Source organism: Amycolatopsis sp. NPDC051128 (assembly GCF_040682715.1).
Lineage (GTDB): Bacteria > Actinomycetota > Actinomycetes > Mycobacteriales > Pseudonocardiaceae > Amycolatopsis.
In genome coordinates, this window is sequence record NZ_JBFBBN010000033.1 from 57,144 (window position 1) to 107,266 (window position 50,123).

Below are 50,123 nucleotides of genomic sequence, written 5' to 3' on the forward strand. Positions count from 1 at the left end.
GTGCCTGGACACGAGGTCGGTGGCCGAGATCGCCGCCCACCTGCGGCTGCCGCTGGGCGTCGTGAAGGTGCTGGTGGGGGACATGGCCGACATCGGGCTGGTGTTGATCCACCAGACCGAGCTGATCCTCGGGGACCGGTCGTCCCGCGACTTCATGGAACGGGTGCTGGCCGGTCTGCGGGCGCTGTAGCCAAAGTCCGTGAATGTCGCATTGAGAGACTCTAAGTCCCTCAATGCGACATTCACGGTCAGGCTGCCGTCAGGTCGAGCGCCAGGGTGTTGCCCGGGCCCGGCACCGCCGCGTTGACCAGCGCCGTCGCCGAGCCGCAGTTCGCGAAGGCGCCGATCGTGTAGGTCGAGTTCAGCCGGCCGCCCTTGCCGGTGACGAAGCCGGCCGGCACCAGTTCGGTCGTCACCGGCTCGGCCGTGCCGCACGCCGCGCCGACGTCGTACGGTGCCCCGTCGACCCGGACGTCCGACACCTTGACCGGCCAGGTCGCGGACCCGGAGAAGCCGCCGAACACCGAGCCGTCGGCCTGCCCGGGGCCGAGCGTGATCGTCCCGCTGACCGTGCCGACGCCCGGCACCGAGCGGGTGACCTTCACCGGCGGCAGCGTGATCGTCCCGTAGAACGTGTACGGCCCGATGAGCGTGTACATGTCGAACTGTCCCGGCCCGAGCTTGAGATCGGCGTTCGGCTTCGCGATGTGCGTGCCGCCGGTGACGGTGTACCTCGAGTAGACCGGCGGCCCGGCCGCGTCCGCCACCCCGGCGAACCCGGCCCCTCCCAGCACCGTCGCCGCCGTCAGCGCGATCGCGCGCGTTCCCCACTTCACGATGGTTTCCCTCCCTGGTCGCCGAATCCGGCGAACCAGGCTTACCACGGACCCGGGTGGTCCGGCGGTCGTTCACCGAACCCGGCGGTCAGTCTTCGACCAGGGCCGCCGAGGTGATGCGGTGGAGGGAGTACTGCTCGTTGTTCTCCCCTTCGAGCACCCCGCCGCCGACGCGCACCGGCCGCACCACGCGCTGGCTCGCCGTCCCGCGCGAGTCCACGAAGCCGATCCACACCTCACGGCGCTCCAGCGTCGCCCGTGACAGCAGCTCCAACGTCGCCGACGTGTCCGCGCCGCCACCCACCGGCGCCCGGACCGCCGAACCGCGGCGCCGGGCCGAGGCCGCGTCGCCCGCTCGCAGGTTGGAGACGATCCGCGCCGCCTGGTCCTCGGTCAGCACCGCCTGCTCACCGGGGCCGCGGCGGGCCGCGCGCGCTTTCGCCGGCAGCCGCCTGCCGTCCTGGCGGATGTCGACCACCCGGCCGTCGGGGCCCTCCGCCGCCGGGGCGAACCCGGCCCCGCGCAGCCCCATCAGCACATCGTGCAGCGGGTCCGGGCTGATCACGACGGTCGGCGCGATCCGCCGCAGGTCGTGCTCCGCCGCCACCGGGTGGGCCAGCAGCTCGGCCAGCAACGCCTCGTCGTCACACCGCAGGAACGACGCCGCGACGCCGCCGCGCAGCCGCCCGTGCCGCCGCGCCACGTCGTCGATCAGGTAGCTGAGCCCCTGCGGCACCGGTGTCGCCGACTTTGTCTTGAACAGCGCGTGCAGCTCGCCGGCGGTGCGGCCGGTGTCCAGCGCGCGCCGCACCGAGCCCTCGGTGATCCGGTAGACCGTCGCGTGCCCGGACGACTCGACGTCGGCGACCGCGCCCATCTCCGCCGCCAGCTCCGGCTCCAGCGGACCCGGCGCGACGACCGTCAGATCGGCCTGCAGCAGCACGTGGTCCACCGGCGCGGGCAGCGCGTCGAGGATCGCCTCGACCGCGGCCGGCCGGTCGTCGGCGAGCAGGGCGCGCGTCGCCGTCGTGACGCCGCCGAGAGCGACGAGGCCCAGCGCCGAAGCCTCGGCCATCGTCCACCGGACCGTCTCGTCCCGCAGCCGCCCACCACGGCGAGGGGCCCGCCAGGCCAGCACCGCGACGAGCTCGTCGACGCTCTTCGCCCCGGCGCCTTCGGGCAGGTCGGCCAGCGCGGCCAGCACCCGGCGCCGCGCGACCGGCGCCAGCGGACGGCGCAGCTCCTCCGACAGCGGCGCGATCGGCTTGTCCTTGGCGTCGCGCCCGCCGGCCAGTCCCGGCAGCCGCGGCAGCTCCAGCCACGCCTGCGCGAGCGTCATCCACCGCTGCGCGGTCGGCGACGCGAGCCACGAGTCGGTCAGCGTCGTCGGCACCCATTCGGGCGCGGTCGTCTCGCTGTCGGCGACGAGCCCGGCGCCGACGGCCAGCTCGGCCAGCAGGATGGCCTGGGCCTCGTCGATCTCCAGGTCCTTGGCGAGCTTCCGCAGCTCGCGCACGCCGAGGCCGCCCGACTTGAGCACCGGCGGCGGGGTCGCCGACCACGCGCGCAGCAGGGATTCGGTGTGGCGCAGGAACTCCATCGCCTCACCGGCCGCCGCCTTGTCCAAAGTGGACGTCTGGTGCGGGTGGACCGGCAGCTCGGGCTCGCGCAGCGTGCCCGGCCCGAACACCCCGCCGCGCACCGCGACGCCGAGTTCGCGCGGCAGCTCGACGGTCTGGTCGTCGCGCCGCAGCAGCAGCCCGCGCGCGAGCAGCTTCTGCACCGGCGTCTCGGCCTTCTCGAGCGTGAGGTCCAGGCCGGCGTCGCGGGTGCGGCCGATCGGCGGGCCGGCGGCGAGGGCGTTCAGGACGCCGCGTTCGTCGTCGGACAGCTCCGCCAGGCGCGCGGTCAGGTCCTCGCCGTCGAGCGACGGCGACGACGCGCCCAGCCCGGCCGGGAACGGCCCGAGCGCCTCTCGGACCGCGGGCGGCACGCGCAGCGCGTCGTCCGGGCCCCAGGCGAGCACACGGGTCCGCAGCCGGGTGAGCGGCGCGGTGACATCGGTGCCGACCAGCTTCGCGACGTCTTCGACCGGCACGGGATCGCGATCGGCGCCGGCCAGCAGGCACGCTTCGAGCACGGCCAGGGTGAAGGTGTCGAGGTCCTCGCAGGCACGCGCGACCGAGCCCGGCGTGCCGGCCCGGGTGGCCAGCACGGTGCTGTCGGACGGCGGGGGCGTGGACAGGTCGCGCCGCGTGCGGAGCAGTTCCGCGAGTGCGCCGTCGGACTCCGTGCGCAGCCAGTCCGCCAAAGAGGTCGCGGGCATAGAAGGCCAGGGTACCCGGGCGGTTGCCCGGGCCTCGCCAGCCTCAGGCAGACTGTCTCCGAGAACTGAGCACCGCAGTGGAGGACGTTGTGGCCAAGGGTGAGAAGAAGCACAAGGGGATCGACCCGACCTGGCCGGGCGAGGACGGCGAGCACCCCGTGACCGAGCTCGCGGCCGACCGCCAGGGCGCGCTGTCGCCGTTCGGGGAGATCACGTTCCCGCTGGACTCGGTGCCCTACGTGCACCCCGAGACCGAGATCAATCGCTGACGCTGTTGTTACTGGTCAGTACCGGTATCGGGGCCTCGTGAGGGCGGTCACGGGAGTAGGTTTCCACCCGTCCCAGCCCACCTTTCCCATGCGGGGGTAGTGCCATGCCGGTTCCCGGTCCCGGATATTCGATCACCGTCCGGGTCGAGGCCCCGGCCTCGTCCAGCGCGGCCGGTGACCTGACCACCGCCGTCGGGCGCGTCGGCGGCGTGCTGACCGCGTTCGACGTCGTCGAGTCCCACCCGGACTCGATCGTGGTCGACATCAGCGCCAACGCGCTGTCGGAGAACCACGCGAACGACATCACGCAGACGCTCGACTCGCTGCCCGGCGTCAAGGTCCGCAAGGTCTCCGACCGGACGTTCCTGATCCACCTCGGCGGCAAGATCGAGGTCACGCCCAAGGTCGCGCTCCGCAACCGTGACGACCTCTCCCGCGCCTACACCCCGGGTGTCGCGCGCGTCTGCCAGGCGATCGCCGCGAACCCCGAGGACGCGCGCCGCCTGACCATCAAGCGCAACACCGTCGCCGTCGTCACCGACGGTTCCGCGGTGCTCGGCCTCGGCAACATCGGCCCGGCCGCCGCGCTGCCGGTGATGGAGGGCAAGGCGGCGCTGTTCAAGAAGTTCGCCGACGTCGACGCCTGGCCGGTCTGCCTGGACACCCAGGACACCGAGGAGATCATCAAGATCGTCAAGGCGATCGCGCCGGTGTACGCCGGCATCAACCTCGAGGACATCGCCGCGCCGCGCTGCTTCGAGATCGAGAAGCGGCTGCGCGACCTGCTGGACATCCCGGTGTTCCACGACGACCAGCACGGCACCGCGATCGTGGTCGTGGCCGCGCTGCGCAACGCCCTGCGCGTGGTCGGGAAGAACATCGAGGACTGCAAGATCGTGGTCAGCGGTGTCGGCGCGGCCGGCTCGGCGATCATCCGGCTGCTGCTGCGGAAGAACCCGGGCGACATCGTCGCCGCGGACATCGACGGCGTCGTCCACTCCGCGCGCGGCAACCTCGACGACAACCTGGCCTGGATCGCCTCGCACACGAACAAGAACCAGGTCAGCGGCACCCTGCACGAAGCGCTGAACGGCGCCGACGTGTTCATCGGGGTCTCCGCGCCCAACCTGTTCGGCGCCGAGCAGGTCGCGACCATGAACTCCGATGCCGTCGTCTTCGCGCTGGCGAACCCGGACCCGGAGATCGACCCGCTGGAGGCGCAGCGGCACGCCGCCGTCGTCGCGACCGGCCGCAGCGACTTTCCGAACCAGATCAACAACGTCCTGGCGTTCCCGGGTGTGTTCCGCGGCCTCCTCGACGCGCACGCGCACAACATCGACGACGAAATGCTGCTCGCGGCCGCCGACGCGATCGCCGACGTCGTCGACAACGGCAAGCTCAACGCGTCGTTCATCGTGCCGAGCGTGTTCGACAGCGCCGTGGCGCCCGCGGTCGCGGAGGCCGTCCGGAAGGCCGTGCGCGCCGAGCGGGCGTGACGGTGGCGGTGGCGGCACTTCCGTCCCGGCGCCGCGGAAGTAGCCTCGCGGTGTGAGTGAACTCAGCCACGTCGACGAGACCGGCGCCGCCCGGATGGTCGATGTCTCCGGCAAGACCGCCACCGCGCGGACCGCGCTCGCCGCCGGGACCGTGCGGACCACCGCCGAGGTGGTCCGGCTCCTGGCCACCGACGGTCTTCCCAAGGGCGACGCGCTGGCCACCGCGCGGATCGCCGGGATCATGGGCGCGAAGCGGGTGCCCGAGCTGATCCCGCTGTGCCACCAGATCGCGCTCTCCGGAGTCAAGGTGGAGTTCGAGCTGGGCGACGCCGAGGTCCGGATCCGCGCGACCGCGAAGACCACCGACGTCACCGGTGTCGAGATGGAGGCGCTGACCGCCGTGGCGGTCGCCGGGCTGACCGTGCACGACATGATCAAGGCCGTCGACCCGGCGGCGACGCTGGACGAGGTCCGCCTGCTCCGCAAGGACGGCGGCAAGACCGGAACCTGGGAGCGGCCGTGAAGCGCACCGCGCGCGTGATCGTGGCGTCCAACCGCGCCGCGAAGGGCGTCTACGAGGACAAGACCGGCCCGGTCATCGTCGCCTGGCTGGCCGGCCGCGGCTACGACGTGCCGGCGCCGGTCGTCGTCGAGGACGGCGACCCGGTGGGCGTCGCGCTGCGGGCCGCGCTGGCCGACGGTGTCGCCGTGGTGCTCACCACGGGCGGCACCGGCATCTCGCCGACCGACCGCACCCCCGACGTCACCCGCGCGGTGCTGGACCACGAACTGCCGGGCGTCGCGGACGCGATACGGGCGGCCGGGCTGCCCAAGGTGCCCACGGCGGTGCTCTCGCGCGGTGTCGCGGGCGTGGCGGGCCGGACCCTGGTCGTGAACCTCCCGGGCTCCAGCGGCGGCGTGAAGGACGGCCTGGGCGTCCTCGACGGCATCCTGGACCACGCGGTCGACCAGCTGGCCGGTGGCGACCACCCGCGTTCCGCCGCTTCGGGCCCGGCGGTCCGCGTGGCGCGGGCGCTGGTGACCGAGGAGGTGCTCTCCGTCGAGGAGCACGCGCGCCTGGTGGAGGACGACGCGGCGGGCGCGGTGGTGACGTTTGCCGGGGTGGTCCGCGACCACGACGGCGGCAAGGGCGTGCGCGACCTGACGTACGAAGGCCACCCGAGCGCGGGCCAGGTGATCGCGGACGTGGTCGCGGACCTGTCGGCGCGCTGGACCGGCGTCCGCGCGGTGGCGGTGAGCCACCGCCTGGGGCCACTGACGATCGGCGACGTCGCCCTCGCGTGCGCCGTGGCGGCGGAACACCGCGGTCAGGCCTTCACGGCCTGCTCGGAGCTCGTGGACGAGGTCAAGGCGCGGTTGCCGGTCTGGAAGCACCAGCACTTCACCGACGGCACGGACGAGTGGGTCAACTCGCCCTGATCCGGAACACCGCGACCCGGCCGGCGGCCCGTCTCGGCAGACGGCCGGATTGGTGACTTCCTCGAGCGTCACAGCTTGCCTGCGGCGCCCGTGGACGAGCTCGCCCCGGCCGGTGGCGCGGACGTCGCGCGCCCAGTCGCCGTCCGGCAGGCCGGCGATGACGTAGCGGCGGCCGTCGACGGTCAGTGGCGAGACCGGTGTGGGGCGCGGAGCGCCCGAGTGACGGCCGGACACGGTCAGGACGATGCCACAGTGCCCAGACGCGGCCCTAGGCGCGTCAGCAGGCGGACGAGCCGGTTGGCGGACGGGAGCCGGCGAGGCAGGGCGGGTCACCGAGGCGACCCATGAGTGACATGAACCCTCCACCGCCCGGGGGATTGGCGGTGGAGGGTTCGTGGGTGTCACGGCTCGAGGCCGGACTTACGCATCACTGCGCGATCGTCACTTGGTGGCGATCTTCTGGCCGACGAGGATCAGGTCCGCGTTCGGGATGTACTTCTGGTTCAGGTCCTGCAGCTTCTTGTAGCCGCCCTCGACCTTGAACTGGCTGGCGATCTTGGACAGGGTGTCGCCCGCCACGACGGTGTAGTCACCGGCCGGGTTGGAGCTGCTCACGCCGGTCGCCACCGCCGGGGCCGCCGCCTGCTTCGGGGCGGTCGTGCTCTTCTTCGGGGTCACCTTCTTGGTGGTGTTGGCCTTGCCGGTGGCCTTGGCCTTGGGGGCAGCCGAACCGCTGCCACCCTTCTTGCCACAGACCGGCCACGCACCGATGCCCTGACCCTGCAGGACGCGCTCGGCCACGGCGATCTGCTGCTCACGCGAAGCGCCCTGCGCGCTGCCGGTGCCGCCGTAGGCCTTCCAGGTGCTCTGCGTGAACTGCAGGCCGCCGTAGTAGCCGTTGCCGGTGTTGATGCTCCAGTTGCCGCCGCTCTCGCACTGCGCGATGGCGTCCCAGTTGGTCGCTGCCGACGCGGGGGTGGCGGCGATCGCGAGGGGGGCGCCGACCGCGATGCCCGCGATGGCGACGCGAGCGACGGTGCGGGTAGCAGCGGACATCTTGCGGTGCTTGCCTCGGTAAGACATCTGAATGCTTCTCGGTTTCCCTGCGCCTACGAGCCTGTGCTGAGGGTCAGGATCGGGGTCCTGGCGCCGGCCGTCTCAGACCGGCAGACGAGTCCGACGCACGGCGCGTCTTCGTCGTCCCCTCGTCCCTGTCCGGAAATGCTTTCGCTCGGGGTATGGGTCCGGGTATCCGTCGGACAGGGCTAGGCGCTACGGATTCCCGGTCTTGCTGGCTGGTCGGGGCCAACCGAATAGCGACGGTACGTAACGACGGCCGTGATCGGAAATTATTCGGGGCGTGACCTACGTCACAGTAACGCCACGCAACCCTGGTCGATAAGCCCGTTTTCGCAGGTCAGCGGGCCGTTATCTGGCCGTTTCCTAGTCGAGATAAAACACGGATCGTGAGGCTTGCATCACGTGTTTGGGGCAGCGAATGGGCCATTCGCGACGTCCGGTGCGCGATTGAAGGGGCGCATCTTATGACTCCTGGCGGGACCGCGCCAGACTTGACAATCGTGCCCCAGGTACCTCGCGAGTCACAGCGGCCCCACCTGTTCGTGGGTTGATATCACGGCTCGGGGGCCTCGTGACCGGTCATCCTCGGGCGACCCGGTCGACGCACCGTGACCGACCAGGCGAAACAGGTCACCGGATGGGGTTCCGGCCGACGGGTTCAGCCTCCCGCGAACAACCGGATCCGGCGGCGCGCCACGCCGACACCCCCCGAACGGGCGTCGCCGAGCGGTCGCTTCCGTACTCGAACGGTCGGCTCGCGTACCGGGAAGGCGAACTCGCGTACCTGGAGGGTCGGCTCGCGTAATCGAGAGTCGCCACGACGAATTGGCTGGTCATACGGCGTGTCGTCCGCTCAATCCCGCGAGCCGACGCTCTGGGTACACGAGCCGACGCTCTGGGTACGCGAGCCGACCGTCTGGGTGCGGAAGGGCAGGTCAGCCGCCGGCGAAGGGCGGGAGGACGTCCAGCTCCGCGCCGTCCCGCAGTGGCCGGGCCAGGTCCCGCACCGCGATGCCGTCGAGCAGGTAGCTGACCGCGTCCAGGATCCGCGGCAGGCCCGCCGGGTGCAGGCGGCGCAGCTCGGCCACGGCGTCGGCGACCGACGCGCCCGACGGCAGCTGCAGCTTCTCCTCTTCCACGCCCGCCGCGGCACGGGCCGCCGCGAAGTACCGCACGACGATGGTCAGGGTGGCCATCTCAACCGCCGATCGCGCTCATCGGCCGGATCGGCTGCGCGAACCCGGCGTCGTTGATCTCGTGGCCGGCGAGCTTGCCCCACATCGTCGCCCGCCAGGCGTCCGCGACCTCCTCATCGCGCGCGCCCGCGCGCACGAGGGAGCGGAGGTCCGTTTCGTCGTTGCTGAACAGGCAGGAGCGCACCGCGCCGTCGGCGGTCAGGCGCGTCCGCTCGCACGCCGAGCAGAACGGCCGGGTCACCGACGCGATCACGCCGACGTCGCCGGGGCCGCCGTCGACCAGCCAGCGCTCGGCGGGCGCGCCGCCCCGCGCGACCGGGAACGGCGTCAGCGAGAACTCCGCGCTCAGCATCTCGAGGATCTCGGCCGCGGTGATCATCTCGCCGCGGTTCCAGCCGTGCTGGGCGTCCAGCGGCATCTGCTCGATGAATCGCAGGTGGTAGCCCTCGGCGAGGCAGAACTTCAGCAGCGACACAGCATCGGTCTCGTTCACGCCCCGCATCAGCACGGCGTTGACCTTCACCGGGGACATCCCGGCGTCCCGCGCGGCCGCCATGCCGGCCAGCACGTGCGAGAGCCGGTCGCGGCGGGTGATCTTGAGGAACGTCTCGGGGTCGACGCTGTCGAGCGAGACGTTGATCCGGGCCAGGCCCGCCTCGGCGAGCCCGGCCGCGCGCTTGGCGAGGCCGATCCCGTTGGTGGTCATGGACAGCCGGGGCCGTGGCTCGAGCGCCGTGACCCGCGCCACGAGGTCCTCGAGGCCGGGGCGCAGCAGGGGTTCGCCGCCGGTGAGCCGGATGTCGGTGACGCCGAGCAGCTCGACGGCGATCCGCATCAGCCGGACCAGCTCGTCGTCGGTCAGCACCTGCTCGCCCGGCATCCAGTCCAGGCCTTCCGCGGGCATGCAGTAGGTGCAGCGCAGGTTGCACCGATCCGTCAGGGAAACCCGGAGATCGGTGGCCACCCGGCCGAAGGTGTCGATGAGATGGGGGTTCTCGGGCCGAGGCGCGCGAGAAGGACCTCGTGTACCGGGGACGCGAGGAAACCCTAGATCCACTGCCGTCATTACGCACAGGGTAGCTCCGGATCGGGCGAAGGGAGCCGATCGCTAGGATACTTTGTGGAGTGAGTTGTTCAGTTGGCGAACTATCTCGGACAGTGCGCCGGAGGAAGGACACGTGATGTCGAACACCACGGGAAAAACCTATCCGCTCACCGACGAGGAACTCGCCCGCTTCGCCGAATTGAGCCGCGAAGGCAGCACGCTGACTGTCCTGCGACACGCCAGGATCGCCGAGCGGATGGGCCTGTCCGGCACCGACCACAAGGCGTTCGACCTGGCCATCCAGGCGGGCGGCCCGCTCACCGCCGGCCGGATCGCCGAGCTGACGGGGCTGTCGACCGGCGCGGTCACCGGCGTCATCGACCGGCTGGAGAAGGTCGGGCTGGTCCGCCGGGTCCGCGACCCCGAAGACCGCCGCAAGGTCCTGGTCGAGGTCGTGCCCGGGGTCGTCGACCGCTTCGCGCCGCTCTTCCAGTCTGCCTTCGACGCCCTCCGCGAGACGCTCGCGCAGTTCTCTCCGGCCGAGCGAAAAGCCATCGAGCGTTATCAGAACGTCATGAACGGACGGCTGCGCGCCGATTTCATGGACTCCGCGCGCCCCGCGTAGCTTTTCCTCAACTGCGGAGATAATGTCTCGGTCATGCCGCAATTTCGGTTGTCCGAGGCCGCGCGCCTGCTCGGGGTCAGTGACGACACCGTGCGCCGCTGGGTGCGCGCGGGTCAGCTGACCGCCACCGACGACGCCGCGGGCCGGAAGGTCGTCGACGGCGCCCAGCTGGCCGGGTTCGCGCGGGCGCAGGCCGCCGGTCCCGAAGACCCCTCCACGGTCGGCCGCTCCGCCCGCAACAGGTTCGTCGGGCTGGTCACCGAGGTCATCGCCGACAAGGTGATGGCTCAGGTGGAACTGCAGTGCGGGGCACACCGCGTGGTGTCCCTGATGAGTACGGAAGCCGTCCGCGAGCTGGGTCTGCGCCCGGGCGTGCTCGCGGTCGCGGTCGTCAAGGCGACCACAGTCATGGTGGAAACACCGGAAGGAAATCGATGAAGAACCTCGCTTTTCGGGGGGCCGGGCGGCGAAGCCGCCGGTTGGCACAGCTCGCTCTCGTCGTGGCCGCGGTCGCCCTGTTCGCGGGCGCGTGCAGCAGCTCGGACGAGCCCAGCACGCAGCCCGGCGCGTCGGTCACCGCACCCGCGCCCAAGGGGGCGGGCAACGCCGGCGGCGGCACGCTGACCGTGTTCGCCGCCGCGTCGCTCACCGAGTCGTTCACCGCGCTCGGCAAGGAGTTCGAGGCCCAGCACCCCGGGACGACCGTGAAGTTCAGCTTCGCGGGTTCGGCCACCCTGGTGCAGCAGCTGACCAACGGCGCGAAGGCCGACGTCTTCGCCGCGGCCGACCAGGCCACGATGGACAAGGCCAACCAGGGCGGAGTGATCGACGGCCAGGCGACCGTGTTCGCCACGAACAAGCTCGCCATCGCCGTCGCACCGGGCAACCCCAAGAACATCCGGTCGTTCGCGGACCTGAACAAGGCCGGGCTGGCCGTGGTGACCTGCGCGCCACAGGTGCCGTGCGGTTCGGCGGCGAAGAAGGCCGAGACGGCCGCCGGCGTCACGCTCAAGCCGAAGAGCGAGGAGCAGGACGTCAAGCAGGTGCTGAACAAGGTCCAGTCCGGCGACGCCGACGCGGGCCTCGTCTACGTCACCGACGCCACGTCCGCCTCGGGCAAGGTGGACAAGGTCGACTTCCCGCAGGCGGACCAGGCGATCAACAGCTACCCGATCGCCGCGGTCAAGGGCGGCCAGGCCGCCCTGGCGCACCAGTTCGAAGAGTTCGTCCTCGGCACCGAGGGCAAGCTTGTGCTGACGAAGGCCGGGTTCGGCTCTGCGCGGTAGGCGTTCCCCGAGCGGCCGGCCGGGCGCCGCCCCGGCCGGTCACTCGCGCGTCCCGTGGGTGCTCGCCGTCCCCGCCGCGCTCGCGCTGGCCCTGGTGGTGCTGCCGGTCGTCGGCCTGCTGGTGCGCACCGACCTCACCCGGCTGCCCGGCCTGATCGCGACGCCGTCGTCGTGGCACGCGCTGCGGCTGTCGCTGATCACGGCGGCGTTGTCCACTCTGGCCTGTGTGCTGCTCGGGGTGCCGCTGGCCGTCGTGCTCGGGCGGGCGCGGTTCCGCGGGGTCCGGCTGCTGCGGTCGATCGTGCTGCTGCCCCTGGTCCTGCCGCCGGTCGTCGGCGGCCTCGCGCTGCTGTACCTGCTCGGCCGCAAGGGTTTCCTCGGCATGCTGATCACCACGCTGACCGGGGAGTCCGTGCCGTTCACCACGACCGCGGTGGTGATCGCGCAGACGTTCGTCGCGATGCCGTTCCTGGTGGTCAGCCTCGAAGGCGCGTTGCGCGGCGCGGGCGACCGCTACGAGCAGGTCGCCGCGACCCTCGGCGCGCGCCCGTGGACGGTGTTCCGCCGGGTCACGCTGCCGCTGCTGCTGCCCGCGCTCGGCTCCGGAGTCGTGCTCAGCTTCGCCCGCGCGCTCGGCGAGTTCGGCGCCACGATCACCTTCGCGGGCAGCCTCGAGGACGTCACCCGCACCCTGCCGCTCGAGGTCTACACGCAGGCCGAAGTGGACGTCGACAGCGCGGTGGCGCTCGCTCTGCTGCTCATCGTCGTGGCCGTCGTCGTCATCGCCGTCGCGCGGCCACGCTCGTGGGAAGGCGGCCTGCGGTGAGCCTCGCCGCCCGGATCGACGCCGTCCGCGGCTCGTTCCACCTCGAAGTGGACCTCGACGTGCCCGCCGGGAGCGTGCTGGCGCTGCTCGGCCCGAACGGCTCCGGCAAGTCGACGGTGCTGGGCTGCCTCGCCGGGCTCGTCACGCCCCGGTCGGCGGAGATCACGGTGGCCGGGCGGGCGCTGGCCGGCGTGCCGCCGCACCGCCGCGGGATCGGGCTGCTCTCCCAGGACGCGCTGCTCTTCCCGCACCTGTCCGCAGTGGACAACGTCGCGTTCTCGCCGCGCTCGACCGGCGCCGGCCGCCGCGCCGCACGGGAGCGCGGCTACTTCTGGCTGGCCGAAGTGGACGCCGTCGAGCTCGCGGACCGGCGGCCAGGGCAGTTGTCCGGCGGCCAGGCCCAGCGCGTCGCGATCGCCAGGGCACTGGCCGCGGAGCCGGACCTGCTGCTGCTCGACGAGCCGTTCGCCGCGCTCGACGTCGACGCCGCCCCCGCGATCCGCGGCCTGCTCCGGCGGGTGCTCAAGGCCGGGCCGACGACCGTGCTCGTCACGCACGACCCGCTGGACGCGCTCGCGCTCGCCGACCACGTCGCGGTGATGAACGGCGGCCGGGTCGTCGAACGCGGCCCGACCCGTGAAGTGCTTTCGGCGCCGCGGACGGCGTTCACCGCGCGGATCGCCGGCCTGAACCTCGTCGCCGGCACCGCGGTTCTCGAAGGCCTGCGGACCGCGTCCGGCGAGGTCGTGGCGGGCATCCCGGCGCCGGACGTCGTGCCGGGGGAGCCCGCGGTCGCGGTGTTCCCGCCGAACGCCGTCGCCGTCTACCCGCACGACGGCGACCACCGCGGCAGCCCGCGCAACACCACCGGCGCGGTCGTCGCGGCCCTGGAGCCGCACGGGCCGGTGATCCGGGTCCGGGCCGAGGGCGACGGCTGGGCCCACGGCCTGACCGCCGACCTCACCCCGGCCGCCGTGGCCGAGCTCGCCCTGGAGCCCGGCTCGGCGGTGACGCTCTCGGTGAAGGCCGCGACCGTGTCGGTGCACCCGGCCGCGGTTTCCTGAACGGCGACGAGCCGTCGATTTCGTTCGATCACGAAATTCGCTGCTGTTTATCGCTGCACTTTTAATTGCCGGACCCGGGAAATGCCGCGCATACGTCCACGTGCTTTCCGACGGGATGCGCCGTCGACGTCGAAAAGTATTCCGGCAATTCCCGCGGAACCCGTTTTTCGCGCGCACCGCAGGTGCCTCGCACGCGTGATAGGTTTCGCCCATGAGCGAAGGCCGGTGGACGTACCTCTCCGACATGGACGGCGTCCTGGTGAAGGAGGAGCACCTCGTTCCCGGGGCCGACGAGTTCCTCGCCGAGCTGAAGGCGAACGGCATCGACTTCCTGGTGCTGACGAACAACTCGATCTACACCCCCCGCGACCTGCGGGCCCGGCTGGAGCGCACCGGGCTCGACATCCCGGAGGAGTCGATCTGGACGTCGGCGCTGGCGACCGCGAAGTTCCTCTCTTCGCAGCGGCCGAACGGCTCGGCCTTCGTCATCGGCGAAGCGGGCCTCACGACGGCGCTGCACGAGGTCGGCTACGTGCTGACCGAGCGCGAACCGGACTACGTCGTGCTGGGCGAGACCCGCACGTACAGCTTCAGCGCGATCACCCGCGCGATCCGGCTGATCGAGGGCGGCGCGAAGTTCATCGCGACCAACCCCGACGCCACCGGGCCGAGCGTCGAGGGCTCGATGCCGGCCACCGGGTCGGTCGCGGCGCTGATCGAGAAGGCCACCGGGCGCTCGCCGTACTACGTCGGCAAGCCGAACCCGCTGATGATGCGCTCCGCGCTGCGCCGGCTCGGCGCGCACTCGGAGTCGACGCTGATGATCGGCGACCGGATGGACACCGACGTCCACTCGGGCATCGAGGCCGGGCTGCAGACCATCCTGGTGCTCACCGGCATATCCACCCGGGAGTCGGCCGAGCGCTATCCGTATCGGCCCACACTGGTGATCGACTCGATCGCTGACCTGATCGGGCGGACCCTGGACCCGTTCGGCGAAGGCTGACGGTGGGCCGGGCGGAAGCAGGGCTTATCGTCACCGGATGAGCAAGTCCACGTACGTGGTCGGCGACGTCCACGGCCACCGTGACGAGCTGGCCGAAGCCCTGAGAGCCGAAGGCCTGCTCGACGACGAGGACACCTGGTCCGGGGGCGAAGACCAGCTGTGGTTCCTCGGCGACTTCGTCGACCGCGGCCCCGACGGCGTCGGCGCGATCGACCTGGTCATGCGGCTCGAGGAGCAGGCCGCCGAGGCCGGTGGCCAGGTGCAGACGCTGCTGGGCAACCACGAGATCCTCGCGTTGGGGATGTACCACTTCGGCGACGAGCCGGTGCCGTCCGACTTCGGCCCGCGCAGCTTCGCCCGCAGCTGGGAGATCAACGGCGGCCTGCTGTCCGACCAGGACCGGCTGACCCCCGAGCACATCGAGTGGCTGACCGCGCGCCCGCTGGCCGCGCTCGCCGCCGACCACCTGTTGCTGCACTCCGACACCCTCGAGTACCTCGACTGGGGCGACACGGTCGACGGGATCAACGAGGCGGCGGGCGAGATCCTGGCGGGTTCGGACATCGAGGCGTGGTGGGACGTCTGGCGCCGCATGACGACGCGCTACGCGTTCCGCGGGCCCGACGGCGAGGACAACGCGCAGAAGCTGATGGACGCCCTCGGGGGGACCCGCATCGTGCACGGGCACAGCGTCATCGCGGACCAGCTGGGCATCCACCCGATGCAGATCGAAGGGCCGTACCTGTACGCGGGCGGCAAGGCACTGGGCGTCGACGGCGGCCTGTTCGTCGGGGGGCCGTGCCTGGTGGTGAAGCTGCCGTACGACCCGCGGTCGTGATCAGCCGATCTCGACGATCTCCTTGCCGAGCGGCATCAGCGACACCGGGATCATCTTGAAGTTCGCGATGCCGAGCGGGATGCCGATGATCGTGACGCACAGCGCGATGCCGGTGAAGACGTGCCCGATGGCCAGCCACAGCCCGGCGAAGACGAACCAGATGACGTTGCCGAGGCAGGACGCGGCACCGGCGTCGCGCCGGTCGACGACCGTGCGTCCGAACGGCCAGAGCGCGTAGCGCGCGATCCGGAACGACGCCAGCCCGAACGGGATCGTGACGATCAGGACGCAGCAGATCACGCCGGCGAGCAGGTAGCCCAGCGCCATCCAGAAGCCGCACAGGACGAGCCAGATGATGTTCAGCAGGGTGCGCATCAGACGTGCAGCTCCCCACTCACGACCGTGACGGCCTGGCCGGCGAGGTGGACCCGGTCGCCGTCCTGGCGGGTCCGGACGATCCCGCCGCGCTGGGACACCTGCGCGCCGGTGAGTTCTTCGCGCCCCAGTTTTCCGGACCAGTAAGGCGACAGGATGCAGTGCGCCGAGCCGGTGACGGGGTCTTCGTCGATGCCGACGCCCGGCGCGAAGAAGCGGCTGACGTAGTCGACGTCGTCACCCTTCGCGGTGACGAGAAGCCGTCCGTTCCAGGTCTCCTTCAGCTTCCCGAGGTCGGGTCGGAGCGTCCGGACGGCCTTGGCGTCGGGGAGGACGGCGAAGAGGTTCTCGATGCCGCGCCCGGTGTACTCGATCTCGGCGCCCGGGAGAATTTCGGACAGATCGTCTTCGGTCCGGGTGGGCGGGTCGGACGGGAAGTCCAGCTCGACCCAGCCGTCTTGGGCCCTGGCCCGCAGCTCGCCGCTTTTCGTGGTGTAGGTCTGCTCGCCGCCGAGGACGTGGGTGGTCGCGACGGTCGCGTGGCCGCACAGCGCGACCTCGACCTCGGGGGTGAACCACCTGAGCGACTTGGGGCCACTGCCGGAGGTGACGACGAAGGCGGTCTCGGCGTGCTTCATCTCGGCGGCGACGGACTGCATCCAGCTCGGGTCGGCGGGCTCGTCCAGCAGGACGACCCCGGCGGAGTTCCCGGTGAACGCCTGGTCGGTGAAGGCGTCGACGATGAAGAAGCGCATACCTTCAATGTAGCCACGACGTGGGCGCCGCGGTGGCGGACGATCTTCGAATGGGGGAGATCTAAGGGGTTTCCCCGATGGTCGGCCGGACGATCTTCTCGCCGTCCGGGCCGTGCTCCGGCTTGAGGCCGAAGACGTCGTCCTCGACCGCGAACTTGTTCTTGTGCTCCTGGTCGTCTTCCTTCTTCTTGCCCGCCCCAGCGGGGGCGCCCGCGGCCCCGCCCGCCCCCGCTTTGCCCTTGGCGGCCGCGGCCGCGGTGGCGCCACGCTCGAGCCGTTCGGCGCCCTTGCCCGTTCCCGAAGCCTTGCCTTCGCCAGGGGTTTCCTTGGGGCCGCCGGTGTAGCCGCCCCCGGACACCCGCGACCCGGCGAACCCGGTCCCGGCGCGCCCGGACCCGGTGCCGGGCTTGCCGCGGGTGGTGTCCCCGCCGGTGTTGGCCGCCCCGGGCGTCCCGGGCGGCCCGGTCATGGCGAGCCCGTCGGGAGTCAGCCGGGTGAAGGTACTCGCGGCGGGCGTGGGGCGGAAGTTCGTGTTGCCGGCGAAGTTGCCGGTGCCGCCACCAGTCGTGGCCCCGGGCGGGATGGCGGGCGGCGACGGAGCCGCCCCGGGCGGCGGGGTGGTCCCCGGCGGCAGGTAGGTCCCGCTCGTCCCGCCGGGGCCGGTGCCTCCGATGCCGGGGGTGCCGCTGAAGCCGCTGGTGCCGCTGGTTCCGTGGAACCCGGAGACGGAGGTGGAGTCACCCTGGCCCAGCTGCGGCGGCGGCGCGTAGGTGGGCTGGCTGCTGGCGGTCTCGTGGTAGGTGGAGTCGAGGTTCTGGAGGACCTGAACGGCCTGCTGGTGCGCGGCGTCGGCCTGCTGCTGCTTGGCCTGGATGCCGGTCATGGTCGAGTTCATGCCGATGAGGTCACCGGAGTTGTACTGCTGCTTCGCCTTGTCCATCTCGGCTTGCTGGTCGAAGCCGGTGGGCTCGGGCATGTTCGTCTTGGCGTAATGAGCGGCGGCCGACTGCTGGGAGTAGTGGTTGGAGACCAGCTGCATCGCGTTGCCGGTTTGTTCGGTGTGCCCCGCGGTGCTCTGGAAGAAGTTGTTCGCCTGGTCGGCCGCGGGGCCCTGCCAGGAACCTCCCGACGCGGTGGCGGCGTCGCGAAACTGGTTCGAGGCGTCGGCCAGCCAGTTGCCGTAGACGTTGGCCACGCGGCTGCGATTGTTGATGCCCTCGATGTCGAGGTCTTTGTGCACCATGTCGTACAGCACCTCATGCGGGCTGTTCGCATAGTTTTCGCCGGGAGCCGGGGAGTCGCCCCGCAGGGTTTGTCCCTCTTGCAGGAGCTTCCCTTGCGCGACAGAGTAGTCCGACGCCGCTTTCTGGGTTACCTGCTGGGCGTTGCCGTGGCCTTGGAGCTTCTGTTCGGTGGCCGCGTAGTAGTCACCCTCGGACTGGCGATGCTGCGCCCGGTGCGGCTGACTCATGGCTGGACTCCGTCTCAGTTCTTCGGCAGTAGTGGCTCGACTTTCGCGGCGATGTCTTCGACGAGTTGGCAGGCCTTCGCGGTGTCCGTGCCCGAGGCGAGCAGGAGGAAAACACGGGAGCTGGGCTTCACTTCCAGCCACACGTTGCACTGCCCGCGCGAATTCAACGGTTCGCGTTCTTCGACCGCAGGGCGCCCGTTGACGTTTCCTTCACTCGCCTGACTGGGGTTGCCGACGTTCTCCTTGTAGCCGCGACCGGCCTGGAAAGAGAGCCCCACGTCCACGCCCGGTGTATTGCCGGAGGTGGGTTTGGTGGAGCGGCAGCTGTTCTTCGTGTCCGCGACCATCGGCTCCGCTTGGGGAAAACCCTGCCCGGTCAGGACTTGGTCGAGGACCGAGCACGGACTCAGGCCTGAAAAAGGGTTGTCCGGGTCGGTACTCGTGGCGGGAGCGGTCGTTCCTGTCACCGGCGAACTGGGGGCCGCTTGGCCGCCGACCTGACTCGTGCATGCGGTCAGGGCGAGGGCCAGCGTGACGAACGCGACCGAAGCGCGGCGTGCGGTCACTGCCCCTGCAGCCCCTTGTTGAGCTGGGTGAACGTCATGCTGTGGGCATCCTCGGTTTCGCGGTAGTTCTTGCGCGCGATCACCATCGCTTCGCGAGCCTGCTCGATGCCGTCACGCATCCGGATCAGGTTGGGGATCAGCGACTGCTCGTCGCCGTCGGCCACCTTCACGTTGAAGGCGGCGACAGCCTTGGCGAATTCGCTGCCGCCCATCTTGGCCTGAGAGGACAGCTGGCTGACGTCGCCGATCATCCGGTTGTAGCCGTCGAGGAAGAAGTCACAAGCCTTGATGTAGGCCTGGAATCCCTCTTCGTTCACCGCGAACTGACCGTTCTCGGCGAGTGACTTCAGGTGGCTGCCACCCTCGCTGACCCGCTTCGCGGCCGCGGAGTCCACGGGGGCATCGGCGAAGGTAGCGAGGAAGTTGGCCGCGGCGTCCCCGGCCGCTGGTGGAGGTGTGAACGATCCTGGTGCGCCGAACTGCGAACCGCCCATGACGCCCTCCCCGTCGTCCCGGCACCACCCTGAGTGGTCCCCCTGCACTGTACTAGTGACAAACCGGGGGTGTCAGTGGTTCCTGCCTCCCTCGTGCAGCCAGCTCCGTAGGTGAGAACCATTCGAAGGGGTGAATCGCACCCGCGACTGGCCGCCGGGGAGAGGCTCGCTGAACATCAGGAAACGGCCGCCCTCGTTGTCGACGAACGTGGCTGTTCCGATGGGGTGAAGGGCGCCTTGGCCGTGGCGGGCCGACAGCTCGAAGGTGCCGTAGCGGTGCAGTGGCCAGCGGGAGAACTCGGCGGCGGCCTCGGCGTCCCGCGAAGACGGCGGAGCGACGAACGTCAGCTCGGCCAGCGGCACCGGCGGGTACTCCGGCAGCATGCCGACCACCAGGTCGACCAGGCGGTCCGGCCGCGACTGGGCGAACAGGATCTCCTCGCCCGCCAGCTCCGAGAACACCCCGAGCCCGTGACCGATCGCCGCCCGGTAGAACACCTGGCGGCCCTCTTCCGCCGCCCGGACGATGATCAGCACGTCCGGGTGGGTCCACGCCCGGAGCGTCTGCTCGACCTCGATGTCCAGTTTGTCCGGGCCGGCCAGCCCCCGGGCCCGCAGGGACTCCCACGACTCCGCCGCGACGCGGTCGTGCTCCTCGATGGTGCGGCCCGGGCTGCGGATCTCGAAGGGGTGCCAGTTCGCCGGGAGGCCGGTGCGCCGGACCGCGACGTCGACCTCGGCCAGGCCCAGTGAGAATTCCTCCGGCACGTCCCCGAGCGTAGCGGAACCACCACCCCGCGCTCGGATTTCGCGCGGGCGGAAACCTTTCCGGGAGCAGCGGCAACTTGCGGGCAGAACCGAAGACGTCAAGGAGAGCTGCGATGAGGAAGACCGAGTCCGCCGGTGGCCGGCACGTGCACCGGAGCGGCGGCCCCGTGCCGCCCAGGCGCGGACGCCACCGCGGGCGCTGGACGGCGATCGCCCTGGCAGTGGGCGTGCCGGCGCTCGTCGGTCCCTACCTGTATTTCACCCGGGACGACGCGGCGGCGGTGGCGGTGGACACCGCCGCCTACTACCAGCTCGTCTCCGTGCGCAGCGGCAACGCGCTGGACGTGGCCGGGGCGGACCACGCGGACGGCGTCCGGATCCAGGAGGAGAAGCGCGCCACCGGTGCCGCGAGCCAGCAGTGGCAGGTGAAGTTCGTCGAGGGCGGGTTTTGCCGGCTGGTCAACCACAACAGCGGGAAGGTGCTGGGCGTGCGGAAAGCCGCCACGGCGCCGGCCGACGTCGAACAGCAGTCGGACACCGGTGCCGCCGACCAGCAGTGGAAGCTCACTGATGTCGGGGGCGGGATGGTCAAGATCGTCTCGCGCGGCTCGGGCCTGGTCCTGGGCGTGAAGGACGGCGCCGACGGCGCGGTCGTGCCGTCCGCCGACCGCGGTGGCACCGACCAGCAGTGGAAGCTGGCGAAGGCGGACACCCCCGCCAAGCTCTCGACCTCCGCGAGGGCCGTCACGCCCGAGCCGTCCGCCACCGCGTCCGCCCCGCCACCCGCCGCGGCGGCCGATCCGAGCGGTTACACGTGGCGCAACGCCCAGATCGTGGGCGGCGGCTTCGTCACCGGCTTCGTCTTCAACCCCGGCCGCAAGGGCCTGCTCTACGCGCGTACCGACATGGGCGGCGCGTACCGCTGGGACGGCCCGGCCGGCCGGTGGATCCCGCTGACCGACTGGGCGGCGGACTGGAACCTGCTGGGCATCGAGAGCGTGGCGACCGATCCGGTCGACCCCGACCGGGTCTACCTCGCGACCGGCACCTACACCAACGACTGGGCGGGCAACGGCTCGATCCTGCGTTCGACCGACCAGGGCAAGACGTTCCAGCGCACCGATCTGCCGTTCAAGCTCGGCAGCAACGAGGACGGCCGGTCGATGGGCGAGCGGCTCGCGATCGACCCCGCCGACCATCGCACGCTGTACCTGGGCACGCGCGACAACGGGCTGTGGCGCAGCACCGACTACGGCGTGACGTGGAACCAGGTCGGCGCGTTCCCGGTCAAGGACGGCGCGAGCAGCGGAGCCGGCCTGTCCTTCGTGACCTTCGGCCCGGCCGGCAGCCGGACGATCTACGTGGGCGCCGCCGACAAGACCACCTCGCTGTACCGCTCCACCGACGGCGGCGGCACCTGGCAGGCCGTGCCCGGTCAGCCCGCCGGGCAGTTGCCCCAGCACGGTGTCCTGTCCGGTGACGGCTCGCTGTACGTGACGTACACCGACGCCCTCGGCCCGAACGGGGTCACGGCCGGTTCGGTGTGGAAGCACACGCCGTCCAGCAGGGCTTGGCAGGACGTTTCGCCGATCCCCGGGCGCGGCTTCGGCTACGCCGGGCTGGCGGTGGATCCGCAGCACCCGGCCACGGTGATGGTCACCACCCTCGACCGCTGGTGGCCTTCGGACGAGCTCTACCGGTCCACCGACGGCGGTGGCGCCTGGAAGGCCATCGGGGCCACGTCCGTCCGGGACGCTTCCGCCGCGCCGTACGTCGGCACCAGCGTCGGCCACTGGATGGGCGCGCTGGCCCTCGATCCCTTCGACTCGGGGCACGTCCTGTACGGCACCGGATCGGGGCTGTGGGCGAGCAACGACGTGACCGCGGCGGACCGCGGCGGCGCCGCGCACTGGGCGGTCCGTGCCGAGGGGCTGGAGGAGACCGCGGTCCTCGGCCTGGTCGCGCCGCCCGGCGGCAAGCTGATCAGCGCACTCGGCGACATCGGCGGGTTCCGCCACGACCACTTGGACAAGGTGCCGGCCGGGGCCTCGTCCGGACCCCGCTTCAGCAACACGACCGGCATCGACTTCGCGCAGGCCAAGCCGAACATCGTGGTCCGCGTCGGCTACAGCGGCGAAGCGCGCGGTGCCTACTCGACGGACGGCGGCGTCACCTGGGCGCCGTTCGCCGGGGCTCCGGTGAGCGCCGCGGGCGGCGGCACCGTGGCGATCTCGGCCGACGGCGGCGCCGTCGTGTGGACCGCGTCGGGGCAGGTGCCCGCCGTCTCCACCGACCGCGGCGCGACGTGGACGGCGTCGTCCGGCCTGCCCAAGGGCACGGCGGTGGTGGCCGACCGCGTCGCGGCGGGCACCTTCTACGCGCTCAGTGGCGGCACTTTGTTCGCCAGCGTGGACGGCGGCCGGAGCTTCACCGCGCGGGCCAAGGGCCTCGCCGGGGACCGGCTCGTGGCTGCTCCGGGCACTGCCGGCGATCTGTGGATCACCGGCAGCGGCGGGCTCTGGCACGCCACCGACGGCGGGGTGAGCTTCGGCAAGCTGCGGGGCGTGCAGGGGTCCAGCGCCGTCGGCTTCGGCAAGGCCGCTCCCGGCGCCGGATATCCCGCCGTCTACCTGACAGGTACGGTCGACGGCGTCACCGGCGTCTTCCGCTCGATCGACGGTGGCGCCGCCTTCACGAGGATCAACGACGACCGGCACCAGTACGGCGGCAACCTGGGCACCATCACCGGTGACCCCGCGGTGTACGGCCGGGTCTACGTGGGCACCAACGGCCGTGGCGTGGTGTACGGCGACTTGTCCTGAGCAGAGGCCATGAGGCCATGGGAGAAAGAGGCAGCCGAGACACATGCGCCTCGATGACACGTCGGCGGAGTTCCACGAGTTCTTCGAACGGCACTACGCCGGGCTGGCCCGGTTCTCCTTTCTGCTCACCGGAGAGACGGACGCGGCCGACGACCTCGCCGCCGACGCCCTGATCGCCCTGTGGCAGCGCTGGGACCGGCTGCGTAAGGCCGAACACCCCTTGGCGTACGCCCGTGGGGTGGTCGCGAACCTGGCACGGGAACGGATCCGCGGCGCGACGCGCGAGCGCCGCCGGATCTCCCTGTTCTGGTCGCAGGGTTCGCAGCAGGAGCGGACTCCCGACGTGGCCGCGGTGGTGGACGTGCGGGCGGCCTTGAGCCGCTTGCCCTTCGGCAAGCGGGCCTGCGTCATCCTCAGGCACGCCTTCGACCTGTCGGAGAAGGACACCGCGCGGGCGCTGGGCATCTCGGTCGGTGCGGTGAAGAGCCAGACCTCGAAGGGGCTGGCCGAGCTGGAACGTCTGCTCGGTGTCCGGGCGACCGGGGACCTGGCGGCGGAGAGGGGAAGCCGGTGAACGACGAGATCGGCAGGCGGCTGCGTGAAGCCGCCGGAGCACACCAGCCCGACCACGACCGGATGCTGGCCCGCGTGCACCGCGGTATGGCCGGCGCCACGGTCCGCTACCGGGCACCGAGGGCCGCGCGGTCCTGGCCCAAGGTGGCGCTGGCCGGCTCCGCCGCGGCGGGCATCCTGGCCGTCGCCGGTCTCGCCGTCGCCGGAGTCATGCCGGTCGCGCCGGCGCGACCGGACAGCGGGACAACGCTCACCGTCCCGAGCCCGAGTGCGACGCCCAGCTCCACTCCCTCCGCTCGTCCCACCGGCGGTTCGGTCCCGCCGCCGGCACCGGAGCATCCGGGCCGGACGACCACCCGCCCGTCGTCGGCCGACGCGAATCCGGCCGCACCGGCCGGCAGCCGGGTTTCGGACGGGCCGTTGTCGGCGCAGGGATACGTCGATCCGCACAGCACCGTCTTCTGGGCGCAGAGCACGCTCACCGTCGACGTCGCCCAGCCGCTGACCGCGCTCACCGTGGAAGTGCGCATCGCGCAGACCGGCGGCGTGCAGAGCACCGGCCAATGGCAGACCAGGCCTGGCGACGACTTCACCACCACCGCGCAGGAGAGCGACGGCGCGGTGGTCTACCGCTGGGAGCTCAAGCCGGGCAGAACCGTGCCGGCCGGTCAACACCTCTTCGCCGTCCAGTACAACCACGCGGCCGGCACGCGCGACGCCGATCCGGACGGCTACGCCCTGCAAGCCACCTCGGCCGACGGCGCGCACGCGATCCAAGGCCGCTTCACCCGGGCGAAATGACCACCACCCGGGTAAGTCGCCACGAGCGGCTTCCCTTCCTAGACTCGGCCCAGGTCACCGTCGACTTCGGGAGGCACCATGCCTGACGCGCCCGCCCTGCCGAGCTACGCTTCGGGAATTTCGGAAGCCCCGCTGCTCGGGGACACCATCGGCGACAACTTCGACCGGACGGTGGCGGCGTTCGGTGACCGCGACGCGCTGGTCGACCGGGCCGCCGGGCGGCGGTGGACCTACCGCGAGCTGGCCGCCGAGGTGGACGCGCTGGCGCTCGGCCTGGTTTCGCAGGGCCTCGGCAAGGGCGACCGCGTCGGGATCTGGTCGCCGAACCGGGCGGAGTGGACGTTCCTGCAGTACGCGACGGCGAAGATCGGCGCGATCCTGGTCAACATCAATCCCGCCTACCGGTCGCACGAGCTGGAGTACGTGCTCAACCAGGCCGGGATCCGGCTGCTGGTCGCGTCGGACCGGTTCAAGACGTCCGACTACCCCGCGATGGTCGACGAGGTGCGGGAGAAGTGCGCGGGGCTGGAGCACGTCGTGGTGCTCGGCGGCGAGGACTGGCAGGCGCTGATGGACGCGGGCCGGCGGGGCGACCCGGGGCGGCTGGCGCACCTGCAGGCCGGGCTGTCGGCCGACGACCCGATCAACATCCAGTACACCTCGGGCACGACCGGCTTCCCGAAGGGCGCCACCCTCAGCCACCACAACATCCTCAACAACGGCTACTTCGTCGGCGAGCTGTGCAACTACACCGAATACGACAAGGTGTGCATCCCGGTGCCCTTCTACCACTGCTTCGGCATGGTGATGGGCAACCTGGCGTCCACCAGCCACGGCTCCTGCATGGTGATCCCGGCGCCGGCGTTCGACCCGAAGGCCACGCTCGAAGCCGTCGCCGCCGAGCAGTGCACCTCGCTCTACGGCGTGCCGACGATGTTCATCGCCGAGCTCAACCACCCGGACTTCGCGAGCTTCGACCTGTCGTCGCTGCGGACCGGCATCATGGCGGGCTCGCCGTGCCCCGTGGAGGTGATGAAGCAGGTCATCGACCGGATGGGGATGACGGAGGTGTCGATCTGCTACGGCATGACCGAGACGTCGCCGGTGTCGACGCAGACCCGGTCGGACGACTCGGTCGAGCGCCGCGTGTCGACCGTCGGGCGGGTCGGGCCGCATCTGGAGGTCAAGGTCGTCGACCCGGAAACCGGGCTGACGATGCCGCGCGGCGCGCCGGGCGAGCTGTGCACGCGCGGGTACTCGGTGATGCTCGGGTACTGGGAGCAACCGGACAAGACGGCGGAGGCGATCGACGCCGCGCGCTGGATGCACACCGGCGACCTGGCGGTCATGGACGACGACGGCTACGTCAACATCACCGGCCGCATCAAGGACATGGTCATCCGCGGCGGCGAGAACCTCTACCCGCGTGAGATCGAGGAGTTCCTCTACACCCACCCGGACGTCCTCGACGCGCAGGTCATCGGCGTCCCGGACGAGAAGTACGGCGAAGAGCTGATGGCCTGGATCAGGATGCGGGAAGGCGCGGAACCGCTCACCGCGGAGAAGGTGCGCGAGTTCTGCGCCGGCAAGCTGGCGCGCCACAAGATCCCGCGGTACGTGCACGTCGTCGACGAGTTCCCGATGACGGTGACCGGCAAGGTCCGCAAGGTCGAGATGCGCGAGAAGTCGATCAGCCTGCTGGGCCTGGAGCAGGCAGCCGCGGCGAAGCACGCCTAAACCCCAGGGACAGTCGGGCGCTGCTCCTCCCAAAAGCCGTGAATGTCGCATTGAGGGACTTCAAGTCCCTCAATGCGACATTCACGGCTTACGTCGCGACCGCCGCGGCGGCTTCCGCGATCGCCTTCGCGTCTTCTTCGCCGAAGGTCTCTTCCAGCTGCTCCGGCGAGTAGTCGACGTCGATCTGCTCCACCGGCATCCCGCGGGCCGACTCGATCGCGCCCAGCCGGCGCCGCGCCCGGTCCGCCGCGTACTGGACGATCTCCTGCGGGTCGTTGTCGAACGGCAGTTCCTCGAACTGGTCCTGCACCCACTGGATCATGTTGAGCGCGTGCGGCAGCAGCTCACCCATCCGCTGCTGCACCGCGTCCCACAGGGAGTCGTCCGCGGCGACGTGCCGACGGCAGGTGAACGTGCCCCACGCCATGTGGCGGCGCTCGTCGTCGCCGATGCGGCGGACGAGTTCCTGCATGCCCGGCAGGATGTCGTGCTGGGTGCAGATCAGCTGCCACGAGTAGTAGCCGGTCAGCGCGAGGCTGCCCTCGATCACGTGGTTGTACGTCACGCTCGCGCGGATCTGGTTGAGCGGGCTGGGATCGTCTTCCAGTGCCCGCAGCGATCGCGGGAGTTCCTCGTAGAACAGCTTGCGGTAGTGGGGGTTCTCGGCGACGAACGGGTGGAGGTCCCCGGTCAGCCCGACGGCGTCCATCCAGCGGCGGAACACTTCCGTGTGTTTCGCTTCCTCGAAGCAGAACTGCGTCAGGTACATCTCGTCGCCGAACCGGCCGGTCGCCGACATCGCCCGCATGAACGGCTGGATGTCCTCGGTGACGGCTTCTTCGCCGGCGATGAACTGCGCGACCAGGTACGTCGTCGAGCGTTGCTGTTCCGGGTTGAGCGTGTCCCAGCCTTCGCGTTCCTTGCTGAAGTCGATGTCCGCCGGGTTCCAGAACTTCTTGTTGCCCTTGACGAACAGCCGCAGCGGGAAGGAGTCCCAGTTCAGCCCGCCCTTGCGCAGGGAGGAGAAGCCAGTCCTGAGTTCCGGGAGCGTGTCGGTCATCGTTTCACTCCATTGTGGACGAATTGGCGGATGGCGGGTTCCATGACCGCGGTGACGGCATCGGCCGCCTCCGCTGCCGAGTGAGTGGAAAGCACAAGGTGCGACAGGGAAAGGCGCACGACGGTCTCCGCGAGCAAGGCCGCGGCTTCGGTGGACAGCCCCGGTTCGAACTCGCGGTACTGCTCGGCGGCGAGGTCCGCGGCCGCGGTGAGGATCGGCTCGCCCCTGGTCGTGAGCAGCGGCAGCAGGTCTTCGCCCGCTTCGGTGCCGAGCGCCGCCGCGACCAGGCGGTTCTCCCGCGCGTGCTCGATCGTGTAGACGACGGCTTCGTGGATGCCGGCCAGGAGCCCGTCCGCCGTTTGGAACCGCTGCCGGATCCCGTCCAGGAACTCCGACGCGGTGCGCAGCGCCACCGCCTGGGTCAGCGCCGCCTTGTTGCCGAACTCGTTGTAGACGGTCTGCCTGCTCACCCCGGCCCTGGCCGCGACGTCGGCCATCCGCAGCCCCGCATGGCCGCGGTCCGGCAGCAGGTCGGCGGCGGCGTCGAGCAGTGCTTCGCGCAGGGACGCCTTCGTCCGCTCGGTGAAGCTGGTCACACTTTCACCTTGACACAGATCGTCCTGTTGTCAAGGCGCTGTACACATTCGGTTCGCACGTAAATTTGTCGGCGGTGGCGGCTACGGTGCTGGGTGTGGGAATCACCGTGGGGTTCGACCTCGACATGACACTGATCGACGCGCGGCCGGGCATGGCCGCGGCGATGAACGCGCTCGGCGTCGAATCCGGCCTGCCGCTGGACGGCGAGGCGTTCGCGGCGAACCTCGGGCCGCCGCTGGACGACATCCTGCGCGGCTTCGAGGCGCCCGAGGAACGCATCCCCGGGCTCGTCGACCGGTTCCGCGCGATGTACCCCGAGGTGGTCGTGCCGAGCGCGATCGCGCTGCCGGGCGCGGTCGAGTCGCTGCGCGCGGTGCGGGCCGCCGGCGGGCGCACCCTCGTCGTCACCGGGAAGTACGGGCCCAACGCGCAGCTGCACGTCGACGCGCTCGGCCTGGAGGTCGACGAAGTCGTCGGCGAGCTGTGGTCGACGCAGAAGGCCGAAGCGCTCTTGGCGCACGACGCGCGCGTGTATGTCGGAGATCACGCCGGCGACGTCCGGGGCGCGCTCGCCGCCGGGGCGATCCCGGTCGGCGTCACGACGGGTCCGTGCGACCGCACCCTGCTGCTGAGCGAGGGCGCCGAAGTGGTGTTCGAATCGCTGACGGAGTTCCCGGACTGGTTCGAGCGGACCTTCGAGGCCGTACCCTAATTCTTGGCCCGTGCCTCGCGGACCAGCGCGATCAGGCCCAGCAGCAGCCCCAGCGGGGTGACGACACCGGCGCCGACGGACAGCCAGATCGGCAGGTTCTCCAGGCCGGCGGCGAACATGATGAACACCGTCAGCACGGCGAGCATGCCGATGCCGAACAAGCCGATGCCGATACGCATCAGGAACGGTTTGCCCGGGGTGGTCATGGCGGCCTCCTTCGTCACGGTCGTCATGACGCAGAGGGTATCCGCAGCTATCGACTTCTCCCCAGGGCCTGTGGCGAGATACCCTTTCAGGAGCGCGCCCTGGGTACGCCCCGGGCGCGTTCGTCGTGAGCGGACAGCAGAAGGACTGGTGAGGGAAGTGCCGACCGGCAAGGTCAAGTGGTACGACGCGGAGAAGGGCTTCGGCTTCGTCACGCAGGACGGTGGAGCCGACGTCTACATTCGCAAGGCCGCGCTGCCGCAGGGCGTCGAGGGGCTGAAGGCCGGGCAGCGGCTCGAGTTCGGCGTCGCCGACGGCCGTCGCGGTCCGCAGGCGCTCTCCGTCCGGCTGCTCGACCCGCCGCCGTCCGTCGCCGAGGCGCGTCGTCGCCCGGCCGAGGAGCTGCACGGCCTGATCGAGGACATGATCAAGCTGATCGAGCTGAAGGTGCAGCCGGACCTGCGGCGCAACCGCTACCCGGATCGCAAGCACACCAAGCAGATCGCCGAGATCATGCGCGCGGTGGCTCGGGACATCGATCCCTGAGAAGCGACCCCTAAGCCTCCAGCCGGAGGCCCCAGACGTCGCTGGGCAGCAGGCCCGACTCGCCGGTGCCGGCGTTCAGCACGGCCGTGTACTTCTGGACGTCGACCGCCGAGATGCGGTCGGCGGGCGTGGGCGGCGTGACCGTGTACGCGTAGCGGTCCAGCGACGTGAACGGGATCGGGTCGCTCTGCTTGTACTCGCCCTGCGGGGTCACGTACTCGTAGACGATCTGCCACGGCGCGTCGGCCACCTCGCCGGGCACCGAGACCTGCACCGGCTTGCCCGGCCGGACCTTCAGCGTCTCTGTCGTGCCCTTCGCGCTGCACGGCTGCGCGAGCCGCTGCGAGTAGTCGCACGAGAGCACCGGCGTGGTGCGGATCGTGTGGCCGTCGGCGTAGAAGGTGACCTCGGCCGGGCCAGGCGCCGAGCAGCCGGCCACCGCGAACCCACCGGCCGCAAACAGGGCCACCACCCGGGAACGTCGCATGCGCCGGAGCCTACCGGCGGGTCCTCGGGTCGCCGGGCATGCCCTGCGCCGGGAAGCTGCCGGTCGGCGCGGGCCGCAGCGGCCGGTCGCCGCCGAGGCCCGGCACGAGCGAGCCGCCGCGGCGCACCAGGTACGTCTGGGTGAGGCCGACCGCCAGCAGGACCGAGACCACCAGGAAGCCGATCCAGTACGTCGGCGGCAGCAGCAGGCCTACCGCGCCGCCGAAGCACCAGGCCAGCTGCAGCACGGTTTCCGAGCGGCCGAACGCCGACGCGCGCGACTCCTCCGGCAGGTCCTCCTGGATGACCGCGTCGAGGCTGATCTTCGCCAGCGCGCTGGCGGTCGCGCCGATCAGGCCGACGATCGCCGCCGTGGCCAGGCCCGGCAGCACCGTCGCGACCAAAGCGGCCAGCACGCAACCCGCCACGCAGCCGACGATCACCTGGTCGGGGCTGCCGAAGTGCAGGCGCGAGCCCAGCGCGTTGCCGAGGAACCCACCGGCCCCCGCCGCGGCACCGATCACGCCGAGCAGCAGCAACTGCATGAACGGGGTCTGCCCGCTGCCCTCGGTCTGCGCCTTCACGGCGAACGCGGCGAACATCATGAGGAAGCCGGTGAGCACGCGCACCGAGCCGTTGCCCCACAGCGCGACGACGATGTGGCGGCCCATCGGCTGGCGGGGTTTCTTCTCGGTCGGGTGAGCCGAAAGCGACGTCGGGACCTCGCCCTCGGTCGCCTCGACCCAGGCCGGGATCCGCATCGACTGCACCGCCGCGGCGACGCAGATCAGCGCCGTGAACCACAGCGCGCCGGCCGCGCCGGAGATCGCGTTGACCCCGCTGGCCAGCGCGCCGAACACGCCCGCGGCGACCAGGCCGAACGTGGTGAGCCGGGCGTTCGTCTTGGAGAGCGTGATCTCCGACGGCAGCACCCGGGGCGTCACCGCCGCCTTGAGCACGGTGAACGACTTCGAGAGCACCATCATCCCGAGCGCGGCCGGGTAGAGCAGCCAGTCGTCGAAGTGCAGGGCCATCACGACGGCCATCAGCCCCTGGCCGACCGACGACGCGCACATCGCCAGCCGCCTGCCGCGCTGGAGCTTGTCGAGCGCCGGTCCGATCACCGGCGCGACCAGCGCGAACGGCGCGATCGTGATGAGCAGGTAGAGCGCCACCTTGCCCTTGCTCTCGCCGCTGGTCGCGGCGAAGAACAGGGTGTTGGCCAGCGCGATCGCCATCGCCGCGTCGCTGGCGTAGTTCAGCATCACGGCGTAGGTCAGCGAGGTGAGCCCGGATTTCTCGGCGCCGTCGGCCTTCGTCGCGCGCTGGAAGGCGTCGACGGCCTGGCCGGTCAGCTGACGGCTGCGCATCGCCGCCACGCGTGTGACGGTGATCTTCTTCGGCAGCTTCGGCGTGCCGCCCGGCGTGTGCGGCGGTTGCTGCTGCGGCGGTTCCGGCTCGGACGGCCGCGGCTCGCCCGCGTAGCCGCCGGTGTCGTAGTGCTCGTACTCACCGCTGCCCGGATGGCGTTCGCCCTGGTAGAAGCCGCCCGGCGGGGTCGGCTCGCGACGCACCGGCTCAGTGCGGTTCGGGTCGTACGGCGGGTACGGGCGGGCCCCGCGCGGCGGCGGCGGTGGCCGGTGCCCCAGCGGGGCGGCGGCGGTCGGCGCCTCGTTCGCGTTCGGCACGCGCGGCGGGGCGGGCCGCGGCGGTGGCGGGACGGGCCGTTCGACGCGGGTGGGCGGCGGCGCGCTCGGGTGCTCGGCACGGGTGGGGGGTGGCGGGGCCTGGTGCTCGACGCGGGTCGGCGCGGCCGCCTCCCGCCAGGGCCTGGCCTGCGCCGCGCCCGGCTCCGGCGTCCAGCGCCGCTTGGACTTCCGGCCGCGCTGCTGCCCGGACCGGCCGGAAGGCGGGCCGTCGGAGTCGGAGCGGGAGCCGAAAAGTGCCACGTCTCAATCCTGCCTTACCGGAGGTCGATTCCGCCTGCTCATCCGTGCTTTGCCGCGCGCGCCGGGACGAACCTCACCCGGAACGTGACCGGCCACTGCTTCCCGGTGAGGAGGAATTCGCCGGTCCCCGGGATGGCGGCGATACCGTTGAGCACGTCTTCGGCGCCCGTCGCGTTCACCTGGGCGCGCAGCTGACCTGCGTCGATCGTCGCGGTGACGTGTCCGGTGGCGGCATCGACGCGCAGGACGGTGTCGGTGTGCCATACGTTCGCGTACACGTCGCCGCCCACGCACTCGAGCTCGTTGAGCTGGTCACGGCCGACGTCGACGCTGCCGGTGACGGCGAACGTCTTCGGGTCGCGGAAGGTCAGCCGCGACGAGCCGTCGCTCATCACCAGCCGTCCGTCCGCCTGGTGGCACAGCCCCCAGCCTTCGCCCTGGTACGGCACCCGCCGCAGTTCGGCGAGGGTCTTCGAGTCGCGCTCGATCGCGACGCCGTCCTGCCAGGTGAGCTGCCACAGCGTCGGCCCGAGGACGGTGACGCCCTCGCCGAACAGCGGCGACGGCAGCGTGGCCCTGGTCCGGGGTGAGCCGCCGGCCGGGCCGGCGGTCAGCGTCGACTGCCCGGCCAGGCCCGTGCTCTCGTAGAGCGTGTCGCCGTCGAACTCCAGGCCTTCGGTGAAGGCGGCGGGGTCGTGCGGCAGCTTCGAGACCACTTCGACGGTGAGCTGTTCCGGACCCGGCTCGGCGCCGGGCGCGCCGGCGCAGCCGCCCAACGCGGCGGCGAGCAGGAGCGTGGTGACGATCGGTTTGCGCACCTTGAACAGCCTGGCACGGGCGCCGCGGATGCGTGCGGCACAATTGGCCGCATGACTCTGCTGCTGACCCTGGACGACGGCTCCGTGCAGCGCAAACTCGCCGACGCGGTGGGGTTCGCGCGAGCTGCGGTGCTGGAGCACGCGCCCGCGGAACAGCTGGGCGCTCATGTGGGCGTCACCCGCGAGGACGCGGTCACGGCGAGTCACCTGTTCGAGGCCCAGGTGCCGGGATACGGCGGCTGGCGCTGGTCGGTGACGGTCGCGCTGGCGGGTGACGACGAGCCGGTGACGGTCAGCGAGGTCGTGCTGGTGCCCGGCCCGGACGCGCTGGTCGCGCCGCCGTGGGTGCCGTGGGAGCGCCGCGTCCGGGCGGGCGACCTGGGTGTCGGCGACATCTTCCCGACGGACGAGAACGACCCGCGCCTGGCGCCGGCGTACCTCCAGTCGGACGACCCGGCGGTGGAGGAGGTGGCGCACGAGGCGGGCTTGGGCCGCGTCCACGTGCTGTCCCGGCTCGGCCGTTCCGAGGCGGCGGCCCGCTGGCACGGCGGCGAGTTCGGGCCGCGGTCGGACATGGCGCGCAGCGCGCCGGACGTCTGCGGGACCTGCGGGTTCTTCGTGCCGCTGGCGGGGTCGCTGCGTGGGGTGTTCGGAGTGTGCAGCAACGACATCGCCCCGGCGGACGGCCACGTGGTCGACGTCGAGTACGGCTGCGGCGCGCACTCGGAGGTCGAGGTCGAGCTGACCTCATCGGTCCCGGTGGCCGAGCTGGTCTACGACGACTCGCTGCTGGACTACACCCCGGCGCCCTCGCTGGTGGAGACACCGGCGGCCGAGCCGGAGACGGCAGTGACCGAGGCCGACTTGTCGCCGGCGGAGGTGGAGCCCGAGGTCGCGGCGGAGCCGGTGGTCGCCGAGGTACCGGAGCCGGTGGTGGCGGAGCCGGTGGTCGCCGAGGTGCCGGAGCCGGCGGAAGCGGAGCCGACCCAGGCCGAGGTGACCGACGCGGTGGCCGAGCCCGCGGAGGCGGTCGCGGCCCCGGCCGAGGTGGCCGGCGTGGTCGCCGAGCCGGAGCCGGCGGTGGCCGAGGAGCCGCAACTGGAAGCGGCCGATGTGCCTGCTGAGCCGCAGGTCGCCGCGGAGCCGGATGCCGCTGAGGTGACCGAGGTGGTCGCTGAGCCGGTGGCTGCGGAGTCGGACGCGGCTGAGGTGGATCCGATCGCAGCCGGTGTGGTGGCTGAGGAGCCGGCTCAAGCTGAGGTGACCGAGGTTCCTGCCGAGCCGGAGGTTTCCGCGCCGGGCGAAGCGGGCGTTGCCGAGTCTGCGGAGGCCGAGCCGGTGCAGGCGGAGGTGGCCGAGTCGGAGAATGCTGAGGTCTCTGCGCCTGCGGAAGCCGACGTTGCCGCCGAGCCTGAGCCGGCTCAGGCCGGAGTGCCTGAGGCTGTTGTCGAGCCGGTTGCTGTGGAGACTTCTGCGCCGGTTGAAGCTGACGTTGCCGAAGCCGCCGGGGCTGAGCCTGCTCAGGCCGAAGTGCCCGAGGTTCCTGTCGAGCCGGTCGCTGCGGAGACTCCTGCTGCGCCGGTTGAAGCCGACGTTGCCGAACCCGCCGAGGCCGAGCCGACCCAGGCCGAAGTCACCGAGGCTGCTGCCGAACCGCCGGTTGCCGAGGCCGAGCTGCCCGAAGCCACCCTGACCGACAATGTCGTCACCGAGGCCGGTAGCCCCGAGCCCTCCCTGACTCAGCCCGACGAAGCGCAGACCCAGGTCGACACGGCAGCCGAAGACGTCAGTGACCAGCGCGACGCCTGAGCCGTCGCCCGGGGCCGATCCCTTCGGCACCGCGCGGCTGCGCGAATCGACCCTGCGCGCCTGGCAGGACTCGCCGACCCGGCTCATCGAGGACACCAACGTCGAGCGCGATCTGCGCGTCGGCGCCTATCGGGACCGGCTCTTCGTCGAGCTCGCCCAGAACGCCGCCGACGCCGCCATGGCCGGTGGGACGCCCGGACGGCTCAAAGTCGCCCTGGTGGACCGTGAACTCCGGTTCGCCAACACCGGCGCCCCGCTCGACGCGCGCGGGGTCGCGTCGCTCGCGTCGCTGCGGGCTTCCGGCAAGACCGGCGGCACCGTCGGGCGCTTCGGCGTCGGCTTCGCCGCCGTGCGGACCGTTTCCGACGCACCCAGCGTCGTCTCCACCACCGGCGGTGTCGCCTTCTCCGCCGACCGCACCCGGCAAGCCGCGGGAATCGACGGCGACGTTCCCGTGCTGCGGCTGCCATGGCCCGTCCCCGCCGACGTCCCCGCCGGCTTCGACACCGAAGTCCGGCTGCCGTTGCGAGACGGTGTCGACGGACGAGCCCTTCTCGACGAGCTCGCGAAGAACATCGGTGACCTCCTCCTCGCCCTGCCGTGGCTGGCCGAAGTCGACGTCGACGGGCGCGTTTGGACTCGCACCGCCGACCACGACGTCGTCGAGATCCGGGGCCCGGAAAGGGAAACCCGCTGGCTGAACCACCGCGGCGATGTCGTGTGGGCGGTTCCGGTCGACAGGGCAGGTGCGCCGAAGCCGCTCGAAGAAGACGTCCTGCACGCACCGACCCCCACCGACGACGGGCTGTCGCTGCCCGCCCGCCTGCTCGCGCCCGTTCCGGTCGAGCCGTCGCGCCGTCGCGCGCTGCCCGGGGCCGAACTGACGAAGGCACTGGAGGACGCCGCCGCCGAGTATCTCTCGCTGGTTCGCCTGCTGCCGCCCGAGCACCGGTTCGCCCTCGTTCCCACGCCGGGGTTCCCGAAGTCCACTGTGGACGCCAAGTTGCGCGACGCGGTGCTCGCCCACCTCAGCTCCGAGCCGTGGCTGTCCACTCAGGACGGCACCGAGGTCTCCGGCCGCCAGGCCCGGGTGCTCGACGTCGACGTGCCCGGTCTGCCCGCGCTGCTCGCCGACGTCGTTCCCGGGCTGCTCAAAGGTGCGGCGCCCGCGCAGGCGCTGAAAGCCGTTGCGGTGCAAGTGATCAGCATCGAAGAGGTGCTGGAGACGCTGACCGGCGCAACTCGCGACCCGGGCTGGTGGCGGGACGTCTACGCGGCCCTCGCGATTGCCGTCGAGTCCCACGCGCTCGCCGCGTCCCGGTTGGACGGTCTGCCGGTGCCCCTGTCAGATGGCCGGACGTTGCCGGGTGCCCGAGGCTGCCTGCTGGTCGAGGGTTCGGCCGAGCTTCTCGAACTCTTGTCCGATGTGGACATCCCGGGACTGCGGCTGGTGCACCCCGCCGCGTCGCACCCGCTCCTGGAACGCTTGGGCGCCAAGCACGCCCACGCCCGCGAGCTGCTCAACGCCGACCAGCTGCGTGATGCCGTCGAGCGCAGCGTCGAGGACGTGCGGTCCGGATTGGACGGTACGACGCTCGCGGGTGCGGTCCTCCGGCTGATCGCCGACTGCGGTGACGACGCCCCGCGCTGGGTGGGCGCGCTCGCCCTGCCCGCCACCGACACCTGGCGCCGCGCCGACGAACTCGTGCTCCCGGCGTCGCCGCTGCTGGACGTCTTCGACGAAGAGGTCTTCGACGAGGACGGCGCGCTCGACGTCCTCGACGAGGACTTCGCCGAAGACTGGCCGGCCGACACCCTGAAAGCCGCCGGGGTACTGGACTCCTTCGCACTGGTCGTCGACGACGAGCCGCACGAGCCCGACCACGACCTGCCGGACGAGGAAGCCTGGTGGGACTCGCGCCCCGAGCCGCCGGTGACGCTGGTCGCGATCCGGGACCTCGACCTCGTCGCCGACGACGCCTGGCCCGCGGCGCTGCGGCTGCTCGCCGCGCGACCCGAGACCTGGCACGCCCTGCGCGCACCACAAGGGCACGCGGCCTGGTGGATCGCGCGGTACGCCGTGCTCGACGGCCTGGCGCCGAACGAGTGGCGGCTGCCGGACGCGGACCTGGCCGGGCTCTACGACGAGGTTCCCGAGCTCGGCCTGAGCGAAGACCTCCTGCGCGTCGCCGGCGTTCGCGCGGATCTCACCGTGTCCACAGTGGAGGAAGCGAAGGACCTCCTCGAACGGCTCGCCGATCCGGAACGCACGATCTCGCCCGGACTGACCACGCGCGCCTACGACGCCGTCGTCGAGTCCGGATTGGACCCGGGCGCCCCCCGGGCCGTCCGGGCCGCGGACGGGTCCGTTGTGGACGACGCGCTGGTGCTGGACGTGCCGTGGGTGGCCGGTGCGCTCGAGCCGGACCAGTACGTCGTCGCGCCCGAGGACCCGGACCGGCTGGCGGACCTGCTCGACCTCCCGCTGGCCGGCACCGAGAAGGCCGAGGTGACCAGCCAGGGTGAGTACGCGCCCTGGGCCGAGCTGCCCGCGCTGAAGCTCGTCGCGGACCAGCTCGGCATCCGGCTGCCCGACGGTGGCGTCCTGGTGCACGACCCGCTGACCGTGTCGATCCAGGGCGGCGAACACGACGTCCAGTGGTGGTCCGACGGCCGGCTGCACGCGGCCGACAGCTCGGAAGGCCTGGCCCGCGCGTTCGCCTGGGCGGCCGGGCGCTGGCCGGACCGGCACCTGATCACCGCGCTGCTCGACGACCCTTCACCGAGGACCCTGCTCGGTTAGAGCCGCTGGGCCGACTTCGACCCGCGGCGGGCGGCGGCGCGCTGCCAGCCGACGATCGCCAGCCCGACGAAACCGAGCGCGAACCCGGACAGCGCCGTCTGCACCCACAGCCCCGAAGTCGTGAAGAAGAGCACCACCAGCGCGACGGCCCAGATGCCGGTGCCTACGATCACCACCGGTGTCAGGTCGGTCAGCCTCTTGGGCAGTTCCGGCGTGTGCCGCAACGAGCCCGTAACCTCCGGTGGATTGATCGGTTCACTCACGTGGGGAAGGGTACTCCGCAGCAGCGACAGAATGGGCAGGCGAATGGCGGAGCAGGAGACGTCCCGTGCCGGGACGTCCACATTGGACCGGTTCTTCAAGATCACCGAGCGGGGTTCGACCGTGTCGCGCGAGGTGCGCGGCGGCCTGGTCACCTTCGTGACGATGGCTTACATCGTGGTGCTGAACCCGTTGATCATCGGCAGCTTCTCGGCCGACGACGCCGGCGCGCACAAGGACGTCCTCGGCGGCATCCTGCCGGTGCCGCAGGTCGCCGCGGTGACCGCGCTGGTCGCCGGGGTCATGACCATCCTCATGGGCCTGATCGCGAACTATCCGTTCGCCATCGCGACCGGTCTGGGCATCAACAGCCTGGTCGCGGTGACCATCGCCCCGCAGATGACCTGGCCCGAGGCGATGGGCCTGGTGGTCATCGAGGGCGTGATCATCGTGCTGCTCGTGTTCACCGGGTTCCGCACCGCGGTGTTCCGGGCCGTGCCCGCCGCGCTGAAGTCCGCGATCGCCGTCGGCATCGGCGTGTTCATCTGCCTGATCGGCCTGGTCGACGCCGGGTTCGTGCGCCGGCTGCCGGATGCCGCGCACACCACCGTCCCGGTCGGGCTCGGCATCAACGGCTCGATCGCCTCCTGGCCGACCGTGGTGTTCGTCGTCGGCTTGCTGGTCACCGGCATCCTGGTCGTGCGCAAGGTCAAGGGCGCGATCCTGATCGGCGTGCTGGCGTCGACGGTGCTGGCCATCGTCGTCGAGGCGATCGTCAAGGCCGGGCCGTCGAAGGGCACGAACCCGCTCGGCTGGAACCTCGGCTACCCGGCGCTGCCGGACCAGGTGCTCGGCCTGCCGAACCTTTCGCTGGTGGGCGACATCTCGTTCGGCGCCTGGACGCGGCTGCCGATCATCACCGTCTGCCTGCTGGTGTTCACGCTGGTGCTCGCCGACTTCTTCGACGCGATGGGCACCATGACCGGCCTCGCGAAGGAAGCCGACCTGCTGCCGAAGGACGGCCAGCTGCCCAACGTCGGCAAGGCGCTGTTCGTCGAGGGCCTCGCGGGCGCGGCCGGCGGCCTCGGCTCGGCCAGCTCGAACACGGTGTTCGTCGAGTCGGCGTCGGGCATCGCCGAGGGCGCGCGGACCGGCCTGGCGACCATCGTCACGGGCGTGCTGTTCATCGCCGCGATGTTCCTGACGCCGCTCTACCAGGTGGTGCCGGTCGAGGCGGCCGCGCCGGCGCTGGTCGTGGTGGGCGCGATGCTGATGTCGCAGGTCCGTGACATCGACTTCACCGACTACTCGATCGCGCTGCCCGCGTTCCTGACCATCGTCGTCATGCCGTTCACGTACTCGATCGCCAACGGCATCGGCGCCGGCTTCGTCAGCTACGTCGTGATCCGCGCCGCCACCGGCAAGGCCCGCCAGGTGCACCCGCTGATGTGGGTGATCGCGCTGGCCTTCGTGGCGTACTTCGCGGTCGGGCCGATCCAGGCGGCGTTCCGGTGATCAGCCCCTGATCTTCAAGGCCTCGTCGAAGACGCCCCGGTCGCGCTCGAACTCGGCGGCCGGGGCCTCGAAGCGGATGGTCACCAGTGCGTCGCCGGCGCCGAGACCGACCACGGTCACTCGCCGCGGCACACCGTCGCGTTCGTAGGTGAAGTCCCATTGCGCGGCGTCCCGGTCGGCGATCGGGGCGTGCTCGGCGACCGTGCCACCCTGCGAGCCGACCAGCGCCCGCAGCCCGCTCACGGGATCCTCCTGCGTGATCGGCACCCGGTCGGTCTCGAGCAGGAGGTCGCCCTGGCGGAAGCTGGCACGCTCCTTGTCGCGGCTCACGGCCCAGGACGGTACCGGGATCTCGATCGCCGAGCCGGGACCGGACACGTCCGGGGACTGGTAGACCTGGAGCTGCCCCTGCAGGATCAATGGCGTCGGCGACGGTGGTGGTGCGGCGGCGGGCGCGTCGTCACCGCCGCCCACGAACTGCGCCACCACGATGGCCAGGATCGCCGCGCCGACCACGGCCGTGCCCACCAGCTTCTTGTTCATCCGACTCCCCGGGTTCTGCTCCTGGTTGAGGACGCGCGGCCGTGTTCCAGGTTGCGGGGTTGACGGGGATCACCCGTCCGGAGAATTTTCGTAAGGTATGCTAACTATATGTCCGGCGACACGCACGAGCGCTCCTTGGCGAGCCGCCTGCGTCTCGCGGTGGTCCGGCTCAACCGCCGGCTCCGGGCACAGCGCGTCGGGGGCGACCTCACGCTGACGCAGGTCGCGGCGCTGTCCACCCTGCACAAATGCGGTGCGCTGACCCCCGGGCAGCTCGCCGCGAAGGAAGGCGTCCAGCCACCTTCGATGACGAGGGTGATCGCCGCGCTCGAGGAACTGGGGTTCGTCGAACGGCGCCCGCACCCGACCGATGGCCGGCAGGCCATCGTCGAGCTGTCCGAGAGCGGGCTGGCCTACGTGCGTAGGGCCATCTCCGTCCGGGAGGCGTGGCTGGACCGGCAACTGGCGGAACTCGGCGACGAAGAGCGTGAAGTGCTCTCCAAAGCCGCCGAAATCATAGACAGGATGGCGGGGAACTAACCACGGTGACGGCCACGGGTAGCGAGACACAGCGTTCGATCGAGACCACTGCTACCCCTGGAACGGCTCCACCGCCGTCCGCCTCGCCGCCGTCCGGGCCGAAGGCCCAGCGTCGCCGCAGCATGTTCGCCTCCCTGCGGGTCCGCAACTACCGGCTGTTCTTCACCGGCCAGGTCATCTCGAACATCGGCACCTGGATGCAGCGCATCGCCCAGGACTGGCTGGTCTTCACCCTCAGTGGCAACAACCCGATCGCCCTCGGCGTCGCGGTGGCGCTGCAGTTCACGCCGACGCTGTTCCTCTCGCTGTGGGCCGGCGTCCTCGCCGACCGCGTCGACAAGCGCCGGCTGCTCACCTGGATCCAGGTGGCGGGGTGCTCGCAGGCCGTCGTGCTCGGCGTCCTCGACCTGACCGGGCTGGCCACGCTGTGGCAGGTGTACGTCCTGTGCTTCACCCTCGGCACGACGGCGGCGCTCGAAGTGCCGACGCGGCAGTCGTTCGTCGCCGAGATGGTGGGCCGCGACCAGGTCACGAACGCGGTCGCGCTGAACTCGTCGATCTTCAACATGGCGCGGATCGTCGGCCCGGCGATCGCCGGGTTCGCGATCACCTGGATCGGCACCGGCTGGCTGTTCATCGCGAACGCGCTCAGCACGGTCGCGGTGATCATCGGGCTGATCCTGATGAATCCGGACAAGCTGTTCCGCGTCGCGGCGGTGCCGCGCGAGAAGGGGCAGCTGGCCGAGGGCCTGCGGTACGTCCGGCGGCGCTCGGACCTGATGACGGTGATGGTGCTGGTGCTGTTCGTCAGCACGTTCGGCATCACGTACTTCAGCTCCCTCCCGATCGTCGCGGCGAACGTGTTCCACACCGCGGCCGACGGCTACGGCCTCCTGTCGACGCTGGTCGCGGTCGGCACCTTCACCGGCGCGGTGATGTCCGCCCGCCGCGGCACGAAGGGCAAGCCACGGGTGCGGCTGCTGCTGGTGTCGGCGTTCTTCCTCGGCGTGTTCGAGCTGATCACGGCGTTCATGCCGACGTACCTGACGTTCGGCCTCGGCCTGATCCCGCTCGGCTTCGCCACGATGACGTTCCTCAACACGGCGAACGCGCTGGTGCAGACGTCGGTCAGCCCGGAGATGCGCGGCCGCGTGATGGGCCTGTACGTGCTGGTGCTGATCGGCGGCAACCCGCTCGGCGGCCCGATGGTCGGCTGGATGGCGCAGACGTTCGGCGGACGGTCGCCGTTCGCCATCGGCGGGGCGGTCTCGGCGCTGGCCGCGGTGGTCTGCGCGCTGGTGCTGATCCGCCGCGGCGGGGTCGCGTGGCCGGTGCGGCGCGGGTTCGGGCTGCGCGTGCTGAAGCGCTCGAAGGTCTGAAGCCGAGAGTCCTTCCGGCACACGGTCCCGGCGGTCGATCTTCGTCTGGGTGGTGATTGGGGTATGCTGACTCTGCACTCGTCATTAGACGAGCGAAGTGAACCCGGCAGCCTTCCGGACGGTGGGTGGGCCGGGTTTCGCGTATCCGGGCGCTACACCGCTCTCACGACCCGGACGAAGTCACGCGCTCTCACCTTCCATTGCCCGCCGCGTTGCCAGCACCACGCGATCGCGTCCGGAACGGCCAGTAGCGGCTCTTCGTGCGCCCGGTGGTGGCGGTACTCCAGGGTTTCGTGACACCCGTGCTGCCGGGATGAGCGGTAGAAGATCCGCCGGTCGAGGTCGAGCACCGATTCGTCGGTTTCGATGACAAGCATGCGGGTTCCCGCGGATGCCAGGTCCGCTACGAGGCCGTCGAGGCATGCTTCGCGCTGTTGCCGTCGTGGATGGGCGGAGCCGTCGTAGATCGTGACCACCGGCGCGAGTTCGGCGATGACATCGAGGATTCGCTTGCGACGACCATCGCTTTCGTGGGTGAAGTGCAGGCGCCGCTGACCTGGCAGCACGAGACCGCGCATGCTCTGCCGCGCTCGGCTGAGGTCGCCGGGAAGCACGGCGGCCGCCGTGATCAGGTAGCCGCCCTGCTTGCTTTCGTCGACGAACACGTGCGCGGTCATCGGGGCATTGTGCTGCATCGTGATCGACAGTCCGTAAGCGCCCCGACTCGTCAGGTAGCGGCCGGCGCTGCTCAAAACGTCGGATCCAGCCACCCGAACGAGTGAGATCGGAGTCTCTCCGGCGCACCCCTTGCCAGAGGAAATGAGGTTAGGCTAACCTCATGCATGTCCGCTTCGTGGTGGGAGCGGCAGTCAGTTCGGGAACGAACGGAGCCCCGGCCCTGGGAACCCCAGGCCGGGGCTCCGTTCATTCACGGCACGTTCACGGCAGTCTCGGGTCGAGCGGCCGTGCTCGTCAAGGGACTCTCACCCGGTGGCACCGGCAGCCGGGTCAAGGTCATCCCGAAGTACACGCGATACGCCGTCCGGAGCGCTTCGGGGCTGGTCAGCCGCAGCTCGTGGCGGACGCCGTCGACCGTTTCGATCAGCCTTTCGTCCGACAGCGTCACCCGGCCCTGGGACGTCGGGCGGGAGCATGTCAACGAGCGGGTGAAGTTCGACAACGGCGACGTCGCCTGCCACCACGCCATCGGGACGAAGTCGGCCAGCGGACGCGGCCGGCGCTCCAGGCGGTACTGCGGCTTGCCGTTCAGCACGATGTCGACGTCGCCGTGGGGCGCGTCCAGCACGAGGAACTCGCCTTCCGGATCGGCCTGCGCGTCCACGCCGGACAACCGCAGCGGGTGCCGGGCGAACCGGCCGAAGCCGACCTCCACCAGCCACGGCTCGTCGAGCTCGACGACGACCGCCGCGTGGTCCAGCGGCGGGCCCAGCGTGCCGTCCGGGCGGAAGACCTGCGCCGCTCGCAGCGAAACCCGGTACCCGAGTTCGCGCAGGAGGGCCGCGAACAGGCCGTTGAGTTCGTAGCAGAACCCACCGCGCCGCCGGCGTACGACCTTGTCGAACAGTGCCTCCTCGTCGAGTTCGATCGGCTCGCCGAGGTGGATGCTCAGGTTCTCGAAGGGGACCGCGGTCAGGTGGCGCTCCTGCAGCAGGCGCAGCGTCGCGAGGTCGGCCGCCGCGGGCCACCCCACCCCGAGCCGGTCCAGATACGCGTCGACGTCCATGGATCCACTTTCACACCTCGACCGCACTCGAGGTCAAGCGATTTCCGCGCCATCCGGGGTCCGCGGAGGGGTCGACGAAAACGGGGCCCTCCCGCGAAGGAGGACCCCGTCCGGCAGCCGGGTGCTCAGCCGAGCAGCAGGCCGTTGCCGCCGGCGACGGCGTTGTCGAAGCGCTTGCTGATCTCGGCCCAGTTGAAGATGTTCCACAGGGCCTTGACGTAGTCCGGCTTGACGTTCTTGTAGTCCAGGTAGAACGCGTGCTCCCAGACGTCGACCAGCAGGATCGGCACGGTCGGCAGGATCAGGTTGTTGTGGTGGTCGCGCAGCTGCTGGGTGATCAGCGTCTTGCCGATCGGGTCCCAGGACAGCGCGCCCCAGCCGTTGCCCTGGATGGTGGTCGAAACGGCGGTGAACTGCGCCTTGAACTTGTCGAAGGAGCCGAACGCCTCGTCGATCGCCGCGGCCAGCTCGCCGGTCGGCTTGTCGCCACCCTCCGGCGAGAGGATCTTCCACCACACGACGTGGTTGGCGTGGCCGGCCAGGTTGAAGGCCAGCGTGGTCTCCAGGCCGACGATGTTGCCGAAGTCGTTCGCTTCGCGGGCGGCTTCGAGCTTGTCGAGCGTGTCGTTCGCGCCCTTGACGTAGGTCGCGTGGTGCTTGCTGTGGTGCAGCTCGTTGATCTCGCCGGAGATGTGCGGCGCGAGGGCGCTGTAGTCGTAGTCGAGATCGGGGAGCTCGTAGCGGGCCATTGGCCCTCCTTCTGTCTTCGACACAAGTTTCCGGTATCGAACCTAGTAGCACTCCGCCCTTCGCGGCGAGCGGGGGCGGGTGGCCGTCACTACTTGGGACGGCGGCTCGTCGGTGGCGTACCCCGAAGGCGTACCCCGAAGGTGTGCCACCCGAAACCGAGCCTGCTACCTGGACTTAACTGGAGGTCAACGGGCTGTGAGAACGATCATTCAGGCGGCGCGGAACTCGTCGAGCCGCTGGGCCAGCTCCTCGAAAACGGCGACGTTGCATTCGAACGCCACCAGCGTCTCGTCGATGACCCGGGCACGCTCGGCGTCGTCCCACGGCGCGTTGTCCAGTTTCGCGCGGTAGCGGTCGCGGAACTTCGGCGCGCTGCCGATCCCGTCGAAGTGGTAGAAGAGCGCGCCCGCCTCGGCGACGTCGTAGTTCTTCTCCAGCGTCCGCCGGATGACCTGGCCGCCGGCGATGTCGCCCAGGTAGCGCGTGTAGTGGTGGGCGACGTACCCGCCGGCCCACGAGGACGCTTCGCGCACGCGGTCCACGTACGCCTGGGTGGAGGCGAGCGGCGAGATTGTCGAGCGCCAGTCCGGGCCGGCCAGGTGGGCGAGGTCGCGCTCGAGGTTGGGCAGCCGCCGCAGCTCGTCGAAGACGAACTCGCCGCCGACCGGGTGGCCGGCCATCGCGTCGCTCGCCGCCTCGATCGCGTCGTAGATGAAGAAGTACTGGATCGCCAGCTGCGTGTAGCCGTCCTGCGTCAGCTCCCCGCCGAGCAGAGCGCGCATGTAGGCCGAGTAGTTCGCCTTGTCGTGGACTTCGAGGGTCGACGCGCGCAGCGCCGCCGAGAACGGCCGGGTGTCGAGGTCCGTGGTCACCGACATGAGCAAGCCTCCCGGCGATCGATCTGACACACTGTCAGAAAGAGCGTAGGGCACAACGCGCGCTCAAGCCACCTAAATCGACGCGCCGACCGCTCGCAGCACGAACCGCACCGCCGCTTCGACGACGTCGTCGAGCTGCTCCGGCGGCCCGTCGACCAGTGCCCGGTTGCCCAGCGCCGCGGTGATCATCGGGATCAGGACGTCCGGGTCCTCGGCGGGCCAGTGACCCAGGTCGACGCCGCCGGCGAGGATCGCGCGCAGCCGGTCGGTGATCGGGTCGGCGTGCGCGCTGATCCGCCGGTACGCCGCCGGGGCCAGTGCCGACGCGAGCGCCGTGCCCGGCGGCATGTGGTACTCGGCCAGCACGCGCAGCTGCAGCCGGACGAAGGTGGCCAGCTGGTCGACGGGGTCGGCGTGCGCCTCGACGGCCTCGGTCAGCCGTGTCACGTACCGGGCGGCTTCGTCCTCGACGAAGGCGACGAGCAGCGTCTCCTTGTCGGGGAAGTGGTTGTACAGCGCGGTCCGGCCCACCCCGGCCGCGGCGGCGACCCCGGCGAGCGTGATCGCGTCGAAGCCGCGCTCGTAGAGCTGCGCGCGCAGGACGTCGAAGACCCGCGCCCGCACCTCGCGCCGGTGCGCCTCCAGTGACTCACCGAGAATCTTCGGCATTCGCCCAGGCTAGCGCTCAATCGGTCAGCGGCCAGGTGTGCACCGGCTCGCCCGCCTCCGACAACTCCAGGTAGCGCCCCAGCATCCGGGTGAGCGCCGCTTCGCGGTCCAGCCCGCGGTCCTGCGCGCGGACGACGAAATCCCGCTGCCAGGTCGCCCCGGTCCGCCGCGCGAGGCACCGGCGCTCGATGATCCCGAGATAGCGCTCGCGAGCTTCGTCGGAGACGTCGGAGCGGCGCAGCCCCTCGTGGGCCAGCGGGAGCAGCACGCGCAGCGCCAGCTCGTCCGGCGGGATCCAGCCGATGCCCGGCCAGTACAGCTGCGCGTCGAAGCCGCGGCGTGCGCCGGCGTAGAGGTTTTCTTCCGCGGCCTGGAAGGACATCTGGCTCCACGCCGGGCGTTCCTCCTCGGCCAGCGCGCGCTGGGCGCCGTAGAAGAACGCCGCGTTCGCCACCGTGTCGACGACCGTCGGCCCGGCCGGCAGCACCCGGTTCTCCACGCGCAGGTGCGGCAGGCCGTCGACGACGTCGTACACCGGGCGGTTCCACCGCCAGATGGTGCCGTTGTGCATCCGCAGCTCGGTGAGCTTCGGCGCCTGGCCCGCGTCGAGCGCCTCGATCGGGTCTTCGGCGTCGGTTTCCGGGAGCAGGCCGGGGAAGTAGCGGACGTTCTCCTCGAACAGGTCGAAGATCGACGTGATCCAGCGCTCGCCGAACCAGACCCGCGGCCGGACACCCTGGTTCTTCAGCTCTTCCGGCCGGGTGTCGGTCGCCTGCAGGAACAGCGGGATCCGCGTCTCGTGCCACAGCGCCTTCCCCAGCAGGAACGGCGAATTCGAAGCCAGCGCGATCTGCAGCCCGGCCAGGCACTGCGCCGCGTTCCAGTGCGCGGCGAACTCCTCCGGCGCGACCTGGAGGTGCAGCTGCACGCTCGTGCACGCGGCTTCCGGCAGGATGGACTCGGCGTAGCTGCGCAGGCGTTCGGGGTGCCGGCCCGGCAGCGACGCGCCCTCCATGGCGAGCACCGTGCGCTCCCCGCGCGCGGCGAAGATCTGGTCGTTCAGCGTCGAGTACCGGGCCTTGTTGGTGAGCCACTTCTGGTCGAAGTGCTCGTGCTTCAACGTCGGCAGGATGCCGATCATGGCCAGCGCCGACCCGGTGTCGCGGGCCTTCGACGCCGCGGTGCCGAGGTACGCGCTGAGGTCGTCTTCGAGCTGGAGGGCCGAATCGCCGGCCAGGGGCCGCGGCGGCACGTTCAGCTCGATGTTGTGCTGGCCCAGCTCCGTGGTGAACGTCGGGTCGTCCAGCGCCTCCAGCACGGCGGTGTTCGTCATCGACGGGCGCAGCTCGCGGTCGACGAGGTTGAGCTCGACTTCGAGGCCGATGTTCTTGCGCGGGAACGAAAAACTGCCGTCGGTGAGCATGCGGGCCAACGTGTCCAGGCAACGCTGCACCTTGCGGCGGTACCGTCCGCGGTCCAGCGTTTTGGACGGTTGAGCCGCGAGTTCCATCCCCATGACCATCCCTTTTGCGTCGGCGTGGAACTAGGACGTGTTTCTGGCCCGGCGGACCACCGTTTCACAGTCGATGGACCCGGGCTAGCGGCCAAACTGGTGCTCTCTGTCACTAGGAGTTAACCGAACGCAAAATGCGCCGTTCGCCCTACGTCGGGCCGGACGTTCGGAGCAGCAAGCGCCCGGCGAGCGGATGACAGACTGGGCGGATGCGCGTGATCCACATCGACCGCCGGGACGACCCCAGGGTCGACGATTTCCGCGATCTGTCCACAGCGGACCGCCGCCCCGACCGGCCGGGCGGCCGGGGGCTCGTCATCGCCGAGGGCACCGTCGTGGTGTCCCGGCTGCTGGCGTCCCGCTACCCGGTACGGGCGCTGCTGGGCGTCGAACGCCGGTTCGCCGAGCTGGCGGACGACCTCGCCGGGACCGACGTGCCCCAGTACGTCACTTCCGCGGAAACGATGGCCGAGGTGGTCGGCTTCCACCTCAACCGCGGGATCCTCGCCGTCGCCGACCGGCCGGCGCCGCTGACGGTCGCCGAGGTCGTGGCCGGCGCCGGCACGATCGCCGTGCTGGAAGGCGTGGGGGACCACGAAAACCTCGGCGCGCTGTTCCGCAACGCGGCCGCGCTCGGCGTCGACGGCGTGCTGCTCGGCCCCGGCTGTTCCGACCCGCTGTACCGGCGCAGCGTGCGCGTGTCGATGGGCCACGTCCTGCGCGTGCCGTTCGGGCACCTGGCCGACTGGCCGGGTGGGCTCGACGAGCTGCGGGCGCACGGGTTCGCCGTCGCGGCGTTCACACCGCGACCGGGCTCGGTCCCGCTGCGCGAACTGCGGAAGCACGCGCCCGGGCGGGTGGCGTTGCTGTTCGGAGCGGAAGGTCCCGGGCTGACCGAGACGGCGCTCGAGGCGGCTGACCATGCGGTACGGATACCCATGCCGGCGGGAGTCGACTCACTGAACATCGCGACGGCCGCCGCTGTCGCCTTCTACGAACTGGCCTCGGGTGGCTAAGGTGACGACGATCGCCCCGTCTGCGCGAAAGGACACCATGGAGCTGCGGATCCGCGGCGAGCGCGCCGTGCTGGCCGGCCCCGGCGGGGAGCACGCGCGCGAGGTGGACCCGCACAAGCTGGCGATCGGCGCCGACCTGGCGCAGGCCCTGCACGAGTGGGCGCGCGTGGCGTCCACGGTCTCCGCCGAGTCCGGGGCGGAGGCGGGCGCGGTCGTCTCGCAGCGCGGCCGTCAGCTGGCCGGCAGGCTGGCCTCGGTGATGGGCACGACGGTGCGCTTCGTGGACCCGGTGACCGGCGACGAGACGGTCGTCGAGCCACCGCCGCGGACCGACGAACCCGGCCACCGGTTCATCCGGTCGGTGCTCGGGCCGCCCGGCCCGCCCGGCGAACCGACCCCCTGGCTGACCGGGCTGACGGTGTCGGCGTTCATCGCGTCCGTGGTCGTCGTAGCCATGCTGGCGTTGGCCTCGACGCTGGCCCGCGAGACCAGCGGCTGGCTCGCGCTCGTGGGAACGGTCATCGTGACGGCCGGGATCACGCCGTCGCTGTGGCTGATCCGCCGCACCCCGATCCTGCGCTGGGCCGCGTACGGCGCGGCGGGCGGCGTCGTCATCGCCTGGGCCGGCGTGCTGGTGATCGCCTTCTAACGACGTTTGACGTACGTGACGAGCGTGCCCTGGGCGTTGGTCGCGGTCTGGGTGTGGAAGAAGTAGCCGCGGAACTCGGCGATCTGGCGGAGCAGCTCGGGGGAGACGCCGAACTGGCCGGAGAAGAAGGTCACGCTGTCCCGGCCGGTGAACTCCGCCGCCAGCCAGCCGACGCGCGTCGAGCGGGGAAAGGCCCGGAGCACCCACAGCAGCGGGAACACGCCCAGCGCGGTGAGACCGAAGCCGATCGCGAAAAGGCGTTCGTCGCGGGTGATCGCGGCCGTCACGACGCTGCCGCCGAAGCACAGGAAGACCCACGCCGCCGGGGCGATGAACCCTGCGAACGACATCCGGAACTTCCGGACGGCGGCCGGCCGGGGCGGCGAAGTCCGGCGCAGCAGCAGGATCCGGTCGGTGACGTCGGCGAACTCCCCGGCCGGGAAGAGACCTTCGCTGCCCGCGATCTCGGCGATCCGGGCCGGCGGCAGCTTCGCGTGCCGGACGCTCACCCACAGCTCGTCACGGCCGTCGAGGTGGTTGCGCAACCACTGCTCGCGGCCGGGGACCTCGACGACCGGTTCGGCGGCGGGCGGCAGTGCCGGGCCGGGGGTGCCGAACACCAGCCCGGGACGGCACTTCACGAAGAGGAAGTTCACGCTGTTCCGGCCGGAGTGGTGGGGACCGGCGAAGAAGTAGCCGTACAGCGAAGCGACCTCGCCGAGCAGTTCGGCCGACAGCGCCGGCGGCGGAGCCACGATCACCTGGTGGCTGCCGTCGAACCGGTCGTCCAGCCACGGCATGCGCGGTGACCGGCCCGCGATCGCGCGGATCAGGAACTGGGCGCCGACCACGGCGGCGATGGCGGCCGGGATCAACAGGGGCAGCCACTTCACCTCGGACTCCGCCGCGAACCAGGTTCCCGCGCCGAGCGCCAGGATGCACGCGACCGCGACGATGCCCTGGACTTCGCCGAGGGTGGGCCGCCGCGCGGTGGTGCGCGGCCGCAGTTCTTCGTCCGGCAGTCCGTTCCGGCGCAGCAGGAGCAGCCGGTCGGCCGGGTCGGCGGCTTCGGCGACCACCGTCATCCCCGCGGCCGTCGCGGCCGCGCCGACGTCCGCGCGGCTCAGCCGCAGCCGTCGCGTGCTCGCCCAGAACTGGTCCTGCCCGGCGAGCAGCTTCGCGAGACGGCGACGGCCGGCGTCCGTGCCGGGGCCGTGGTCGAAGTGCCGCGGGAAGAAGCCGGGGGCGAACTCGAACCGCAGGAACCCGGCCTGGTCGGGCGGAGTTTCGCGGTACCGGCGCGCGGTCGCGGCCTGCCGGATGGCAGTGGGGTCGATGCCCCACTGCGCGGGCGCGACCTCGACGACAGGGGCGCCGGAGAACCCCCGATACCGCAGCTCCGAGAAGCGAAGCTGCCAAGTGTGGTGGTCTGCCGTCATCATGAGATGTCACGCTGCACAATCGATCCCTCCCTCAGCGTGACATCGTAGCCTTGTCCGATGGAGCAGCTCGACGCGTTGCGGAAGTTGTGCCTGGCCCTGCCCGAGACGACCGAGCGGCTCAGCCACGGCGAGCCGACGTGGTTCGTGCGCGGCAAGAAGACCTTCGTCATGTTCGCCGACCACCACCACGACGACATGCTGGCGTTCTGGTGCCCCGCGCCGCCCGGGGCGCAGGAGGAGCTGGTGCGCACCGAGCCCGAGCGGTTCTTCCGGCCGCCGTACGTCGGGCACCGCGGCTGGCTGGGCGTGCGGCTGGACGTCGACGTCGACTGGGGCGAGATCGACCGGATCGTCCGGGACGCCTACCGCCTGGTGGCGCCGAAAACCCTGGCCGCACAGGTGGTGGGTTAGCCCGGCTCATGCGCCCCAATGTGGCGTTCGGTGCGTTGGGCGCACCCAATGATGCTCCTATGGTTTGTCAAGGGTGAGGTGGTGGATTGCGGCGAGGTCTGCGGTGAGGTGTGGGTAGATTTCGCGGGCGACGT

The 50,123-nt window shown here is 71.0% G+C and carries 52 protein-coding genes (1 of these 52 only partly in view); 26 read left to right on the forward strand and 26 right to left on the reverse strand.

Features of this window, described 5'->3' with window-relative positions:
• Positions 1–190, forward strand: the 3' portion of a protein-coding gene (locus tag AB0M82_RS29085; protein WP_364728303.1) for a DUF742 domain-containing protein. The gene continues 740 nt to the left of window position 1, outside the view; the window shows 190 of its 930 coding nt (coding positions 741–930); its start codon lies beyond the left edge, outside the window; the stop codon is at positions 188–190.
• A 58-nt stretch (positions 191–248) separates the two neighbouring features.
• Here the strand turns inward: AB0M82_RS29085 and AB0M82_RS29090 are convergent, their stop codons facing one another.
• Together AB0M82_RS29090 and AB0M82_RS29095 are read right to left on the reverse strand one after the other, a co-directional pair.
• Positions 249–836, reverse strand: coding sequence for a hypothetical protein (locus tag AB0M82_RS29090; protein WP_364728306.1), 588 nt, complete (start codon positions 834–836; stop codon positions 249–251).
• A gap of 88 nt (positions 837–924) precedes the next feature.
• On the reverse strand, positions 925–3,162 hold the full coding sequence (locus AB0M82_RS29095) for a helicase-associated domain-containing protein (RefSeq protein ID WP_364728309.1): 2,238 nt from the start codon (positions 3,160–3,162) through the stop codon (positions 925–927).
• 89 nt (positions 3,163–3,251) lie between these two features.
• Between AB0M82_RS29095 and AB0M82_RS29100 the strand changes: the two genes are divergently transcribed.
• The 4 genes from AB0M82_RS29100 (at position 3,252) to AB0M82_RS29115 (ending at position 6,367) form a co-directional block, all read left to right on the forward strand.
• Entirely contained in the window at positions 3,252–3,431 is a 180-nt protein-coding gene (locus AB0M82_RS29100; RefSeq protein ID WP_364728311.1) for a hypothetical protein, read from the forward strand.
• 104 nt (positions 3,432–3,535) lie between these two features.
• Entirely contained in the window at positions 3,536–4,927 is a 1,392-nt protein-coding gene (locus tag AB0M82_RS29105; RefSeq protein ID WP_364728313.1) for an NAD-dependent malic enzyme, read from the forward strand.
• Positions 4,928–4,979: 52 nt separating this feature from the next.
• Positions 4,980–5,450 carry a cyclic pyranopterin monophosphate synthase MoaC gene (gene moaC, locus AB0M82_RS29110; RefSeq protein WP_364728316.1) on the forward strand — a complete coding sequence of 157 codons (471 nt, stop codon included), beginning with the start codon at positions 4,980–4,982 and terminating at the stop codon, positions 5,448–5,450.
• Entirely contained in the window at positions 5,447–6,367 is a 921-nt protein-coding gene (locus AB0M82_RS29115) for a molybdenum cofactor biosynthesis protein MoaE (protein ID WP_364728319.1), read from the forward strand. The genes moaC and AB0M82_RS29115 overlap by 4 nt, the downstream gene beginning before the upstream one ends.
• A 441-nt stretch (positions 6,368–6,808) precedes the next feature.
• Here the strand turns inward: AB0M82_RS29115 and AB0M82_RS29120 are convergent, their stop codons facing one another.
• The 3 genes from AB0M82_RS29120 to moaA form a co-directional block, all read right to left on the reverse strand.
• Entirely contained in the window at positions 6,809–7,450 is a 642-nt protein-coding gene (locus AB0M82_RS29120; protein ID WP_364728321.1) for a transglycosylase family protein, read from the reverse strand.
• Positions 7,451–8,382: 932 nt separating this feature from the next.
• Positions 8,383–8,643 (reverse strand): MoaD/ThiS family protein, encoded by a 261-nt coding sequence (locus AB0M82_RS29125; protein ID WP_364728323.1) that lies wholly within the window; start codon positions 8,641–8,643, stop codon positions 8,383–8,385.
• A gap of 1 nt (position 8,644) precedes the next feature.
• Complete coding sequence (moaA, locus tag AB0M82_RS29130) at positions 8,645–9,709, reverse strand: GTP 3',8-cyclase MoaA (RefSeq protein ID WP_364728326.1); 1,065 nt, start codon at positions 9,707–9,709, stop codon at positions 8,645–8,647.
• Positions 9,710–9,824: 115 nt separating this feature from the next.
• On the opposite strand from moaA, the gene AB0M82_RS29135 reads away from it, so the two are divergent.
• The 7 genes from AB0M82_RS29135 (at position 9,825) to AB0M82_RS29165 (ending at position 15,333) form a co-directional block, all read left to right on the forward strand.
• The gene (locus AB0M82_RS29135) at positions 9,825–10,313 is read left to right on the forward strand and encodes a MarR family transcriptional regulator (RefSeq protein ID WP_364728329.1); all 489 of its coding nucleotides are present in this window, start codon (positions 9,825–9,827) and stop codon (positions 10,311–10,313) included.
• 33 nt (positions 10,314–10,346) lie between these two features.
• Positions 10,347–10,751, forward strand: a complete 405-nt coding sequence (locus AB0M82_RS29140) for a helix-turn-helix transcriptional regulator (protein WP_364728331.1) — start codon at positions 10,347–10,349, stop codon at positions 10,749–10,751.
• A gap of 41 nt (positions 10,752–10,792) precedes the next feature.
• Entirely contained in the window at positions 10,793–11,599 is an 807-nt protein-coding gene (gene modA, locus AB0M82_RS29145; RefSeq protein ID WP_364728334.1) for a molybdate ABC transporter substrate-binding protein, read from the forward strand.
• A 58-nt stretch (positions 11,600–11,657) separates the two neighbouring features.
• Positions 11,658–12,425, forward strand: coding sequence for an ABC transporter permease (locus tag AB0M82_RS29150; RefSeq protein WP_364728336.1), 768 nt, complete (start codon positions 11,658–11,660; stop codon positions 12,423–12,425).
• Entirely contained in the window at positions 12,422–13,489 is a 1,068-nt protein-coding gene (locus AB0M82_RS29155; protein ID WP_364728339.1) for an ABC transporter ATP-binding protein, read from the forward strand. The genes AB0M82_RS29150 and AB0M82_RS29155 overlap by 4 nt, the downstream gene beginning before the upstream one ends.
• A 211-nt stretch (positions 13,490–13,700) precedes the next feature.
• Positions 13,701–14,495, forward strand: a complete 795-nt coding sequence (locus AB0M82_RS29160; RefSeq protein WP_364728342.1) for an HAD-IIA family hydrolase — start codon at positions 13,701–13,703, stop codon at positions 14,493–14,495.
• 37 nt (positions 14,496–14,532) lie between these two features.
• The gene (locus tag AB0M82_RS29165; protein WP_364728345.1) at positions 14,533–15,333 is read left to right on the forward strand and encodes a metallophosphoesterase; all 801 of its coding nucleotides are present in this window, start codon (positions 14,533–14,535) and stop codon (positions 15,331–15,333) included.
• On the opposite strand, the gene AB0M82_RS29170 is transcribed toward AB0M82_RS29165, so the two are convergent.
• The 6 genes from AB0M82_RS29170 to AB0M82_RS29195 all read right to left on the reverse strand — a co-directional run bounded on the left by AB0M82_RS29170 (position 15,334) and on the right by AB0M82_RS29195 (position 19,762).
• The gene (locus AB0M82_RS29170) at positions 15,334–15,708 is read right to left on the reverse strand and encodes a YccF domain-containing protein (protein ID WP_364728347.1); all 375 of its coding nucleotides are present in this window, start codon (positions 15,706–15,708) and stop codon (positions 15,334–15,336) included.
• Entirely contained in the window at positions 15,708–16,463 is a 756-nt protein-coding gene (locus AB0M82_RS29175; protein ID WP_364728349.1) for a PhzF family phenazine biosynthesis protein, read from the reverse strand. The genes AB0M82_RS29170 and AB0M82_RS29175 overlap by 1 nt, the downstream gene beginning before the upstream one ends.
• Positions 16,464–16,524: 61 nt before the next feature.
• Positions 16,525–17,934, reverse strand: a complete 1,410-nt coding sequence (locus AB0M82_RS29180) for a hypothetical protein (protein WP_364728351.1) — start codon at positions 17,932–17,934, stop codon at positions 16,525–16,527.
• Between the two features lie 14 nt (positions 17,935–17,948).
• Positions 17,949–18,500, reverse strand: coding sequence for a DUF3558 family protein (locus AB0M82_RS29185; protein WP_364728354.1), 552 nt, complete (start codon positions 18,498–18,500; stop codon positions 17,949–17,951).
• Entirely contained in the window at positions 18,497–18,994 is a 498-nt protein-coding gene (locus AB0M82_RS29190) for a hypothetical protein (protein WP_364728357.1), read from the reverse strand. The genes AB0M82_RS29185 and AB0M82_RS29190 overlap by 4 nt, the downstream gene beginning before the upstream one ends.
• 72 nt (positions 18,995–19,066) lie before the next feature.
• Positions 19,067–19,762: an ESX secretion-associated protein EspG gene (locus AB0M82_RS29195; RefSeq protein WP_364728359.1), complete on the reverse strand. Its 696-nt coding sequence runs from the start codon at positions 19,760–19,762 to the stop codon at positions 19,067–19,069.
• Positions 19,763–19,875: 113 nt separating this feature from the next.
• Here AB0M82_RS29195 and AB0M82_RS29200 point away from each other — a divergent pair, with 113 nt between their 5' ends.
• The 4 genes from AB0M82_RS29200 (at position 19,876) to AB0M82_RS29215 (ending at position 25,695) form a co-directional block, all read left to right on the forward strand.
• Entirely contained in the window at positions 19,876–22,584 is a 2,709-nt protein-coding gene (locus tag AB0M82_RS29200) for an RICIN domain-containing protein (protein ID WP_364728361.1), read from the forward strand.
• A 43-nt stretch (positions 22,585–22,627) separates the two neighbouring features.
• Positions 22,628–23,158 (forward strand): SigE family RNA polymerase sigma factor, encoded by a 531-nt coding sequence (locus AB0M82_RS29205; RefSeq protein ID WP_364728363.1) that lies wholly within the window; start codon positions 22,628–22,630, stop codon positions 23,156–23,158.
• The gene (locus tag AB0M82_RS29210; RefSeq protein WP_364728366.1) at positions 23,155–23,958 is read left to right on the forward strand and encodes a hypothetical protein; all 804 of its coding nucleotides are present in this window, start codon (positions 23,155–23,157) and stop codon (positions 23,956–23,958) included. Before AB0M82_RS29205 ends, AB0M82_RS29210 begins: the two co-directional genes overlap by 4 nt.
• A 78-nt stretch (positions 23,959–24,036) precedes the next feature.
• Positions 24,037–25,695 (forward strand): AMP-binding protein, encoded by a 1,659-nt coding sequence (locus AB0M82_RS29215; protein WP_364728368.1) that lies wholly within the window; start codon positions 24,037–24,039, stop codon positions 25,693–25,695.
• Between the two features lie 88 nt (positions 25,696–25,783).
• Here AB0M82_RS29215 and AB0M82_RS29220 read toward each other — a convergent pair whose 3' ends face one another.
• Together AB0M82_RS29220 and AB0M82_RS29225 are read right to left on the reverse strand one after the other, a co-directional pair.
• Complete coding sequence (locus AB0M82_RS29220) at positions 25,784–26,755, reverse strand: R2-like ligand-binding oxidase (protein ID WP_364728370.1); 972 nt, start codon at positions 26,753–26,755, stop codon at positions 25,784–25,786.
• Positions 26,752–27,351: a TetR family transcriptional regulator gene (locus AB0M82_RS29225; protein ID WP_364728372.1), complete on the reverse strand. Its 600-nt coding sequence runs from the start codon at positions 27,349–27,351 to the stop codon at positions 26,752–26,754. Before AB0M82_RS29225 ends, AB0M82_RS29220 begins: the two co-directional genes overlap by 4 nt.
• A gap of 95 nt (positions 27,352–27,446) precedes the next feature.
• On the opposite strand from AB0M82_RS29225, the gene AB0M82_RS29230 reads away from it, so the two are divergent.
• Positions 27,447–28,064 (forward strand): HAD family hydrolase, encoded by a 618-nt coding sequence (locus tag AB0M82_RS29230; protein ID WP_364728375.1) that lies wholly within the window; start codon positions 27,447–27,449, stop codon positions 28,062–28,064.
• Here AB0M82_RS29230 and AB0M82_RS29235 read toward each other — a convergent pair.
• The gene (locus AB0M82_RS29235; RefSeq protein WP_364728378.1) at positions 28,061–28,297 is read right to left on the reverse strand and encodes a hypothetical protein; all 237 of its coding nucleotides are present in this window, start codon (positions 28,295–28,297) and stop codon (positions 28,061–28,063) included. The two genes, AB0M82_RS29230 and AB0M82_RS29235, sit on opposite strands and share 4 nt — an antisense overlap.
• Before the next feature lie 130 nt (positions 28,298–28,427).
• Between AB0M82_RS29235 and AB0M82_RS29240 the strand changes: the two genes are divergently transcribed.
• Positions 28,428–28,814, forward strand: a complete 387-nt coding sequence (locus AB0M82_RS29240; protein ID WP_364728430.1) for a cold-shock protein — start codon at positions 28,428–28,430, stop codon at positions 28,812–28,814.
• 10 nt (positions 28,815–28,824) lie between these two features.
• On the opposite strand, the gene AB0M82_RS29245 is transcribed toward AB0M82_RS29240, so the two are convergent.
• The 3 genes from AB0M82_RS29245 to AB0M82_RS29255 are packed head-to-tail and all read right to left on the reverse strand — an operon-like array spanning position 28,825 to position 32,067.
• Positions 28,825–29,301 (reverse strand): DUF2771 family protein, encoded by a 477-nt coding sequence (locus AB0M82_RS29245; protein WP_364728381.1) that lies wholly within the window; start codon positions 29,299–29,301, stop codon positions 28,825–28,827.
• 10 nt (positions 29,302–29,311) lie between these two features.
• A complete protein-coding gene (locus AB0M82_RS29250; RefSeq protein ID WP_364728383.1) occupies positions 29,312–31,249 on the reverse strand; it encodes an MFS transporter in 1,938 nt (645 codons plus the stop codon).
• A 38-nt stretch (positions 31,250–31,287) separates the two neighbouring features.
• Positions 31,288–32,067 carry a glutaminyl-peptide cyclotransferase gene (locus AB0M82_RS29255; protein ID WP_364728385.1) on the reverse strand — a complete coding sequence of 260 codons (780 nt, stop codon included), beginning with the start codon at positions 32,065–32,067 and terminating at the stop codon, positions 31,288–31,290.
• Positions 32,068–32,118: 51 nt separating this feature from the next.
• On the opposite strand from AB0M82_RS29255, the gene AB0M82_RS29260 reads away from it, so the two are divergent.
• Positions 32,119–33,876: a DUF3027 domain-containing protein gene (locus AB0M82_RS29260; protein ID WP_364728388.1), complete on the forward strand. Its 1,758-nt coding sequence runs from the start codon at positions 32,119–32,121 to the stop codon at positions 33,874–33,876.
• A complete protein-coding gene (locus AB0M82_RS29265) occupies positions 33,857–36,679 on the forward strand; it encodes a molecular chaperone Hsp90 (protein ID WP_364728391.1) in 2,823 nt (940 codons plus the stop codon). The genes AB0M82_RS29260 and AB0M82_RS29265 overlap by 20 nt, the downstream gene beginning before the upstream one ends.
• Here the strand turns inward: AB0M82_RS29265 and AB0M82_RS29270 are convergent.
• On the reverse strand, positions 36,676–36,903 hold the full coding sequence (locus AB0M82_RS29270) for a DUF2530 domain-containing protein (protein ID WP_364728433.1): 228 nt from the start codon (positions 36,901–36,903) through the stop codon (positions 36,676–36,678). The two genes, AB0M82_RS29265 and AB0M82_RS29270, sit on opposite strands and share 4 nt — an antisense overlap.
• An 82-nt stretch (positions 36,904–36,985) precedes the next feature.
• On the opposite strand from AB0M82_RS29270, the gene AB0M82_RS29275 reads away from it, so the two are divergent.
• Positions 36,986–38,455: an NCS2 family permease gene (locus AB0M82_RS29275; RefSeq protein ID WP_364728394.1), complete on the forward strand. Its 1,470-nt coding sequence runs from the start codon at positions 36,986–36,988 to the stop codon at positions 38,453–38,455.
• Here the strand turns inward: AB0M82_RS29275 and AB0M82_RS29280 are convergent, their stop codons facing one another.
• Positions 38,456–38,998: a hypothetical protein gene (locus AB0M82_RS29280; protein ID WP_364728396.1), complete on the reverse strand. Its 543-nt coding sequence runs from the start codon at positions 38,996–38,998 to the stop codon at positions 38,456–38,458.
• Positions 38,999–39,106: 108 nt separating this feature from the next.
• Here AB0M82_RS29280 and AB0M82_RS29285 point away from each other — a divergent pair, with 108 nt between their 5' ends.
• Together AB0M82_RS29285 and AB0M82_RS29290 are read left to right on the forward strand one after the other, a co-directional pair.
• Entirely contained in the window at positions 39,107–39,538 is a 432-nt protein-coding gene (locus AB0M82_RS29285; RefSeq protein WP_364728399.1) for a MarR family transcriptional regulator, read from the forward strand.
• Between the two features lie 122 nt (positions 39,539–39,660).
• Positions 39,661–40,917, forward strand: a complete 1,257-nt coding sequence (locus tag AB0M82_RS29290) for an MFS transporter (protein WP_364728401.1) — start codon at positions 39,661–39,663, stop codon at positions 40,915–40,917.
• 152 nt (positions 40,918–41,069) lie between these two features.
• Here the strand turns inward: AB0M82_RS29290 and AB0M82_RS29295 are convergent, their stop codons facing one another.
• The 6 genes from AB0M82_RS29295 to AB0M82_RS29320 form a co-directional block, all read right to left on the reverse strand.
• Positions 41,070–41,669, reverse strand: a complete 600-nt coding sequence (locus AB0M82_RS29295; RefSeq protein ID WP_364728403.1) for a hypothetical protein — start codon at positions 41,667–41,669, stop codon at positions 41,070–41,072.
• A 176-nt stretch (positions 41,670–41,845) separates the two neighbouring features.
• On the reverse strand, positions 41,846–42,661 hold the full coding sequence (locus AB0M82_RS29300) for an arylamine N-acetyltransferase (RefSeq protein ID WP_364728406.1): 816 nt from the start codon (positions 42,659–42,661) through the stop codon (positions 41,846–41,848).
• 125 nt (positions 42,662–42,786) lie between these two features.
• Positions 42,787–43,410: a superoxide dismutase gene (locus AB0M82_RS29305; protein WP_364728409.1), complete on the reverse strand. Its 624-nt coding sequence runs from the start codon at positions 43,408–43,410 to the stop codon at positions 42,787–42,789.
• Between the two features lie 210 nt (positions 43,411–43,620).
• Positions 43,621–44,289 carry a biliverdin-producing heme oxygenase gene (locus AB0M82_RS29310; RefSeq protein ID WP_364728412.1) on the reverse strand — a complete coding sequence of 223 codons (669 nt, stop codon included), beginning with the start codon at positions 44,287–44,289 and terminating at the stop codon, positions 43,621–43,623.
• 72 nt (positions 44,290–44,361) lie between these two features.
• Positions 44,362–44,958: a TetR/AcrR family transcriptional regulator gene (locus tag AB0M82_RS29315; RefSeq protein WP_364728414.1), complete on the reverse strand. Its 597-nt coding sequence runs from the start codon at positions 44,956–44,958 to the stop codon at positions 44,362–44,364.
• A 16-nt stretch (positions 44,959–44,974) separates the two neighbouring features.
• Complete coding sequence (locus AB0M82_RS29320; protein ID WP_364728416.1) at positions 44,975–46,474, reverse strand: glutamate-cysteine ligase family protein; 1,500 nt, start codon at positions 46,472–46,474, stop codon at positions 44,975–44,977.
• A 206-nt stretch (positions 46,475–46,680) separates the two neighbouring features.
• Between AB0M82_RS29320 and AB0M82_RS29325 the strand changes: the two genes are divergently transcribed.
• Positions 46,681–47,487 carry an RNA methyltransferase gene (locus AB0M82_RS29325; protein ID WP_364728419.1) on the forward strand — a complete coding sequence of 269 codons (807 nt, stop codon included), beginning with the start codon at positions 46,681–46,683 and terminating at the stop codon, positions 47,485–47,487.
• 37 nt (positions 47,488–47,524) lie between these two features.
• On the forward strand, positions 47,525–48,136 hold the full coding sequence (locus AB0M82_RS29330) for a DUF2537 domain-containing protein (RefSeq protein WP_364728436.1): 612 nt from the start codon (positions 47,525–47,527) through the stop codon (positions 48,134–48,136).
• On the opposite strand, the gene AB0M82_RS29335 is transcribed toward AB0M82_RS29330, so the two are convergent.
• A complete protein-coding gene (locus AB0M82_RS29335; protein WP_364728421.1) occupies positions 48,133–49,578 on the reverse strand; it encodes a hypothetical protein in 1,446 nt (481 codons plus the stop codon). The genes AB0M82_RS29330 and AB0M82_RS29335 overlap by 4 nt on opposite strands.
• 57 nt (positions 49,579–49,635) lie before the next feature.
• Here AB0M82_RS29335 and AB0M82_RS29340 point away from each other — a divergent pair, with 57 nt between their 5' ends.
• Positions 49,636–49,989: an MmcQ/YjbR family DNA-binding protein gene (locus tag AB0M82_RS29340; RefSeq protein WP_364728423.1), complete on the forward strand. Its 354-nt coding sequence runs from the start codon at positions 49,636–49,638 to the stop codon at positions 49,987–49,989.
• Positions 49,990–50,123 lie beyond the last annotated feature (134 nt).

What these genes read in the sequence shown, in the direction of transcription:
- AB0M82_RS29190 (WP_364728357.1), bottom strand. Translation starts at nt 18,994, where the DNA reads ATGGGCGGTTCGCAGTTCGGCGCACCAGGATCGTTCACACCTCCACCA.
- AB0M82_RS29280 (WP_364728396.1), bottom strand. Translation starts at nt 38,998, where the DNA reads ATGAACAAGAAGCTGGTGGGCACGGCCGTGGTCGGCGCGGCGATCCTG.
- AB0M82_RS29205 (WP_364728363.1), top strand. Translation starts at nt 22,628, where the DNA reads ATGCGCCTCGATGACACGTCGGCGGAGTTCCACGAGTTCTTCGAACGG.
- AB0M82_RS29220 (WP_364728370.1), bottom strand. Translation starts at nt 26,755, where the DNA reads ATGACCGACACGCTCCCGGAACTCAGGACTGGCTTCTCCTCCCTGCGC.
- AB0M82_RS29245 (WP_364728381.1), bottom strand. Translation starts at nt 29,301, where the DNA reads ATGCGACGTTCCCGGGTGGTGGCCCTGTTTGCGGCCGGTGGGTTCGCG.
- AB0M82_RS29095 (WP_364728309.1), bottom strand. Translation starts at nt 3,162, where the DNA reads ATGCCCGCGACCTCTTTGGCGGACTGGCTGCGCACGGAGTCCGACGGC.
- AB0M82_RS29290 (WP_364728401.1), top strand. Translation starts at nt 39,661, where the DNA reads ATGTTCGCCTCCCTGCGGGTCCGCAACTACCGGCTGTTCTTCACCGGC.
- AB0M82_RS29330 (WP_364728436.1), top strand. Translation starts at nt 47,525, where the DNA reads ATGGAGCTGCGGATCCGCGGCGAGCGCGCCGTGCTGGCCGGCCCCGGC.
- AB0M82_RS29215 (WP_364728368.1), top strand. Translation starts at nt 24,037, where the DNA reads ATGCCTGACGCGCCCGCCCTGCCGAGCTACGCTTCGGGAATTTCGGAA.
- AB0M82_RS29120 (WP_364728321.1), bottom strand. Translation starts at nt 7,450, where the DNA reads ATGTCTTACCGAGGCAAGCACCGCAAGATGTCCGCTGCTACCCGCACC.
- AB0M82_RS29200 (WP_364728361.1), top strand. Translation starts at nt 19,876, where the DNA reads ATGAGGAAGACCGAGTCCGCCGGTGGCCGGCACGTGCACCGGAGCGGC.
- AB0M82_RS29260 (WP_364728388.1), top strand. Translation starts at nt 32,119, where the DNA reads ATGACTCTGCTGCTGACCCTGGACGACGGCTCCGTGCAGCGCAAACTC.
- AB0M82_RS29335 (WP_364728421.1), bottom strand. Translation starts at nt 49,578, where the DNA reads ATGATGACGGCAGACCACCACACTTGGCAGCTTCGCTTCTCGGAGCTG.
- AB0M82_RS29180 (WP_364728351.1), bottom strand. Translation starts at nt 17,934, where the DNA reads ATGAGTCAGCCGCACCGGGCGCAGCATCGCCAGTCCGAGGGTGACTAC.
- AB0M82_RS29170 (WP_364728347.1), bottom strand. Translation starts at nt 15,708, where the DNA reads ATGCGCACCCTGCTGAACATCATCTGGCTCGTCCTGTGCGGCTTCTGG.
- AB0M82_RS29340 (WP_364728423.1), top strand. Translation starts at nt 49,636, where the DNA reads ATGGAGCAGCTCGACGCGTTGCGGAAGTTGTGCCTGGCCCTGCCCGAG.
- AB0M82_RS29160 (WP_364728342.1), top strand. Translation starts at nt 13,701, where the DNA reads ATGAGCGAAGGCCGGTGGACGTACCTCTCCGACATGGACGGCGTCCTG.
- AB0M82_RS29105 (WP_364728313.1), top strand. Translation starts at nt 3,536, where the DNA reads ATGCCGGTTCCCGGTCCCGGATATTCGATCACCGTCCGGGTCGAGGCC.
- AB0M82_RS29235 (WP_364728378.1), bottom strand. Translation starts at nt 28,297, where the DNA reads ATGACGACCGTGACGAAGGAGGCCGCCATGACCACCCCGGGCAAACCG.
- AB0M82_RS29315 (WP_364728414.1), bottom strand. Translation starts at nt 44,958, where the DNA reads ATGCCGAAGATTCTCGGTGAGTCACTGGAGGCGCACCGGCGCGAGGTG.
- AB0M82_RS29135 (WP_364728329.1), top strand. Translation starts at nt 9,825, where the DNA reads ATGTCGAACACCACGGGAAAAACCTATCCGCTCACCGACGAGGAACTC.
- AB0M82_RS29305 (WP_364728409.1), bottom strand. Translation starts at nt 43,410, where the DNA reads ATGGCCCGCTACGAGCTCCCCGATCTCGACTACGACTACAGCGCCCTC.
- AB0M82_RS29310 (WP_364728412.1), bottom strand. Translation starts at nt 44,289, where the DNA reads ATGTCGGTGACCACGGACCTCGACACCCGGCCGTTCTCGGCGGCGCTG.
- AB0M82_RS29165 (WP_364728345.1), top strand. Translation starts at nt 14,533, where the DNA reads ATGAGCAAGTCCACGTACGTGGTCGGCGACGTCCACGGCCACCGTGAC.
- AB0M82_RS29140 (WP_364728331.1), top strand. Translation starts at nt 10,347, where the DNA reads ATGCCGCAATTTCGGTTGTCCGAGGCCGCGCGCCTGCTCGGGGTCAGT.
- AB0M82_RS29300 (WP_364728406.1), bottom strand. Translation starts at nt 42,661, where the DNA reads ATGGACGTCGACGCGTATCTGGACCGGCTCGGGGTGGGGTGGCCCGCG.
- AB0M82_RS29125 (WP_364728323.1), bottom strand. Translation starts at nt 8,643, where the DNA reads ATGGCCACCCTGACCATCGTCGTGCGGTACTTCGCGGCGGCCCGTGCC.
- AB0M82_RS29275 (WP_364728394.1), top strand. Translation starts at nt 36,986, where the DNA reads ATGGCGGAGCAGGAGACGTCCCGTGCCGGGACGTCCACATTGGACCGG.
- AB0M82_RS29325 (WP_364728419.1), top strand. Translation starts at nt 46,681, where the DNA reads ATGCGCGTGATCCACATCGACCGCCGGGACGACCCCAGGGTCGACGAT.
- AB0M82_RS29320 (WP_364728416.1), bottom strand. Translation starts at nt 46,474, where the DNA reads ATGGGGATGGAACTCGCGGCTCAACCGTCCAAAACGCTGGACCGCGGA.
- AB0M82_RS29175 (WP_364728349.1), bottom strand. Translation starts at nt 16,463, where the DNA reads ATGCGCTTCTTCATCGTCGACGCCTTCACCGACCAGGCGTTCACCGGG.
- AB0M82_RS29285 (WP_364728399.1), top strand. Translation starts at nt 39,107, where the DNA reads ATGTCCGGCGACACGCACGAGCGCTCCTTGGCGAGCCGCCTGCGTCTC.
- moaA (WP_364728326.1), bottom strand. Translation starts at nt 9,709, where the DNA reads ATGACGGCAGTGGATCTAGGGTTTCCTCGCGTCCCCGGTACACGAGGT.